Consider the following 55,420-nt stretch of genomic DNA (forward strand, 5'->3'; position numbering starts at 1 on the left):
TGCGATCCGGGTGGTCGAGAAGCGGCCGGCCGGCGGTCCGATCACGGTCATGACCTCGGGTGCCTCTCTGATGCCCACGGACTCGGGCGAGCGCGTCGAGCTGGCGGTGGAGGTGCTCGACGGTCAGCAGGGCGCAGCCCGCGTGGCGCTCGGGATCGTGTGCGACGACATGGCGACGAACCGGCGGGTGCCCCCGGTCGGTGCCCCGTGGCGCAACAGCGAGCCGTTCCTCACCGGCACCCGGATCTCGGCGATCATGGTGACGCCCTCGCGCTGGGGCGCGTCGTTCGACGACGTCCGCGCCGATGACGGAGCGGTGATCGGGCACGTCCGCACCCTCCGGATGCTCACGGATGCCGAGGCCGGCTTCGCCTCGACGAAGGGGTGGGACGCCCTGGTCGCGGAGGCGGGGTCGGTGGATGCCCTGCTCGACGTCACTCGCGACGACGCCGCCTCGTCTCCGGGGCTCGCGGGCAATGCCCCTGTCTTCCTGTCGAAGCTGCATGCCGAGCATCCGCCCCGCTGGATCACGTTCACGGGCAGCGACCTGCAGTCGGTCACGGGGCTCGAGTCCGAGGAGTACATGAACGACTCCGCGAATCACGAGGTGTGGTCGGTCGACTCGTTCGTCGCCCGCTTTCCGTGGGTCGCGGCCTTCGTGCGTGAGGCGAAGTCCGGCCAGACCGGGCTGTTCACCGACGCCTCGGGGGCATACGTCCTCGAGGACGACTAGGGCTTATCCAGAGCGCCGCGGCTAGGCCGAGAAGCGCACGCCGGCCAGGTGCTCGGCGACGGACCACAGCTCGGCCCCCACGTCGACCGAGCGCACCTGCGCGCTCGCGGTGACCCGCTTCGGCGATCCGCGGAACTCGAGCAGACCGCCGGGACCCCAGTAGTCGCCGCCGGTGGCGTCGGCCGCGACCGCCGCGTGCACGATCGGCGCGGCCCCGGCATCCTTGCCCTGCACGAGGGGGCGGCTCAGCGAGGCGAACGCCCGCGTCGCGGCCGAGACGTCGGCGAGTCCGTCTCGGTGCGGAGTGAGCGGATCCACGGCGTAGCCGGGGTGGGCGCAGAGCGCCGAACGCGCCGTGCCCCGCCAGCGGCGGTTGAGTTCGAAGGCGAAGGCCATGAGGGCCGCTTTCGAGCGGCCGTACTGACGCAGGGAGGCTCCGGTCCACGGCTCTGAGAGCGTCGCGGGATCGATGTCGGCGAAGCGATGAGCGAGCGACCCGACCGCCACGACCCGCGCATCATCGGCGAGCACATGCCCGAGCTGCGCGAGCAGGGAGAAGTGCCCGATGAAGTTCGTGCCCACCATCAGATCCAGTCCGTCGGCGGTGCGCGCGTCGCGATCCGCCGCTTTGACCCCCGCGTTGCAGATCACCGCGTCGACGCGCTCGTCGAGCGAGGCGGCTGCTGCTCGGATGCTCGCGAGAGAGCCGAGATCGAGGGAGAGGATCCCGAGGTCCGCGCCCGGCACGTGAGAACGGATCGAGGAGGCGGCGACCTCTGCGCGCTCGGTCGACCGGCATCCGAGCAGCACCCGTGCGCCGTGTGCGGCGAGGATCTCGGCGCACCAGTATCCGATGCCCGCATTCGCCCCGGTCACGAGGATCGTGCGGCCGTGCAGGTCGGGTATTCCCGTCGCTGAGGAGGTCATGCTCTCCAACCTAGGTGGCGTTCGAAGAGCCTCAGGAAGAATTCTTCGACGAATCTGTGACGAATCCCCGCCCCCGCACGTCCTATCTGTGAGCGACCAACACGCTCCCGGTGAGGCCATCAGGTCTCGCAGCCGGCACCACGTGAGACAAGGAACCGTCATGGCAACTCAGGATCAGAACNNNNCCACCTCGCGTGTGGACCGCTCCTCCAGCTTCTCGACGTCGCGGATCCCCGCTGACTCGGATGCCGCGGGCAAGACCACCATCGCCGACGGCGTCGTGGCCAAGGTCGCCGGCATCGCCGCCCGTGAGGTCGCCGGCGTGTACGCGCTCGGTGGCGGCGGAGCACGCGCCTTCGGCGCCATCCGCGACGCCGTCAACGCCACCGACCTCTCGCAGGGCGTCAAGGTCGAGGTCGGCGAGACGCAGGCCGCCGCAGACCTGACCATCGTCGTCGAGTACCCCGCTCCCATCCAGGAGGTCGCGAACAACGTCCGCGCCGCCGTCGCCGGAGCCATCAGCCGCCTGGTCGGCCTCGAGGTCGTCGAGGTCAACGTCGAGGTCAACGACGTGCACGTGCCCGGCGACGACAGCACCGAGAACGAGGAGTCGCGCGTCTCATGACCCCCACCACCACGGGCGCCCTGATCGGCGCCCTCCTCGCCCTCGCGGCGCTGATGTTCGGATTCTGGGGCTTCCTGCTCATGGCTCTGTTCGTCGGCATCGGGGCGCTCATCGGTCGGATCGCCTCCGGCAAGCTCGACGTCCGCGGTCTCGCGGACGCCTTCACCGGGCGGCGTACCTCCTGATGCGCGCCGACCAGCACCTCGCCGCCGGTGGCGGCCCCGAGCGGGCCGCCACCGAGGCCACCGTCCCTGGTCGCGTCGACGTGAAAGAACGCGTCTACCGCACGGTCACCGAACAGGCGTCCGCAACCCTGATCGGTGTCCCTCGCGGTGACGTGAAGGTCGACGTGACCGAACACCCCGGCGGGATCGCGGTGCGCATCGCCACACCGCTTCCCGTCCCGGATCTCGACGACACCGTCGCGATCTCCCAGAGCGTCCCCGTGCTCGATCGGGCCCGTCAGCTGCAGGAGCAGCTCCAGCGGAACCTGACCGACGTCCTCGGACGCGACGTCACCCGCATCAACCTCACCATCACCGGTGCGACCATCCCCGAGAGGAGACGAGTGCGATGAGCNTGGCGGTCGTCCTCCTCATCCTCGCCCTGGCCTACATCGGGCTCGAGATCGTGCTGAGCCTTGCCGCCCAGCCCGCGCTCCTGCTCGGTCCCGCCGCGGCCGGCGGATGGATCGTGGGTCTGCCCACCGCGCAGCCCGCCGGACTCGTGATCGCCGGCAGCGTCGTGCTCGCCCTGATCGGGATCGTCTTCCTCGTGCTCGCCCTCACGCCTGGGCGCCTGTCGAAGCACACCCTCGAAGCGGGTGACCGGGCGGTCGTCGTCGACAACGGCGTGATCGCGAGCGCTCTCGCTCAGCACCTGTCTGAGGAGACGGGCCTCGCCCGTGACAACATCACCGTCGGTGTGGGCCACCGCGGAGTCGACGTCACCGTGCGGCCCGGCGCCGGCATCCCGCTCGACAAGGGCGCGGTGAAGTCCGCCGCCGAAGCCGAGCTGCAGACGTACCGGCTCACCAGGAGCGTCCGTACCCGGGTGCGCATCGAGCGCCCCACCGAGCAGGAGGACGAGCTGTGAACAACACGAACCGTGCGCTGAACCGCACACTGCTGCTGATCATCGGGCTGCTGTTCCTGGCCCTCGGCGCCGTCGGCATCGCGATCATGAGCTGGCCCACCGCGACGGACATCTGGACGTCGGCAGGCAAGGACGCCCGCTCCTGGCTCGACCAGGCGATCGCCGCCACCGCCATCGCGGGCGGCAGCCTCTCGTGGATCGGAATCGGTGCCGTCGCGGCGATCCTCGTGGTCGTCGTGCTGCTCATCCTCGCTCTCACCAGCATCGCCGGACGCCGCTCGAAGACGGCCTTCCGCTCGACGGGTGCCCAGAACCCGCTGGGTCGGGTCACCGTCACCGAGTCCTTCGTGTCGGATGCCGTGAAGAACTCGCTCGCCACGAGGGACGAGATCCTCTCGACCCAGGTCACGGCGAACGACATCCGCAACACGCCCGTGCTGCACGTGTCTGTCACGCCGCGGCAGAACACCGACCCGCGCGAGCTCGTCGATCACGTCGACCGGCTGCTCACCAACCTCGCCACGCTGACCGGCCGTGACACCGAGACCTATGTCTCGATCCACACCGGGCTCCGTGCGCGTCTCGCCCACGACCAGCGTCGACTGTCGTGAACACCGGTCGTCGCCCTCACTCTCAGGAAGCAGGAACCAGCATCATGCGAAACAAGATCCTCCTCATCGGCGCCGTAGCTTTCGTCGCCTACATCCTGGGCAGCCGGTCGGCGACCGTGCAGGTGAACAAGGGCGAGTCGGTCCGGCATCAGCTCGTACGGATGTGGAACGACCCCAAGGCGAAGAAGGAACGCGCCAAGACCGCCAAGAAGGCGGCCAAGGCTGCGGAGAAGGCGCTCGATCGGGTGCGCCGCTGACACCCGTCCACACACTTATCGTCGGTCGCGAAGAGCAACGGCGATAAGACGTCGGGAACCCTCCCGCCGTCACGATCACCCTCACGAAAGGAGCTCCTCATGGGACTCGACGACAAGATCAAGAACGCCGCTCAGGACATCGCCGGCAAGGCGAAGGAAGCGATCGGCAACGCGACCGACAACGACAAGCTCGCCGCCGAAGGCAAGGCCGACCAGGTCAAGGCCGACGCGAAGAAGGCCGGCGAGAACGTCAAGGACGCTTTCAAGAAGTAACACTCCGGCGCGGGCGGGTGGAGGGTGATTCACACCTCCACCCGCCCGTTGCTGTGTGCGCGCGGGAGTCGGCGTGAGACGATGCCGGGATGGATGCCGCTGCGGAGGAGGAACTGCGGGAGCTGCGGGCTCGCGCGTACGGCCCTCACGCCGACATCGCGACGGACCCGGCAGCACTCCGCCGGCTGCAGGAGCTCGAGTCGTCGCGTGCTGCGTCGTCCGCCCGACTCCGAGCGGGCGGGGCGACCGCTCTCGACGCCCCTGCCGCAGCCGCCGAGTTGCGCCTCGTGATCCCCGCTGCCGACGAATCCCGCGCGAGCGACGAGCTGCTCGATCGACTGGGTGACGACTCGCTCTGGGACGACCCCGTCGCGCACGATCAGCCGACGGAGGAAGCCGGCCGGCGGTCGCGTCTCGCGAGATGGCGGATGCCGCTGTGGGTGGCATCGGTCGTGGCGGCCGCTGCCGTGGCCGCCGCCGTGACCTTCGCCCTGACGTCGATGCCGTCGATCTCGTCATCGGCGGGGGCGCCGCAGATCGAGACGCTCGAACTGGCGCGCACCGGAGCCGTGCCCCCGGGGTGGTTCGGGGCGGAGACCGACGTCGCGGCCGCCGAGTTCTTCGGTCTGACGGTCTTCGAGAGCCCGGGATGGGTCTCGGAGTCGGGCGACCGCTCGTCGGAGAACCGCTGCATCTCGGTCGTCAGGACGGTCGATGTGCCCGACGAGGGTGCGGACGACGGGTCGTCGTCCATCAGCGGCCCGATGTACGCGGCATGCAGCATCGGCGCGTTCCCGGCTGAGGTCGTGGTGCCGATCGACGGTGAGATGCCGGAACAGCTGATCGAGCGTTATTCCTCGGGCGTCGCGCTCCAGTTCGTGCTCGACGGCGACCGCGTCGGAGTGTTCCTCGACAGCAGCGAGGAGTAGCAGGTCGGCCGCGCTGGCGAGCCGACGATGCGATCTATCCGGCGTCTGCGCCGGTGCGCACGACCGAGACGCCCAGCTCTTCGATGCCCGCGGCCGTGGCGTCGCTGAGCCCGGCATCCGTCACGATCAGGTCGAGATCGGTGAGGTCGAGCACGCGGTAGCGGCCGAAGGTGCCGTACTTCGAGCTGCCGGCGACGAGCACCGTCTCGCTCGCGCTCTCGAGGGCCGCCGTCTTGGGGGCGATCTTCGACTCGGTCGGCGTGGTGACGCCCCGCCGCAGATCCCACGATGACGACGAGAGGAAGGCGATGTCGATCGACAGCTCGTGCAGGGTGAGTGCGGCGAGCCGTCCGGTCGTCGACTGGTTCGCCTTCTCGACCCGCCCGCCGATCGCGATGATGTCGGCCGTCGGGTGATCGAGAAAGGCGGCGATGATCGCGAGATCGTTCGTCACGACGGTCAGATCGCGGATGCTCTCGAGATGCGGCCGCATCGCCTGGATCGTCGTGCCGGCATCGAGGTAGATGGTCATCGACTCGGTGACGAGGGATGCCGCGTGGCGGGCCATCCCGTCCTTCTCGGCGACGTCCTGACGAGCCTTCTCGAAACGCGACGGCTCGGTCACCAGGCGTGAGGCGATCTTGGCGCCGCCGGGGGTCGCGAGCACGCGACCGGCTTCTTCGAGCACCGAGATGTCGCGGCGGATCGTCATGTGGCTGACACCGACGAGGTCTGTGAGCTGGCGGTAGCTCAGCACACCCTCGCGGCGGAGGTGCTTGACGATCAGCTCGCGTCGCTGCTCGGGAATGAGCGGCGTGGATGCTGCGGGGGCGGGCTTCGTCATGTCGTGGTCAGCCTAGCGAACGAGGGCGGCGCTCTCGGTCCAGGGAGTGCCCCATCGTGCGGCCAGTGCCGCGACGTCGTCTGCGGGCAGCAGACGCCGGGGTCTGCCGTCGGTGAGCAGGGTGATGCGGCACGCTTCTTCGAGCTCGATCGCGGCTTCGATCGCGGCATCCAGACCGGGTGCCGAGACGATCTGACCGTGGTTGGCGAGCAGCGCGCCGTGGAATGAATGCGGGATCGCGAGCAGCTGAACGGCGAGGTCGGGGTCGCCCGGCACACGGAACGGGACGAGCGGACTCTGCCCGACCCGCATGACGAAGTAGGGCGTCAGGGGCGGGATCGCGCTCGTCTCCGACCAGGGCTCGAGGCAGCTCGCCGCGACCGAGAACGGAGAGTGGAGGTGCACGACCGCCGAGTGGCCGACGTTCTTCTCATAGAAGGCCAGATGCAGGGCGAGTTCCTTCGAGGGCTTCGCGCCGCGCACGAACGCGCCGTCGCGCGTGACGACCGCGATGTCGTCTTCCGACAGGCGGCCGAGGTCGGTGCCCGTGCCCGTCATGTAGACCAGGTCGTCGGCGAGGACGCTGACGTTACCGCTGCTTCCGGGGCTGATCCCCGCTGCGGCGACGCGGGCGCCCGCGGCGATCAGGTCGTCAATCGGTGAGGTCATCGAGCGCCCTCCAGGCGGTGGTGAACATGTCCTCGGAGCCGAAGTTCCCGGACTTGAGTGCGATGGTGAGCGGGCCGTGCGCCGAATCGGCGGCGCTCCAGCAGACGCCGGGCGCGATGCGAGGCCCGATGTGCAGGCGCTGGATGCCGAGGTGCTGGACGACGGAGCCCGAGGTCTCGCCGCCCGCGATGATCACCTGCGTGACGCCGAAATTCTCGACGGCGCGGGACACGATCTCCGAGAGCACGGCCTCGATGTGCCCCGCGACGGTGTTGCCCGAGGAGCCGCGGCGGATGTCGTCGAGCGAACCGACCGAGTACACGACGGGGATCTCTTCGGCGGCCAGGCCCTGCAGCCACGACACCGTCTCGGCGATCACGCTCTCGGGGTCCGTCGCGATGGATTCGATGTCGAGCTTGCGGGTCGGCAGGGTCCCGGCGGCATGCGCGATCTGCGCGCGGGTCTTCGCCGACGCGCTGCCGCACACGATCAGGCGTCGCCCCGGCACCGGTTCGATCTGCGAGAGCGTGCCGGGGCGCGGGCCGGTCATCCCGAGGGCGAGGCCCGCTCCGCCGCTCACGACGCGCCAGTCGGAGACGGCGGTGGCGATGGTCTCGAGATCGGCGTCGGTGATCGCGTCGACGACGGTGTAACCCGCAGGCGACGACGCCAGCGCGCTGCGCAACGCTGCGGGGCCCGCCCAGACGGTCGGGGCGGCGACCTCGTGGATCTTTCGGCTGGTCTGCGGGGCGAGGATGTCGCGGAGCCTCGACTGCGTCATCGGCGTGAGCGGGTGGTGACGCATGGGGGAGTGCTCGAGCAGCTCGTCGCCCACGAAGAGGTGACCGCGATAGACGGTGCGACCGTTGTCGGGGAAGGACGGCACGATGATGGTGCGCTGTTCGTCGAGCTCGTCCAGCACGGCGTCGAGGATCGGGCCGATGTTGCCCTCGGGCGTGGAGTCGAAGGTCGAGCAGTACTTGACATAGAACCGTCGCGCATCGAGCGCTTCGAGAGCCGCGACGGCTCGCACGCTCTGCGCGACGGCGGTGGCGACCGGTGCGGTGCGTGTCTTGAGTGCGACGACGACGGCATCCGCATCGCCGAGGCTCTGAGGGTCGAGAGGGGCGTCCTCGATCGACACCACGGCACGGAAGCCGCGTTCGCGCAGGGCGATGGCGAGATCCGTCGCGCCGGTGAAGTCGTCTGCGACTGCGCCGATTTCGATCACGCGTCCTCCTCGGGTAGGTGACACCATTTGACCACGTGTGAATCCATGTGAACAAATTTGATAATTCTGTATGACTGTGGAAAAGTGATCGACGCCCACCGGAGAACCCGCTCCGCAGGCATCGCACGACCGCACGGAACGTCCCGTGCAGAGGGGACCACCGATGACCCGCACTCCTGTTCGCGTCGCTCTCACCGGCGCACGCGGAGGCTTCGGCCGCACCTTCCTCGCCCAGCTCCGGTCGATCGACCGTATGACGGCGACTCAGCTCATCGACCCCGATGTCGACGGCGTGCGCACCCTCATCGCCGATCTCGGCGGTCTTCCGGACGCCGAGCCGATCCCCGGTCACGACGACGTCCGCTGGGAGGAGATCGACGTGCTCGTCGAGGCCTCGGGTCGTGTCGAGGCCGGCTATCGCTACGCCGCAGAGGCGATCAGCCGCGGCATCCACGTCGTGATGGTCAGCAAGGAGATCGAGAGCGTCGCAGGTGTCTCGCTCGCGAAGGCCGCACGAGAACGCGGTGTCGGCTACCTCCCCGGAGACGGTGACCAGCCCGCCAACCTGCTGCGCCTGCTCGACTGGGTCGAGAAGGTCGGTCTGCACGTGGTCGCCCTCGGCAAGTCCGGCGAGTACGACCTGGTGTTCGACCCCGCCACCGGCATCCTCGACCAGCAGGGCGAGAGGATCGACGCCGCGGGTCTCGGCGATCATCTGTTCCTCGCGGACGACATCCACGAGACCCTCGCCGCACGCGCCGCCATCGTCGCCCCGCTCAAGCGCGCTGCCGCCGCCGACTCGTGCGAGATGGCGGTCGTCTCGCTCTACTCGGGCGCCACCGCAGACGCCGAGCGCATGCACTACCCGGTCGCGCGTCCCAGCGAGCTGGCCGACATCTACGCCCGCCGCTCAGACGGCGGCCTGATCGCCACCGACCGCGCGGTCGATGTCTTCTCGGCCCTGCGTCTGCCCGGTGAGACGAGCTTCGCGGGCGGCGTCTTCACGATCGTCACCACGGGAGACACCGAGGTCTGGGAGCTGCTCGCGGGCAAGGGGCACATCGTCTCGCGCTCTGGCGAGTACGCCTGCATCTACTGGCCGTACCACTACATGGGCGTCGAGACGCCGCTCACGATCGACGCCGTCGCCTCCGGTGCGACGCCGTTCGCCGAGCCGCGCCACCACACCGTGCTCGCCGCTCGCGCCTCCGAGCCGCTCGCCGCCGGTACGACGTTCGAGGTGCGAGGCCACCACCACGAGATCGACGGCGTGCGCCCCGTGATCATCGACCGCGCCGACGCCCTCAGTGACACCGACGATGCGCTCGCGGCCGCCTACTACCTGCTCTCCGGCGCGCGACTCGTGCGCGAGGTCGCCGAGGGCGAGCTCATCCGCATCTCTGACCTCGAGGGCGTCGCGGACGACGTGCGCGACGCGTTCGTGGAGGGTGTGCGGCTGTGACCGTCGAGGCTGCTCGCCGCATCCGCGAGGCTCGTCTGCCCGAGGGGTACGAGCTGCGAATCGTCGACGGGCACCACCACTTCTGGGATCTCGACGGCGACGGCCACTGGCCGTGGATCCAGGACGAGTACAACGAGGACTTCTTCCTCGGCGACTACAACGCCATGCGTCGCACCTTCCTGCCGCGTGAGTACCTCGCCGAGACCGTGGGCTGGAACATCGTGGGCACCGTGCACTGCGAGGCCGAGCGCAGCCGCAGCGAGCAGGTCGAGGAGGATGACTTCCTGCAGACGCTCAGCGACGCGACCGCCGGACGGTTCCCGCTCGCCGCCGTCGCGCACGTCGGATTCCTGCAGGCCGACCGTGACGAGGTGCTGGCCGCTCACGCACAGCGCTCGATCGTGCGCGGCATCCGCTCGAAGCCCGTGATCGCCGCTCGCGCCGACGAGCGCGCGACCGGCGCCGGTACGCTCCATGATCCGAAGTGGGTCGAGGGGATCGCCGCTCTCGCGGCACACGGATTCTCGTGGGACCTGCGCGTTCCCTCCCACCACCTGGCCGAGGCGGCCGACGTGCTGGCCGCCTTCCCCGATCTCCCCGTCGTCGTGAACCACTGCGGCCTGCCGCTCGATCGCTCGGCCGAGGGACTCCGTGTGTGGCGCGACGGCATGGAGCGCCTCGCCGCGCTGCCCCGCACCGTCGTCAAGGTGTCTGAGCTGGGCCTCTACCCCAACCGCTGGGATCGCCCGTCGAACGAGGTCGTGGTCAGAGACACCCTCGCGATCTTCGGCGCCGATCGCGCGCTGTTCGCCTCGAATCTGCCGGTCGCGACGCTGACCGCCCCCGACTTCGACGAGGTGATGGACACGATCCTCGCCGGTGCCGCAGGCCTCGACTCCGCGGGCCTCGATGCGCTGTTCCACGGCACCGCCGCGCGGGTCTACCGCCTCGACCTCTCTTCCCTTCCCTCCGACTCGCTCTCCAAGGACCACTGATGACCACCGTCGACAAGGGCACCGCCGCCCGCACCGCACGCCCCACGAAGATCCGCTGGTGGGTCATCGTCGTGCTGTTCGTCTTCTACACGATCAACTGCATCGACCGGGCCTCGCTCTCGGTCGCCCTGCCCACCATCAGCGCCGAGTTCCTGCTCGAACCCGCCGTGCAGGGCCTCATCCTCTCGGCGTTCTTCTGGACGTACTGCCTCTTCCAGATCCCCGGCGGCGCGGCCGCCGACAGGTTCGGACCGCGCAGGGTGATCGGCATCGCCGCCGTCATCTGGGGCTCCTTCACCGCGCTGGCAGGGCTCGCGGTCAACGCCGTGATGCTCGTGCTCAGTCGCCTCGGCCTCGGAGCCTTCGAGGCACCGTACATGCCGTCGGCCAACAAGCTCGTCACCCGCTGGCTGCCGGCGAAGCACCGCGCCACCGGTGTCACCCTCATCGACTCCGGAGCGCCGCTCGGATCGGCCTTCGGCGCTCTCGTCGTCACAGGCCTGATCACGGCGACGGGATCGTGGCGCTGGTCGTTCATCATCATCGGTCTCGCCACGGTCGTGATCGGCATCGGCGTCGCTCTTTTCATCCGCAACCACCCTTCGGAGCATCCGCTCGTCAACCGCGCCGAGGAGGAGCTGATCCGCTCGGGCGGCGTCGAGGAGCGCATGGACGAGGAGCCGCCGGGCATGAGCCGGGCGACCGTCTTCTGGATGGTCGTCGGCCGCATCGGCTGGGCCATGGTCTTCTGGGGTCTGGTCACCTGGGGCCCGACGTACCTCTCGCAGGCTCGGGGCCTCGACCTTGCGGCGATGGGATTCGCGACCTTCCTCATCTTCCTGTGCGGAGCCTGCGGTGAGATCCTCAGCGGCATCCTCGCCGACACCCTGCAGAAGCGCATGTCCCCGAACCGCGCCTTCAAGCTGCTGTTCGGCGGATCCGGCGCCCTCAGCCTGCTCGCGCTCGCCGCACTGCCGTTCGTGAGCGATGCCGCGACAGCGGTGACCCTGCTCTGCATCGGAGTGTTCTTCAACCTGTTCGGCGGCCTGTACTGGACGATCCCCGGTCGTCTGGCCAAGCCCGAGCGTGTGGGCGTCGTCGGCGGCGTGATGAACTTCGCCGGCACCTCGGCGGGCATCGTCGTGCCGATCGTCGCAGGCCTGCTGGTGCAGTTCACCGGCGGCTACACCGCGGTGCTCATCTACCTCGCGGTCTGCGCAGCGATCTACCTCGTCGGCTCGCTCTCGATCGACTTCGAGGGGCGCGGCGTGCGCAAGGCGGCCGTGCATGCCTGAGCTCTACGACGGGCCGATCATCGACTCGCATCACCACGTGTGGGATCTCGGCCTCGGCCGGCACCCGTGGCTGGCCGCGGGCGCGAGCGTCGCCCACCGTTACGGCGACTACGAGCCCATCAAGCGCGACTACCTGCCGGCCGACTACCTGCGGGACATCGTGGGAACGGGCGTCGTCGCCTCGGTCTACATGGAGGCCGAGTGGACGCCGGGCGACGGCATGGCTGAGGTGCGCACCGTCGAGCGGTATCGCGAGGAGTCGGGCGTACCAGGCTCGATGGTCGCTCAGGCCTGGCTCGACGCTCCGGATGCCGCCGAGCGCCTGTCCGAGCTGGCCGCCGCGCCCGCGGTGAAGAGCGTTCGGCACAAGCCCGGTGGGGCGACGTCGCGGGCTGACGCCGAGGCGGGCGTGCCCTCGCTGCTGAGCGACGACTCCTGGCGCGAGGGCTATGCGCATCTCGCCGAGCACGGTCTGCACTTCGACCTGCAGACGCCGTGGTGGAACCTCGACGAGGCGCACCGTCTCGCCGTCGACTTCCCCGAGACGACGATCGTGATCGATCACGCGGGCGTGCTCGCGTCTCGCGACGACGAGACGGTCGCGGCCTGGCGCGCTGACCTCGAGCGAGCCGCTGGGGCACCCAATGTCGTGATCAAGGCGTCGGGGCTCTGCGTCGCCGGAACGCCGTGGACCGTGGAGGCCAACCGCGGCCCGATCGAGGATCTCGTGAGGATCTTCGGTGCCGAGCGTGTCATGTTCGGGAGCAACTTCCCTGTCGACGGCATGTTCATCGATTTCCGTGGCCTGGTCGACGGCTACCGCGAGATCCTCTCCGCTTTCGACTCCGACGCCCAGCGTGCGGTGTTCCACGACACTGCCGAGCGCGTGTACGACCCCAGACCCTTCATCGACCCGCTCTCCTGACACCGACCCGATCCCAGACCAACGACCAAGGACCCCCATGAACGTCAACGACGACAAGCTCTTCCGGAAGGTGATGCTGCGCGTGCTCCCGCTCGCGATGCTCGGCTTCTTCCTCTCCTACCTCGACCGCGTGAACATCGGATACGCGCAGGCGACCATGAGCGCCGACCTCGGCTTCTCGAACGTCGTCTACGGCCTCGGCGCCGGGCTGTTCTTCATCGGATACTTCATCTTCGAGATCCCCTCGAACCTCATCCTCGCCAAGGTCGGCGCGCGCCGCTGGATCGCGCGCATCATGATCACCTGGGGGCTTATCTCGGGACTCATGTTCATCGTCGACAGCGAGTGGATGTTCTACCTGCTGCGCTTCCTGCTCGGTGTCGCCGAGGCCGGGTTCATCCCCGGCATCCTCTTCTACATGGCGCACTGGTTCCCGGCCAGCCGTCGCGGTCGCGCCTGGGGAATCTTCTACATCGCACTCGCGTCGTCCGGCCTGATCGGTGGACCCGTCTCCGGGTTCATCCTCAGCGGCATGGACGGCGTCTGGGGCCATGCAGGGTGGCAATGGCTGTTCGTGATCGAGGCGATCCCGACCGTGCTGCTCGGCATCGTCATCCTGTTCTGCCTGCAGGAGGACTACCGCACCGTCACCTGGCTCACCGAACCCGAGCGCGATCGTCTCGGCACCCTGCTCGCGGCTGAGCGCGTCGACGAGGCCGAGACCCCGCTGCGCAAGGTCTTCACGAGCAAGCTGATCTGGTTGCTCACCGCCGTCTACTTCTCATACAACTTCGCCCTCTACGGCATCAGCTTCTGGCTGCCGACCCTGATCGGCGACCTCGGCATCACCGACACCGTGCAGGTCGGCTTCCTCAGCGCCCTGCCGAGCCTCGCCGCGATCGTGTCGATGGTGACGTTCGGGTTCCTGTCGGACCGTGCGGGCGAGCGGCGGAAGTTCATCGCCGCGGCCTTCCTGCTCAGCGCCACGGGCTTCGCGATCTGCATCATCGCGGGCACCGATCCGGTCTGGGGCATCATCGGACTCTGCCTCGCGAACGCCGGTGCCCTGTCGATCCCCGCGATCTTCTGGAGCTTCCAGACGTCGATGCTCGCCGGAACCGCCCTCGCCGGCGGCATCGCGCTCATCAACTCGACCGGAAACCTCGCCGGCTTCGCAGCGCCGTACCTGATCGGCTTCGTGAAGGACACCACCGGAGTCGCGACGATCGCGCTGTACATCACGGGCGCCATCATGATCATCGGCGCGATCCTCACCATGACAGTGCGGCAGCATCGCGCGGTCAACACGGCGAAGGATCTCCCCTCGGAGCTCGTCTCGAAGTAGTCCCCCGCTGCTTCTCCCCGGGACCGGCGAAGCCCCCGCACGCGACTGCGTGCGGGGGCTTCGTCGTGCGGCTCGTGCAGGTCAGCGCCGGATCGGCAGCTCAAACCGAACGCCAGCGAGCTTCTCCAGCTGGTCCCACACGCTCTTCGCGAGTTCGGCGGGAGGGGTGTGGGTGCGCGCTGAGGGCTCGACCCGCACGGGCAGTCCGCGCAGTCGCCCAGCAGGGGAGTAGTACTCGCCGCCCAGCGCTGCGGGATCCGTGAGCGCACGGACCGCAGCCCAGGCGGCGGTGTCCTTGCCCTGGGCCCAGAGCGTGTAGGGGTTGCGCTGGTACGGCGTCGTGGCATCGCGGATGCCGGCTCGCGTCGGGGTCTTGGCATCGACACCCACGCCGGGCCGCACGACGAGCGAGGCGACCGGAAGGGCTGCGGCCCGCAGGCGGCGGTCGAGTTCGAAGGCGAACACCTCGGTGACGGTCTTGGCTTTGGTGTACGCCGCGATGGCGGTGCGCGGGGTCGCCCTGACGTCATCCACGTCGACTCGGAACTGCGACACGAAGCCGGTCGACGTGTGCACGATGCGGCTCGCGACCCCCTCCGCCTCTCCTGGTCGATCACGACGCTCCGCACGGAGGCTCCGGGCACCTGGTCGCGGATGGAGGCCTCGGCGAGGCGCAGCTTCGACTCGGACCGCGACGCGAGCACGACGTCGGCGCCCGCCGCAGCGACCTGCTCGGCGGCGAAGTAGCCGATGCCCGCGGTCGCTCCCGTGACGACGATCGTGCGTCCGGTGCGGTCGGGAAGACGGTCAGGATTCCAGTTCACTTCTGCCCTCGTTCTCTAAGCGGATTTCTTATCCGGTTAGACCGTAGCATAAACGGAATGTCTATCCGCTTGCGCTGCTAGGATCGGAGGATGGCACAGATACGGGCGGATGCGGCGCGCAGCCGAGCACGGATCCTCGACGCCGCGCGTGCTCGACCGTCGGGGGGCCTGCGGCTGAACGACGTCGCCCGCGATGCCGGGCTCGGCGTCGGCACGGTGTATCGCCACTTCCCGTCGGTGCATGCGCTCACCGAGGCGCTCGCGGTCGAGACGCTGGAGCGCATGGTCATGATCGCCCGGGCGGCGGCCGAGCATCCGGACACCGAAAGCGCTCTGGCCACGTTCCTCGGCGAAGCGCTGGCGCTGCAGCTGCAGGATGGCGGCCTTCAGGCCGTGCTGCTCTCACCCGACGATGAAGAGCAGTCCGTGCGCGACATGAAGATCGAGATCTTCGCCGCGTTCGAGAGTGTGCTTCAGCGAGCGCGCGAGGCGAAACTCGTCCGACCCGACCTGTCCATCGTGCAGATCGAGCACCTCGTGTGCGGCATCGAGCACGCCGTGCGCATCGGAGAGCCGGAAGACAGGCAGCTCTTCCTCGACGTCATGCTCGCCGGCATCCGCCCGACGGTCTAGAGCCCGCTCGCCCCCACGGCGGCCCCGACGCGCGGCACCCCGGCATACCCCGGGCGGATGAACCACGACGGCAGCGCTCGCCGCAGGTGACTCGGGCCCGTCGTCGTGGCGTCGTCCGCGAGCAGCAGCGTCGTCCACTCGATGTCGCCGCGCCAGAACCGGGTCAGGGAGCGCAGCGAGCAGCGCACCTCGATCGCGACCTCGTAACCGGGATCGGCGTCGCACACGTCGGCATCCCCGTCGTGGATCACCAGCCACCACCGGCGCCGCGCCGGACTCGCATCCGTGAAGTGCAGGGCGATCACCGTGCGCGCATCGGGAACGGTCTCGTGGTCGATGTTGCGATGCATGTCCCAGAGCAGCAGCTTGGGGTCGAGATCGGCGTCGCCGAGTTCGCCGATCCATCGCACGCCCCAGGCCGAGAGCTGCTCGACGACGGGCCGCAGCTCGGCGCCCGCCGGGGTGAGCACATAGCGGACGTCGGTGCCCAGGGCGATGCGCTCGATCAGTCCCGCGCGCTGCAGTTGGTCGAGCCGATGCGAGAGCAGCGTGGGCGACATGCGGGGGAGGCCCCGACGCAGGTCGTTGAAGTGCTCGGTGCCGAGCAGCAGCTCGCGAAGGAGGAGCATCGTCCACCGCTCGTCCAGCAGCTCCATCGCCTTGGCGACGGGGCAGAACTGGTAATAGGGGGCGCCCACGAGCCTCACGATAGACCCGGTACAGATCCGATACTAGAGCGGTCTGTGCGGGCTTCGTAGCGTGAGGATCACAAGGCAGAGGAGCCCATCATGAACAGCACGACAGACCTTCAGATCGATGCGGATCGCGCGTTGAAGGCGAAGCACAGGATCGTCTGGGCGCTCGGCGACTACGCCGCCGTCGCGCGTGAGGTGATCCCCGAACTCGGCAGGGTTCTCGTCGCTGTGAGCGGCGTCGGACCCGGCGACCGGGTGCTCGACGTCGCCGCCGGTACGGGCAACGCGTCGATCGAGGCTGCGCGTGCCGGAGCATCCGTGGTCGCCAGCGACCTCACGCCCGAGCTGCTCGAGATCGGACGCGCCGATGCCGTGCGTCAGGGCGTAGAGCTCACCTTCGAAGAGGCGGATGCCGAGGCGCTGCCCTATGCCGACGACTCGTTCGACGCGGTGCTCTCGTGCGTCGGCGTCATGTTCGCGCCGCACCACGAAGTCGCGGCCCGCGAGCTGACCCGGGTCGTGCGCCCGGGCGGCACTCTGGCATTGATCAACTGGACCCCCGAGGGTTTCATCGGCCAGCTGTTCGCCACGCTGAAGCAGTTCGTCCCCGCACCTCCCGCAGGAGTGCAGCCGCCACCGCTCTGGGGCGGCGAGGACCATGTGCGCGAGTTGCTCGGAGACCGCGTGACCGATCTGTCGATGGAGCACCGGCGGCTGTCGGTCGACAGGTTCGCGTCGGGCGCTGCGTTCCGGGACTTCTTCCGGGACTTCTACGGGCCCACCGCAGCCGCCTACCGAGGGATCGGCGACGACGACGAGCGTCGCGGTGAACTGGACGATGCCCTGGCCGCGCTCGGCGACCGTCACCTCGAGAGCGGCGCGATGGACTGGGAGTATCTGCTGGTGACCGCGACCGTGAAGTGAGCGCCCGCAACGGGATGCGGCTGCGTCAGCCCAGCGGGTTGTCCGCCAGCTTGCGGACGACGCCGCCCTCGACCAACCGGTGCGCCGCGGTGTGCGGTTTGCGTGCCGCCTGGTCGACGACGCCGGTGCCGAACTCCTGGGCGAGGTCGAGACGCGGATACACGTCGAGCACCTCGCGGATGAAGGCGTCGGGGAGCGCATCGGGTCGAGCGCCGGAGATGTCGAGACCGGTCGCGATCTCGAGCAGGTATCCCTCGATGTCGAGGTCGGGATCGACGGCCGGCCAGTTATGGCGCACGATCACCTCGAGCGCACGCTGACCCCGGTGCTGGTCCCATCCGGCACCGCGGGTGAGCGCGACCGCCACGTGGCCTCCGGACTCCTCATACGAGCGGAGCACGTTGTCGAACTCGGGCACCAGGCCGATGTCGTGCAGCACGGCAGCGACGTAGAGGAGTTCGTGGTCGATGTCCGTCCGGTCCTCGACGACCGCGAAGGCCTCGGCCCACAGCCACGACCGCAGCACATGATTCAGCATGGACGGGGAGTGATACTGCGTCGCGAGAGACAGGGCGGCGCGGGCCGCCGCCGAGTCCGGCTGCGCGAACGAGGCCGGTGTCAGGTGGTCGGGCGTCGCGTTCTCACTCATGCCGGTCAGCGTATCGCCCGGCCACTCACGACGAGAACGGCGGATGACACTCGGATGACACAATGACGGGATGCAGCTGCACACGGCGACCTTCGGCTCAGGCGAGCACCATGTCGGACTGATACACGGCCTGGGAGCCGACGGCACGACGTGGCAGCCGTTGATCGATCTGATGCTCGCCACGGGCCGGTACACCGTGACGACGATCGACCTGCGGGGGCACGGGCGCAGCGACCGGGCGTCGTCATACACCCTGGGCGAACTCGCCGACGACGTCGTGGAGTCGCTGCCGCAGGGGCTGCACAGCGTCGTCGGGCACTCGCTGGGTGGCGCGGTACTCGTCCGCGCGGTCGAACGGCTCCGTCCGCAGCATGCGGTCTACCTCGACCCCGGCTTCGGTCTCGCGCTCCCGACCACCGGTCTCGCGGGCCGCGCCTTCTGGGCGGTTCCGGCTCTCACCCTGGGTGCCGTCGGTGCGCGGCAGGCGCGGCGCAGCGCGTCGCAGCGAGCCGTCTACCCCGAGAGCATCCGGGAGTCGATGAAGGAGAGCCAGCGGCGCTTCGACTCGAAGATGGCGATCGGTGTGTTCCGCGAGATCGCGTTCCACCCGGTCGCGATCGCGGCTCCCGCGGTGCCGTCGACGATCGTGCTCTCCGACGAGTCGCCCGCCGTGCTGCCCGACACGATGGCGGCCGGTCTCGAACGTGAAGGGTGGGACATCCGTCGGATCCCGGGGGTCCACCACGACATGCACCTGGAAGACCCCGAGCGGGTGCTCGGAATTCTCGCGGACGTGCTCTGAGACGCATCCGCACCTTTATCGAGGTCCTCTCGCAGGAGTGGTGAGTCTCGACGACGACCACCACCACCGCGCATGCGGTCGTCGTATGCGGCTGCTGCGCGGATGCGGGGACGGGTCAGGCCCGCGACTTCTCCGCCTGCGCGAGAACGCGCTGAAGCGGTCGGTAGTGCTCGACGACAGCCGCACGGTACGCGGCGACATCGCCGGCGCGCACCGCCGCGAGCATGTCGCCATGCGCGACCGCGGTCTGATGGATGTCCTCCGGCTGAGCGATGTCGAGCTGGGGGAGGACGGCGGTGTGCACGTCCCAGAAGGCGCCGACGAGCTGACCGACGAGCCGATTGCCGATCGCCTCGAAGAGCTTGGTGTGGAAGAGCCGGTCGGCCTCGAGGAAGTGCTCGCCTCGGCTCGCCTTGTCGACCATCTCGGCGACGAGTTCGTCGAGTTCTCCGTCGGAATCGACCTGGGCGGCCGCGACGACGCGCTCAGCCATGGAGAGATCGAGAGCCAGCCGCACCTCGACGACCTCGCGCAGCGACTGCAGAGATCCTTCGGGGGACAGGACTCCTCGGAAGACCAGGGCCTCGACCATCGGATCCAGCGACATCGAGCCGACGTAGGTGCCGTGGCCGTGTCGGACATCGACGATGTCGAGCGTCGACAGTGTGCGGATCGCCTCCCTGACCGATGAGCGCGATACGTCGAGTTCTTCGCAGAGCTCGGTCTCCGTCGGGAGTGGGTCGCCGGGGGTGAGCCCGCGGGCGATGATGAGCTGCTTGATCTGATCCGCCGTCGTCGAGCGCCGCATCCGCGATGCCCTACTCGTGGTGGACTTCATCTGGTCTCCCTCTCGTCCCGACTCAAACGCTCCGATCATCTCACTCTTGTGATCTGATCGAACCTGTGTTTAGAGTACATCAGACATCAGACATCAGATGTCCTCAAGATGTCCCCCCACCACCTGGAGCACACATGAACCGACACATCACTCGCCGTCGCGCGGGTCGATTCGCGATGGTGATCGCCGGCACCGTCGCCGCCTCCCTCGCCCTTGCCGGCTGCGGAGGCGCCTCGGCAGATCCCGACACGGGCGCGGCTGCTGCCGACATCGACCCGGACGCGATCATCGAAGCAGGAATCTCGTACACGCTGAACGGCAGCTTCGACCCGATGGTCGCCTCCGGCGCCGTCACCGTCTCTGCGAACTGGCACGTCTTCGAGGGGCTCGTCGATCTCGACCCCGTGACGCAGAAGGCGGAGCCCGCGCTCGCCGCCGAGATGCCGACGAAGGTCGACGACACGACGTACGAGATCGACCTGCGCGAGGGCGCGACGTTCCACAACGGCGATCCCGTCACCGCGGAGGATGTCGTCTTCAGCTACGAGCGTGTGCTGAACCCCGACAACAACTCGCTGTTCCGCACCTTCATCGACTTCGTCGACACCGTCACCGCGGTCGACGAGGACACCGTGCAGATCACGACCGACTACCCGTTCTCGCTGATCGAGGAGCGCCTCGGCGTCGTGAAGATCGTGCCCAAGTCCGTGGTCGAGGCCGACCCCGAGGGCTTCGGCACCAACCCGGTCGGCTCAGGGCCGTACTCCCTGGTGTCGGCCGTGCCCGAGGACAAGATCGTCTTCGAGAGGTACGACGACTACAACGGGCCGCACCCGGCCCTCGCCGCGGGCATGAACTGGAACCTGCTGTCCGACGCCTCCGCCAGAGTCACTGCGATGTCGACCGGCACCATCCAGGCGATGGAGGACGTGCCCTACATCGACGTCGACTCGCTGGCATCCGCCGCCGACGTCGAGAGCGTGCAGTCCTTCGGGCTGCTGTTCATGATGTTCAACACCAAGGCAGCGCCGTTCGACGACGTCCGCGTGCGTCAGGCGATGCACTACGCCCTCGACATGGACAAGATCATCGAGACCGGGATGCTCGGCAACGCGACCCCCGCCACGTCGTTCCTGCCCGAGACGTACCCGAACTACAACGAGGCCTCGACGGTCTACAGCTACGACCCCGAGAAGGCCGAAGAGCTGCTGGCCGAGGCGGGCGTCGACGACCTGTCGATCACGCTGCTCACCACCGACACCGGCTGGGTGAAGGAGGTCGCGCCGCTGATCAAGGAATCGCTGGACGCCATCGGCATCGACACGACACTCGACATCGGGCAGTCGGCTGCGATGTACGAGAAGGTCGACTCCGGCGACTACACGGTCGCGATCGCACCGGGAGACCCGTCGGTCTTCGGCGTCGACCCCGACCTGCTGATGAACTGGTGGTACGGCGAGAACGTCTGGACCCAGACCCGCACCAACTGGGCCGACTCGCCCGAGTACGCCGAACTGCGCACGCTCCTCGATGACGCCGTGCAGCAGCAGGGCGACGAGCAGCAGGCCACGTGGGACAAGGCATACGACCTGCTCTCCGACCAGGCAGTGCTCTACCCGCTGTTCCACCGCAAGCTCCCCACCGCGTGGAGCAGCCAGGAGCTGATCGGCTTCGCTCCCGTCCCCACCACCGGCCTGTCGTTCCTCGACGTCGGCGTGGCGGCGAAGTAGCCCCGGTCTCCACGGCGGGGATGCGCGCCCGAGCGCATCCCCGCCACACCTCCCCNGCGGCACGTGTCCAACACGCTCCGCCTCATCGGACGACGGCTTCTGCAGCTGCCGTTCATGATCCTCGGCATCACGTTCCTCGTCTTCTTCGTGATGTCGTTCTCGCCCGTCGACCCCGCACGCACCGCGCTCGGAGAGACCGCGTCCCCCGAGGCGCTCGAGGCGTACCGAGAGCAGTACGGCCTCGATCAGCCGCTGCTCGTGCGCTACTTCACCTTCTTGATCGGGCTGCTGCAGGGCAACCTCGGCACCTACTCGGCACGGAGTCTTCCGGTGATCGATGAGGTCGTCCGTGCCTTCCCCGTCACGCTGGCGCTGACCTTCCTCGGCCTTCTCATCGCCGTCATCGTCGCCTTCGCGATCGGCGTCCTCGCCGCCGTCTACCGCGACCGCTGGCCCGACCAGCTCATCCGCATCATCGGGGTCGCGTCGCTGTCGACGCCCTCGTTCTGGCTCGCGATCCTGCTCATCCAGCTCTTCACCCTCGGGCCGAACGTGCTCCCCGCATCCGGACCGCTCCCGGACTTCTGGGAGGACCCGTCAGGGTGGCTCGCCCGCATGGCGCTGCCGGCCATCGCTCTCGCCGTTCCCGTGATCGGTCAGCTGTCCCGTGTCGTTCGCACCTCGATGGTCGAGGAGCTCGACCGAGACTACGTGCGCACCGCTCTCGGCGCAGGCATCCCGCGAACCGTCGTCGTCGGCCGCAACGTGCTGCGCAACGCACTGATCACGCCCGTGACCGTGCTCGGTCTGCGCATCGGCTACCTCATCGGCGGAGCGGTCGTTATCGAGATCATCTTCGCGATCCCCGGCATGGGCACGCTGATCCTCAACGGCGTGACCAACAACGAACCCAATCTCGTGCAGGGCGTGACTCTCGCAGTGTCACTGGCCTTCGTGGTGATCAACATCATCGTCGACCTCCTGTACGTGCTCATCAATCCCCGAATCCGGGCGGTGTGACATGCGACGCAAACTGACTCAACGACTCTCGCTTCCGGGCCTCCGGCTGGGCGGCCTGTCCCTCGGCTCCCTGATCTGCATCGTCGTGCTGGCGATCATCGCCATCGCCGCGATCGCTGCGCCCCTGGTCGCACCGTTCGACCCCTTGGCCTCCGGCCCCCCGGTGCAGCCGCCGAGCGCGGAGCATTGGTTCGGCACCGACCGCCAGGGCCGCGACATCTTCTCTCGGCTCGTCTACGGCGCCAGGTACTCGCTGGTGATCGGACTCGGCGCGACCTTGGTCGCCCTGGCCGCCGCGTGCGTGTTCGGCACCATCGCCGCGACCGCTCCCCGATGGATCTCCGAGACGCTCATGCGGGTGATGGACATCGTGATGTCCTTCCCCGGCATCGCACTCGCCGCGGTGTTCGTGGCGGTGTTCGGCAAATCGCTGCCGGTGCTCGTCCTGACGATCGCCTTCCTCTACGTGCCGCAGCTCACCCGCATCATCCGCGCGAACATCCTCGACCAGTACGGCGAGGACTACGTCTCCGCCGTGCGCGTCATGGGAGCGGGCACTCCCCGGATCATCGCCAAGCACGTCGCCCGCAACGCGATGGCCCCGGTGCTCGTCTTCGCGACTGTGCTCGTCGCCGACGCGATCGTCTTCGAGGCGTCGCTGTCGTTCCTGCAGGCCGGCGTGCCCGACCCCGAGCCGTCGTGGGGCAACGTGATCGCCGCCGGGCGCAACCTGCTGATGAGCGGGGCGTGGTGGGCGACCTTCTTCCCCGGCATCCTCATCATGATCACGGTGCTGTGTCTCAACATCCTCTCCGAGGGGATGACCGACACGATGGTGTCGCCGCGTGCACGCAAGATCAGCGCGGATGCCGCGAACACCGAGGAGTCCACCCACGAGCTCGAAGAGGCGGCCGCCGGCCCCGACGACACGAACGTCATCGTCACGGTCGACACCGCCGTCAACCTCTCGGTTCCGAGCGGAGTCCCGGACGTGCTGGTGCCCGTCGCCCCCGCGGTGCCTCTCGCCGACCGCCTCGCCGATCTGCGTCAGCGCGAGCTCGCGCGTACCGATCGTCTCGTGTACTCGGGCGACGACACCCCGCTGCTCGACGTGCAGGACCTCTGCATCTCGTTCCCGCGGCACGGTGACGTCGACGTGGTCGACCATGTCAGCTTCACCGTGCGCCCCGGCGAGACCATGGCGCTGGTCGGCGAATCGGGTTGCGGCAAGTCGATCACGTCCCTCGCGATCATGGGCCTGCTCGACCCGAAGGCCGACATCCGCGGTCGCATCCTCTTCGACGGTCAGGATCTGCTGCAGATGAACCCGAAGCGTCGCAACGCGCTCCGCGGGCACGACATCGCGATGATCTACCAGGATGCGCTGAGCTCGCTGAACCCGGCGATGCTCATCCGCTCGCAGATGAAGCAGCTCACCTCCCGAGGGGGCACCCGCACGGCGGAGGACCTGCTCGAACTGGTGGGTCTCGACCCCGCTCGCACACTCGCCTCGTACCCGCACGAGCTGTCGGGAGGTCAGCGGCAGCGCGTGCTGATCGCGATGGCGCTCACCCGCGACCCGCGACTGGTGATCGCCGACGAGCCGACCACCGCTCTCGACGTCACGGTGCAGGCGCAGGTCGTCGAGCTGCTGATGCGACTGCAGCGCGAGCTCGGCTTCGCCCTCGTCTTCGTGTCGCACGACCTGGCGCTCGTCGCCGAGCTCACTCACCGCATCACGGTGATGTACGCGGGGCAGGTCGTCGAGCAGGGCACGACCAGGGAGATCCTGACCCAGCCGGTGCACGAGTACACGCAGGGCCTCCTCGGCGCTGTGCTCTCGATCGAGGCGGGCTCCGACAGGCTCCACCAGGTCTCCGGCGTCGTCCCGTCGCCGCGCGACTTCCCCGCGGGCGACCGTTTCGCTCCTCGTTCGTCCGACCCGGCCCGCTATGCGGGGGCCGTGCCTGTGCGACGTCGGATCCGAGGAACCGAGCACTACTACGCGGCGCATCCCGACGATGCGCCCATCGACGCGATCGGAGCAGGACGATGAGCGACACCGTCATCGAGCTCGAGGACGTTCACGTCCGCTACAAGACGCGTGCATCGTCGCTGTTCAGGCCGAAGTACGTCGACGCCCTCGCCGGTGTCTCGCTCTCCGTGAAGCGCGGGCAGACGCTGGGGATCGTGGGAGAGTCGGGCTCGGGCAAGTCCACCTCCGCCAAGGTGCTGGTCGGGCTCGAGAAGCCGACCAGCGGCCGAGTCGTGTTCGACGGCGAGACCGTGACATCGTTCACGCCGGCGGTGCGCCGACGCCTCGGTCGGATCCTGTCCGTGGTCTTCCAGGATCCTGCGACGGCTCTGAACGCCCGGATGACCGTGCGCGATGCGCTGTTGGATCCGATGCAGGTGCACCGGCTGGGCACGCCCGCCAGCCGCGACCGCAAGGTGCGCGACCTGATCGGACTCGTCGGGCTGCCTGCCTCCGCACTCGAGGCCCTGCCCAGCCAGCTCTCGGGGGGTCAGCGCCAGCGTGTCGCCATCGCCAGGGCACTGGTGCTCGATCCGCAGGTCATCGTCGCGGACGAACCCACCTCGGCGCTCGATGTCTCCGTGCGCGCTCAGATCCTCAACCTGCTCACCGACCTCAAGGAGCAGCTCGGCCTGGGCATGGTCTTCATCTCGCATGACATCCAGACCGTCCGCTACCTCTCAGACGAGATCGCCGTGATGAACCGGGGGAGGGTCGTCGAGTTCGGCGACGCCGCCCGCGTGTTCGAGGCACCCTCCGACGACTACACCAGAACGCTGCTGGGCGCTGCGCCCTCGCTGCTCGAACCGACCAACTGAAACGACCGGAACACAATGACTGCTGCATCCTCCTCCGTCACCTTCACCGGTGTCATCCCGCCCGTCGCCACCCCGCTGCTGCCCGACGGCACGATCGACCACGTCTCGCTGGAGCGGCTCGTCGAACGGCTCATCGCCGAGGGCGTCTCTGGGCTTTTCGCGCTCGGATCGACGGGCGAGACCGCCTACTTCACCGACGATCAGCGCGTCGAGCTGCTCACCACGATCGTGAGGGTGAACGCCGGTCGGGTGCCGATCATCGCCGGGGCGATCGAGCTGACCGCCCCCCGCATCATCGAGACCGCGCGGCGTCTGGTGGCAGCCGGCGCACAGGCGATCGTCACGACGGCACCGCTCTACACGCTGAACTCGGCCGCTGAGGTCGCCGATCACTTCCGCGCGATCGCCGCCGCGATCGACGTGCCGCTGTGGGCCTACGACGTGCCGGTCCGCGTGCATTCCAAGCTCGGCATCGACCTGCTCGTGCAGCTCGGCAAGGAAGGCGTCATCCACGGCGTCAAGGACTCGTCGGGAGACGACGTCTCGTTCCGTCGTCTGATCGCGGCCAACGTCGAGGCCGGGCGTCCGCTGCAGCTGCTCACCGGACACGAGCTCGTGGTCGACGCCATGGCCCTGGCCGGAGCCGACGGGGTGGTTCCCGGCTTCGCGAACGTCGAAGCCGAGGGGTACGTCAGGCTGTGGGATGCCACGCAGCGCGGCGACTGGACCGAGGCGCGCACCGAGCAGGAGCGCATCAATCGCGCGTTCGACATCGTCTTCGAGCCGCGGGGCCTCTCGGGCGACGCGACCGGTGTCGGTGCGTTCAAGGCGGCCATGCACGCCCGCGGCATCATCGATCACGCGACGATGGCCCACACCGTGCAGTCGCTCGACGGCGACACGGTCTCGCGCATCCGCCACATCCTGTCCGAGCAGGGGATGCTGCCGGTCGCCGTCTCCTGATGGCCGGCCGTCCCGTGCATGCGCCGCCGCGCGAGGTCGTTCTTGCCGTCGACATCGGCGGAACCAAGACGGCGGCGGCTCTCGTCGATCGCGACGGTGTGCTGCTGCGCACCGAGACGGCGCCGACGAGGGCGGCTGAAGGACCGGCGGCTGTCGTCTCGACCGTCGCCGGACTCGCGCGGAGGCTCCGCGCCGGGGTGCCGGTGCTGCTCTCCGGCGTCGGGATCGGCACGGCCGGAGTCGTGAACGTCTCGACCGGCTCGATCGTCTCGGCGACCGACACCTTCGCCGACTGGCCCGGCACACCCGTCGCCCAGCTCGTGCGGGAGGCGCTGGGGGAGTCGCTCGCGCCAGACGCCCCGGTCGTCGTGCAGAACGACGTCGACGCGCACGCCGAGGGAGAGCACCGGCACGGAGCGGCGGCCGATGCCGCGAGCGTGCTCGTCGTCGCCGTGGGAACCGGTGTGGGTGCAGGGCTCATCCTCGACGGCAGCGCCCTCCGCGGCGCCCATCACGTCGCGGGCGAGATCGCCCACCTGCCGACTCCGGGTGCCGAGCATCTGCGCTGTCCCTGCGGTCGCATGGGTCATCTCGAAGCCATCGGCTCGGGCATCGGCATGCACGCGCACTTCCGTTGGCTCGGCGGAGATCCGCTCATCGCCGATGCCCGCGGCGTTGCGGCCGCTGCGGCAGACGGCGACCCGATCGCCCGCCGTGCCGTCAGCGAATCGGCTGCCGCCGTCGGGCGCGCGCTCGCCGGCGCCGCCACGATCCTCGACCCAGAGCGGATCGTGATCACCGGGGGAGTGCCGAAGATCGGCGATGCCTGGTGGACGCCGATGCAACGCGCCTTCGTCGCCGACGCCATCGACGCGCTGCAGTCCACCCCGATCCTGCCGGGCGTGCTCGGCGACGACGCTCCGCTGCGAGGCGCAGCAGCATCCGCCTGGAGGGCGATATGACAACCACGGACATCCTCGACAAGCTGCGCGGCGGCCTCGTCGTCTCGTGCCAGGCGTACCCCGGCGAGGCGATGCGCGACCCTCGCACCATGGCGCAGATCGCACAGGCGGCGGTGGTCGGCGGAGCCGTCGGCATCCGGGTGCAGGGCATCGACGACATCAGAGCGGTCGCAGGCATGACCGTGCCGGTGATCGGGCTGTGGAAGGACGGCGATTCCGACGTCTTCATCACGCCGACGCTCGAGCACGCGAAAGCGGTCGCCGATGCGGGCGCCGACATCGTCGCCATCGACGGGACCCGCAGGCCGCGGCCCGACGGGAGGAGTCTCGCTGAGACTGTCGCGGCGCTCCGAGAGCACACGGATGCACTGATCATGGCCGATTGCGGCTCACTCGATGATGCCCTCGGGGCGGAGCGGGCCGGGGCGGACATCGTGGGTACCACGCTCTCGGGTTACACGTCGGAGCGCCCGAAGACCGAGGGCCCCGATCTCGAGCTGATCGCGCTGCTCGCGGCGCACTGCACGACTCCGATCATGGCGGAGGGGCGGATCCACTCGCCTGCTCAAGCAACGGCCGCGGCCGCGGCGGGAGCTTTCGCCGTGTGCGTCGGCACCGCGATCACCCACCCGGCGACCATCACGTCGTGGTTCGTCGCCGCACTCATCGAGGAGAGCTGATGGACGTCGTCATCGCACCAGACGAGCAGGTCGGCGAGATCGTCGCGGACGACATCGCAGCCCTGATCGCGGCTCGACCGGATGCCGTGCTCGGCCTCGCGACGGGATCGAGCCCGCTGCGCATCTACGATGCCGTGGCAGAGCGCGTCGCTCGCCGGCAGCTCTCGCTCGCCCGCGCTCGCGGCTTCATGCTCGACGAATACGTCGGGTTGCCTCCGGGTCATCCGTGCCGTTACAGCACGGTGATCGACGAGGACTTCGTCTCGCGCGTGGACTTCGCCCCCGGCGCGGTGCGCGGACCCGACGGTGACGCCGCCGACCTGACCGCGGCCTGCACCGACTACGAGGACTCGATACGCGAGGCGGGTGGTGTCGACCTGCAGATCCTGGGCATCGGCACCGACGGGCACATCGCCTTCAACGAGCCCGGTTCGTCGCTCGCGTCGCGGACCCGCGTGAAGACGCTCACCGCGCAGACGCGCGCGGACAACGCCCGGTTCTTCGGCGGCGACATCGACGCGGTTCCCCGACACTGTGTCACCCAGGGGCTCGGCACGATCATGGACGCCCGACGCATCGTCCTCGTCGCGACCGGTGACGCGAAGGCGGAGGCGATCGCGCATCTCGTCGAGGGCCCTGTGTCGGCCCGCTGGCCGGCGACGGTGCTCCAGCACCATCGCCGCGTCACGGTGCTCGTCGATGACGCCGCCGCGTCGCGGATCGAGCTCGCGGACTACTACCGGCACGCCCACGCGCACCGCCACCTGGTGTCATGACCGAGTCGCTCGCACCGCTGCTGGTCAGCTCCTACGCGGTCTCACCGGCTCACACGACCTGGGATCCCGCACTCGAGGCTGCACTCCTGCCCGCCCTCTGCGCGCTGCCAGGGGTCGCAGGGCTCGAGGTGCCGTGGATGGGGCGCCTGCATCCTCATGATCCGGAATGGTTCCTGAGCCACGCGCCTGCCGGTGCAGAACTCGCGGTGACCCCGTTGCCGTGGGTCATGAAGCGGTGCGGCACGGATGCTCGTTATGGCATCGCATCGCCCGACGACGAGGGACGCCGCGCCGCCCTCGCCGACCTGCGCGCGGTCGCCGACGACGTGCAGCGGATCGGGGCCGAGAGTGACGCATCCGTGACCCTGGTGGCTCTGCACACGGCACCCCAGGGGAATGCAGCACGGCCACCGCTGGTCGAATCCCTGGCCGAGATCACGCAATGGGACTGGGCAGGAGCGCAGCTCGTCATCGAGCACTGCGACGCCGCGACCGCGAGTCACCCCTGGGAGAAGGGCTTCCTGTCACTCGACGAGGAGATCGGTGCGATCCTCTCGGTCGAGGCTCCGATCTCGCTCTGGCTGAACTGGGGGCGCTCGGTGATCGAGACCCGCGACGCCGACGCCGTGACCGAGCAGATCGCCCTCGCCGCGGCGACTGGTCTTCTCGCCGGGCTGACGTTCTCGGGATCCGCCTCGGTGGATGGACCCTACGGACCGGCCTGGACGGACGGTCATCTGCCGCTCGCGGCGGCGGATTCTGATTCGGGTTCTCTGCTGGGCGAGGCCCATGTCGCCGCCGCGCTCGCTGCAGCTGCTGGTGTCGAGCGGCTCGGGCTGAAGGTGAGCAGGCGCCCGCGTGATCGGACGGTGCACGATCTCGTCCGGACCGTCGCGGACAACTTCGACGCCCTACGCTCCGTGTTGAGCTGACCCCCTCACCTAGGGTGAGGGGGTGCAGCCCTCACCCGACCGCGACGCGACAGTGCGCACTCGGCGCCGACGGCTTCTGATCGCGGCCGTCCTGGTCATCGTGGTCGGCCTCGCCGTGCACCTGATCGGCAGCGGCCCGGTGGCGGACTTCACGGGCGATGCCCTCTACGCCGTGATGATCTACCTCGTCATCGCCGTCGTGTTCGCGCGCGCCGCCTCCTGGGCCGTCGGCGCTGCCGCAGTCGTCGTCTGCACCCTGATCGAGCTGTTCCAGCTCACCGGTCTCCCCGGAGTGTGGGCAGAGGCGTTCTGGCCCGTGCGACTGGTGCTGGGTGCAGGCTTCGACGCACGCGACCTCATCGCCTACGCGGTGGGCGCGGCCGCAGCAACGGTGTGCGATCTGGTTACGCGGCGGAGGCCTCCTCGGTGAAGTCGGCACGGCGCTGGCCTGTCGCAGAGAGTTCCCCAGCAGCGGGCACCCTGTCTCTGTGGCCGTTCGATGACGAGGTGCCGGGCTTGCTGTCCGGAACCGCCGGAGCCTCTGGGGTCAGACGGTGCTTTGCGACGGTTCTTCGTCCGCCGCTTTCTGCCGTGATCTGACTGCGGCGAACGCTGCTGACCACGCTGCACCTACTCCGGCGGCCATCGCGCTTGCTGCTGCCATCTGCGCGCCGGACTCCGCCATGGCCGACACAGTGAACCACACCACGGCAACGCCGATTCCTACGATGGCTCCCACGGAGATCAGCCTGAATGTCGTGCGCAGTCGTCGAGTTCGGTACGGATCGGTTGCCCTGTTCTGGTGCATGATCCGATCAAACCGTCCGAGTCCCGCGAGGGCATCCCCCTCGCGGGGGACCTGGGGGATGAGATGGGAAGCGCGCTTCGTTCCTGAGCATCAAATGATTGAAGCGCGCCAACCCCTCAGGCGGCGCTCTGCCGCAGGGCGGGCCGGGTGAGTCGGGGGATCAGCGACGGGGTGTTCTCGCGGTACTCGATGTAGTCGGCGCGGTCGCCCCACTTCTTCTCAGCGCGTGCCTCGAGCAGCGGGATGCCGCTGACCCGGGTGAGAAGCAGGATGACGAACAGCGGCGACAGGATCGCGACCCACTGCCATCCGGCGAGCACCGGTGCGGCGGTGAGGAAGACGCCCACCCAGAGCACGATCTCACCGAAGTAGTTGGGGTGACGCGAGCGCGACCACAGGCCGGTGCGGATGAACTCGTCCTTGTGGGCCGGGTCTGCGCGGAACGCCGACTTCTGCGCGTCGGCGACGATCTCGATCACGAGGCCGAGCGCCCAGACGATGATGCCGACGACGGTCAGCCATCCGATGGGGGCCCGCGCGCCGGCATCCGTGCTGATCGCGATCCATGCCGCGGCTGCCGTGATCGACACCCACGCGCCCTGGATCACCCACACCTGCAGGAAGCGCACGGGGGAGCCCTTGATCTCGTCGAAGCGTCCGTCGGACCCGGCCTTGTGCACGCGCATGGCGAGGAACGATCCGAGGCGCGCGGCCCACAGGATCACCATCGCCGCGAGGATCCAGCTGCGGGCGTCCGGCATGGGCGTCAGCAGCACGAGGGCCACGGAGATCGCCAGGAACGTGAGGCTGCCGGTGAGGTCGAAGAACCGCTCGGTGCGCAGGAGCATCGCCGGGATGAAGGCGAGGATCTGGATCGCGTATGCCCCGGCGACGGCGAGGGCGAACAGCGGGATGCCGCCGAGCGTCGCACCGCCCTGACTGCCGGCGAGCGCGACGAGCGCCCCGATGGCGAGCGCGACGATGATCGCGATGAGCGAGGCGCGCGAGGACTTGGGCTTCGTGGGTGTGGGGGAGGACATCGTGTTCTTTCCGGTTCTCAGAGGTACAGGTCTTCGACGGTGGCGCCGGCGCGATCGAGCACCACGCTCCGCTTGAGCTTCATGGTGGGCGTGACCAGCCCGCGGTCCTCGAGGTCGGCGAAGACCACGCTGAAGCGACGCACCTGCTCGCTGCGTGCCACCAGCGCATTCGCGGCGTCGACGGCGCGCTGCAGGTGGGCGCGAAGCGCGGGGTCGGTGACCTCGCGGATGTCGGGCTGGGTGACGGCGGGGATACTGGTGCCCTGGGCGTCCGCCCATGCCAGAGTCTGCTCGGGGTCGAGCACGAGCAGCGCCGAGAGGTACGGCTTTCCCTCGCCCACCATCACGGCATGCGAGACGAGCGGATCGGCTTCGACGGCGCTCTCCCAGCGGGTCGGCACGATCGTCTTGCCGTTGGAGGTCACGATCACGTCTTTGAGGCGGCCCTCGAGGATCAGCCGGCCCTGGTCGTCGAGACGCCCGAGGTCGCCGGTGCGGAAGAAGCCGTCGACGAAGGCGCCCTCGTCATGGGCCGGATTGCGATAGCCGCTGAAGACGCCGAGACCGCGGGCGAGGACTTCGCCCTCGTCGCTGATGCGCACCGTGAGCCCCGGCAGTGGAGAGCCGACGCTGCCGGAGGAGATGCGACCGGGCAGGTTGCCGGTCAGGGGTGCGGTCGTCTCGGTGAGGCCGTAGCCCTCGATGACGGGGACCCCGATGCCGCGGAAGAAGAGCGAGAGATCGGTGTCGAGCGCGGCCCCACCCGACAGGATGTAGCCGACGCGTCCGCCCATCACGGTGCGAAGGCGCCGGTAGAAGAGCGCGTCGAAGAAGCGGTGACGCAGGGTGAGCCCGCGGTCCCTCGGCACACGGCGGCCGGCATCGACGCGTTCGGCGCGGCGGCCCCAGGCGATGGCCGTCGAGCGGGCCTTCGTCCACACCGCCGAGAGCTTCTTCTCAGCGGCCTTGTCGCCAGCGGCCGCCTGGATCTTCTGCAGCACGCGGGGCACGACGACCAGGAAGGTCGGGCGCAGCGTGTCGAGCGTGGCGACGACCGTCGACGGGTCGGACAGGTGCGCGATGCGCATGCCGCTGGCCAGGCAGATCAGCTGCAGACCGCGCGCCAGCACGTGCGCGAGCGGCAGGAAGATGACGGTGTTCCCGCTCTCGTTCACGATCTCGTGGTACGCGGCGGCGATGTTGAGCACCTGCCCGAGGAAGTTCCGATGAGTGAGTACGACGCCCTTGGGCTCGCCGGTGGTGCCCGAGGTGTAGACGATCGTCGCCGGGTCGTCCTGAGACGCAGACGTCCTGCGCGACTCGAGCTCCTCGTCGGTGACATTGACGCCCCGCGCGACCAGGTCGATGAGAGCGCTGGGCGAGGCGACATCCATCGTCCAGGCTCCGAGCGTGACCCCATCCGTCTTCGCGAGTGCCGCCTGCAGAAGAGCCGCGTGCTCCATGGTGCCGCCGATCGCGAGACGCACCCCGGCATCCGCGACGATCGCGTCGACCTGGGACGCAGAGGAGGTCTCGTAGATCGGCACGACGACGGCGCCGGCGAACCAGGACGCGAGGTCGGCGACGGCCCATTCGTAGCGCGTCGGCGCCATGATCGCGATCGGGTCGCCAGCCTGCACGCCGGAGGCGATGAAGCCCTTCGCGAGAGCGCGCACCTCATCAGAGAAGGCCTGCGTCGTGATCGGTCGCCAGGGTGCTGCGGCATCCGCTCCTGCGACCTCGAAGGCGACATGATCAGGAGCGGCGGCGACGCGTGCGACGAGCAGGTCGGTGACGTTGCGGTACCCGTCGAGGTCTGCAAGCGGCGGGGTCGATGACTCGATCATCGGGGCTCCTCTCGGTCGTGCGGGGTGGCTCTCAGACGCGTGACGCGGGCCTGCGTCGGAGCATTCGGCCTACAACGCGGGCGCGCGAGTACCGCCCGTATCCTCTTGTTCGGAACCGATGACGGTTCGGATGGGATGAGATTGCGGGCGTGGCGCGAAATACTGCCCCGATACGACCATCTCACGCCGCGGCCGGGGTTCTCGCCTGCGGCGCGTGCGCAGATGCCTGACCGGGGAGCCGGGCGATCAGCCCAGAGTGACGCCGCGATTCAGGACGAGGATGACGACGAGGGCGGCGACGACGGTCACCGCGATCCAGATGACCGGAGTGCGGAGCGCGAGGTGCTCGTGGGGCACGGAGACTCGCTTGTAGAAGAAGCTGAACATGGGCGCGAAGATCGCCAGGGCCACGATGCCCATCATCGAGACGAAGATCGCATCGGCGGGCAGTGTCATGACGGTCACCGCGTAGATCAGCACGAGGGCCCCGGTGCCGATCAGCCACGAGAAGATCCCGAAGGTGCGCATCGAGGGCTCTGTGCCGTCGGAGTACGCCACCACGCGCGTGGCGAAGAGCCGCGACAGCCAGAGGGTGCCGGCGATTCCCACGGCCAGCGACACCCAGAACAGGATCGCCGGCGCTCCGAGCAGTTCGAGCACTTTGCCGGTGTCGCCGACGGGCGCGATGATCGCGATCATCAGGTACCCGAAGCCGGTCTGGGCGCTGGTGAATCCCAACCACATCCAGAACAACCGTCCGAATCCTGCGCCCCACCGTCGGCCTCCGAAGACGATCGCCAGGCCGAACACCAGACTGAAGAGGGGGCCGGCAGCAGCTGTCGCGATGTTCGTCGGCACGTCGGTCGCGGCGCTGTCGACCGAGGTCGCGAACAGAGTCGTGGAATGGCCCAATGCCGACGACGTGACGAAGTGGGCGAGCTCGTGGAGGGTGACCGTCGTCATGCCAGCCAACACGAGTGCGACGGAGGAGTTGACGAGCAGCTGGGTGCGTGACGTCGTTGCCATGGGTCATGCTAACCACGGCGGGGCGACTGCGGACGTGACCGAAGCCGGCTGGCGTCGCGTGTCGCGATATGCAATCCGCGCAAGTCGTGGAGGGGCTGACGGGAATCGAACCCGCGCTATCTGCTTGGGAAGCAGAAGTTCTGCCATTGAACTACAGCCCCGTACCTGCATCCGAGGAGCGGGTGAACGCCAGCCTACCCGTCAGATCCGTCATGGCCAAAGTGTCGGCGGCGTGCGGCAACTAGGCTGGGGCCGTGCTTCTCAGCGACCGCGACATCAGAGCAGAACTCGCATCCGGCCACATCGGGCTGGATCCGCACGAGCCGGAGATGATCCAGCCGTCGAGCATCGACGTGCGCCTGGACCGTTACTTCCGCCTCTTCGACAACCACAAGTACCCGTTCATCGACCCGTCGGTCGATCAGCCCGAGCTCACGCGCCTCATCGAGGTCGACCCCGACGAGCCGTTCATCCTGCACCCCGGCGAGTTCGCACTCGGCGCGACCTTCGAGCAGGTCTCGCTGGCGGATGACATCGCGGCGCGCCTCGAGGGCAAATCGTCGCTCGGTCGCCTCGGCCTCATCACGCACTCGACCGCCGGGTTCATCGACCCGGGCTTCACCGGGCACGTGACGCTCGAGCTCGCGAACGTCGCGACGCTGCCGATCAAGCTGTGGCCGGGAATGAAGATCGGGCAGCTGTGCTTCTTCCGCCTGACCTCGCCGGCCGAGAACCCGTACGGCTCCGGCCCGTACGGAAACCGCTACCAGGGGCAGCGGGGGCCGACGGCATCCCGGTCGTTCCAGAACTTCCACAAGACGGACGTCGGCACGACCGACGTCGGAGCCGTAGGGGGCTGACATGAGCGGTGACAGCAGAGATCCGTACGACCCGTCGGAGGATGCTGTCATCCCGCCGCCTCCGCCAGGGTCGTCTGTTCCGGATGCGGTGATTCCGCCGCCTCCATTCGAGAGCGCGGTTCCGGATGCGGTGATTCCGCCGCCTCCGCCGGAGTCGTCTGTTCCGGATGTCGTGATCCCACCGCCTCCGCCCGAGGCGATGCTTCCGGCCACCCGCCGGACTCGGCCGAAGCCGGCGATCCTCACGGGCGACCAGCCCGCCCCCGTCGCTGATGACTGGGCTCAGCCGTCGGTCGCCCCTGAGGTTCCGGCGTCCGGCGGATACCGCGCGCTGACCTTCGTGATCTTCGCGTTCCTGCTGCTGCTCCTCGCCGCGGCGATCATCGGCGCGATCTACCTCGGGGTCACGACCTTCGGGCTGTCGGCCGTCGACTCCTCCTCGATCGCGGCCGCCGCGGCATCCTGGACCGGTTGACGTGGGCGACCTCACCTACGACCCCGAGGTTGACGCGGCCTACGCCACGATCGGGCGGCCGATCCGGCCCGGCGAGGCGGCGCGGCAGGTGCCTGTGGCGTTGCCCGACGGCATGTCCGGTGAACTCATCCTCGACTTCGATCGCGACGGTCATCTGCTCGGCGTCGAGATACTCGGCGCATCAGGGCTGCTCCGGCCGGAGGATGTCCGCGGTCAGTGACGCACCGGGGTCGCGACCGGGCCTCTTCTGATCCCGCGCCGTCCACCCGCGCGCACGCAGAAAGCCCCGCCTGACCGAGGTCAGACGGGGCTTTCGGTGATCGGATGCGGTCAGGCGTCGCGACCGCGGGAGAACCCGGCGTCGAAGCCGCGCTCGTAGGCGTGCTGCGCCGCGCGGGCGGTGCGGTGGTCGCCGCGGTTGTGGCCGTGGCCGGGACCGAAGCCGTGGCCGTCGCCGTGCCCGTGGCCGCCGCGCTCGTCGGCGAAGCGGTCGTGCCCGCGGTGTCCGCGGTGCGCGCAGGCGCGGTCGGCGAAGTCGGAGTCGGTGCCGAACTCGGCATCCGCACCGTGCTCATGCCCGCGCTCATGCCCGTGGTCGCGGCCGTGCTCGCGACCCGGACCGAAGTCGGGGCCGAAGTCGCGACCGCGTCCGAACGGTCGGCCGTGGCGGCGGCCGAAGCCGTGTCCGGGGCCGAAGCCGCGTCCGAACCCGCGCGGGCCGAAGCCGTGGCGACGGCCGCGTCCACGGGGAAGAGGGGTTTCCTCGTCCCAGCCGAACGCGCGGGCGATCTGCTCGAGCGAGGCGAGTGTGGTGGCGAGGTCGTCGGGGGAGACGGCGTCGGTGACCTTCGCGCGGATGCCGTCGACGATGCCGCCGAGGCGTTCCTTTGCGGCGCGACCGTCGTCGGTGAGCATCCAGCCGTCGCCATCGGCGACGACCCATCCGCGCTCGACGAGGTCGTGCAGCTTGTGGGCGTTAAGCGGGCGGCGCGCAGGCGCCGTGCCGTCGATCACGTTGAGGATCCGCCAGTCGCGGCGGCTCGCCTGCTCGCCCTCGAAAGCCGAGGCGAACTCGGCGGCCATCAGGCGGTCGACCGCCTTGATCCAGAAGCCGAACGGGCGGGGAGTGGTGTCTGTGTTCTGAGTATCAGAGGTGTTCATGAGGTGATTCCTTAGATGTCATGGAGCATGTGCTTGTCACTATGCATGTATATGTAGTGTGACATGCAGTGCGGATGCATGTCAAGTCGCATGTAAAATCGACGGGTGAGCGCCGAAGAGAACGACCCCGCCGAGGCCATCGCCCGCGCCCTGTCCCGTCTGCGCGGGCGCCGTCCGGGCGAACGTGGTCGCGGCCCCCGTGGAATGGGTGGCCCCCACGGCTGGCACGGCGGTCCTCACCCCGATCACTTCGAGCAGGGGGGTCACGGTCACGGGCACCCGGGGCATCCCGGCATGCCGCCGTGGATGAACGACCCGTCCGGGCGCTTCGGGGGGCCTGCGCGGATGCGGATGCTCGAAGCGCTCGCGGCGGCAGCCACGCCCTTGAGCGTGAGCGACCTCGGCGCGGCCATCGGCGTCGATCAGCCGCGCGCCTCGCGACTCGTGCAACAGGGGGTCGCGCACGGTTTCGTGCGGCGTGAGGCGGATCCTGACGACGCGCGACGCACGCGCATCGCGCTGACGGATGAAGGGCGCAAGGTCGCTCGAGGTATGCGAGGCGAGCGGCGTGAAGCACTCGGCAAGGCGCTCGCGGCGTTCACCGAAGACGAGCGCGAGCAGCTCGCGAACCTGCTGAACAAGCTCGCCGACAACTGGGAGAGCTGAGCGCTCGATAGGCGTCTCGCTGGCGCTCGTGACGTTCGCGATCGGCATTCCGGAACGCTGCTCCGGTGTTCCGGAATATGCTTCTGATCTGGTCGAAAAGCGGCTGATTCTTCGCGTCAAATGTCGGTGGCTGCGAGTTGAATGGAGGCATGTCATCCCGCACTCGCACCCTTGTCGATCAGGTCATCGCCGACCTCGATCAGGTGCTCTCCGATGACGCGCTCGCGGGGTTGTCCGACGCCGAGCGGGTAGAGGTGCTGCAGGCGGCCGGCGCGGCGTTCCGGCGGGTCGAGGCCGTGGTGGTCGAGACGATCGCCTCGACAGATGCGGTGGACTTCCCGCATTCCACGGGCTGCCGCACGCCGAACGAACTCCTGCAGCGCACCCTGCTGACAGACGTGCGCGGGGCGTCACAGGTCGAGAAGGTCGTCGCCCTGATCCGACGAAACGTGAACCTGGTGTCGGGCGATCGACTGCCCGCGCGGTGGCCGGCATTGCGAGAGGCGATGCTCGACGGGGCGATCGGAGTCGCGGGGATGCTCGCGGCGACCGAGCCGCTCGAGAAGGTGGCGTATCGCCTCAGCGTCGATGATCGGCTCGAGGCCGACATGTGCCTCGCCCGGGCGGCACGAGGCATCAGACCTGATCCTGAGGGCGGCCCCGATGACGAGGTCCAGGGGCCCGCGCCCACTCTCGAAGAGCTGAAGCTGCTTGCCGAGACGCTGGTCGCGCTGCTCGACCCCGACGGAGACGAACCCGGCGATGAGCCCACCCGTCGACGAGGCATCACCCTCGGGCGGGTGCGTGACGGATTGCGCTCGATCAAGGGGTATCTGACGCCCGAGGTCGCCGCGCAGTTGGAGCTGATCCTCGACGCGCAGAACAACCCCAAGGGCGACGGTCCACCGAAGCCGGGCGTGGTGTTCACGCCGGGGGAGGGTGACGCCGAAGAAGATCCGTTCAACTCGGATCCGCGCAACGTGATCGACGGACGCACGGCCGCGCAGAAGCGGCACGATGCTCTTGCCGCGGCGCTGGCGATCGCTGCACGCCACCGGGACATGCCCACGCTCGGAGGTGCGGGTCCGGTACTGGTCGTGACTGTCGATGCGAAAGACCTCGAGAACGGCACCGGGCGTGCGAGCGTCAGCGGTGCATGGGGGCAGCTGCCTGTGAGCGTCGCCTCGCACGTCGGATGCTCGGGAACGATCCAGCGGGTGCTCATGGATGAGGGGCGGATCATCGGGATCACGACCACGGATCGGGTGTTCACGGCGCATCAACGGCGGGCGATCGTCGCCCGGGACACGGAGTGTCTGATCCCCGGATGTCACGTTCCGGCGTCGTGGTGTGAGATCCATCACGTCGTCGAGCATTCCAGGGGCGGTCCGACGCATACGGACAACGGTGTGCCGTTGTGCTGGTGGCATCACCGAAGTCTGGGCACCTCCGGGTGGGAGATCCGCATGGACGACGGCCTTCCGCAGGTGCGGGGCCCGAGATGGTGGGATCCCGAACAGCGATGGCGCACCCCGCGACTCAGCGTTCCAGCGCGGTCGCAAGCGCAAGCGCAAGCGAAAGCGAACGCGCAAGCACCGCCGGTCTTCACGCAGGCAGGGTGATGCGGCTACTGCTGTGCGCTTGCGTCTTCGGCCGCACCGAAGACGAGCGAGTCCTCGTCGTCGACGGAGAGCGACAGAACCACGGTCTCGACGACCTCGTGCCCCTCGATCTGCTGCTCGATCTCGCGCAGGCGTCGGGCGACATCGTGTTCCCGGGCGTCGCCGGCCAGGTCGACCTCGGCGACGATGAACAGCCGGTTCGGTCCGACGTACTCGATGTGCAGGTAGGTGAGGCGCTGGATCTGCGGCGAACCGAGCAGCGCGCGCCCCACGCGGTCACGCAGCGCCGGCGACGCATTCGAGCCGACGAGGAACGCGATGTTGCGCCCGATCAGAATGATCGCCACGACACCGAGCAGGATTCCCACGAGGATCGATCCCACCGCATCCCAGGCAGCGACCCCGGTGATCTGATGCATCGCGATCGCCCCGGCGGCGAGGACGAGACCGATCAGGGCGGCCATGTCCTCGAAGAACACCGCGCGCAACGTCGTGTCGCTGGTGTCGAGCACATAGTCCCAGGTCGACGATCCGCGCTCACGCGCGAGGCGTCGCGACTTCACCATCGCCTGCGTGAACGACGCGCCCTCCAGCACGAACGCGATGCCGAGCACCGTGTAGGCGACGGCGGGGCTCTCGACAGGTCCGGTCGCGGACAGCTCCTGCACGCCATGCATGATCGACACGATCGACCCTGCGGTGAAGATCCCGAAGGCGGCGATCAGCGACCAGACGAACGCCGCGCGACCATAACCGAGCGGGTGCCGCTCATCCTTCGCGCGGGCGCCACGGCGATCGGCGATGAGGAGGAAGATCTCGTTGCCGGCATCCGCCCACGAGTGCGCAGCCTCCGCCACCATCGACGCCGACGATGTGAGCACCGCCGCGACGGTCTTGGCGATCGCGACGAGGATGTTGGCGAGAAAAGCGATGATGACCGTCACGCGGTCAGGCTACTCCTGCGGTCACGACGTGCGGGCGAGCGGCGTCTTCTCACCGGCCTCGACCGCGAACGGCAGCCAGTTCTCGACCGGCGCCAACGGGCACGGAGAGTAGTCGGTGTACGCGCACTGCAGATTCCTGGCCCGATTGAAGTCCAGGATCACGCGACGGTCGTCCCCGCTCGGCAGCGCCACGGCGAGAGTCCTGCTCGCCCCGTAGGTCGTGACGCCGCTCGTCGAATCGCGGAACAGCAGCACCGCGGCATCCGCGCCCTGCCCGATCAGCGTGACGGAGGACTCGATGCCGTCCACCGCGAACCGCACCTTGCCCGGCGTCGCATGCACGTGCTCGATCGACGGGATCGCCGCCGCGATGTCGATGTCGCGCACCGGCTCCGGCTCGAACACGCCCTCGATCACCCAGCGCTCGTCGGGCGCGAAGGTGGGAGTGCCGGCGTACTCGGTGCGCAGCGCATGCTCCGGATGCAGCGGCCGCACGATGTCCCGGCCGCCTCGCTTCGAGACCTCGACCACGGCGTCCTCGAAACGAGCCCGATGGAAGGTGCGCTCGTCGATCACGCCCCACTGGTGCACCCCGCGCACCGCGACGCCGTCGACATCGAGCACCTGTCCGGCGTCGAGCTGCACGATCACGCCCTCAGGGCCCGTCGTCCAGGTGCCGGGCACGTCGTCGAAGCGCTGCGGCTCCTCGCTCAACAGGTTGAAGCTCGTGTACGCGAGAAAACTGTGCGGGGTCCGCCTCTGCGCCTCGATCCCGTCGTGCCAGTGCTGCCACTCCTGCACGAAGTCCAGGGCGGGTGCTGGGGGCGTCGTGGTGTCGGTGATCGTCATCTCTGTCCTCCGGTCCGATGCGATGTGCGGCTCACAGTAGCCAGCCCTGCTCCGGCGACGGCGCCCGCTGTCGGCCCGTGTCGTCCGGTGACGCCGCATGACGCTCGCAGAAGTTCTGTGACGCCGCCGACGCGCGTGCCGTGGGTGAGGCGAATGATGATCTGCATTCCCGACCCCAGCCTGGAGGTTCACATGGTCGCCCAGAACGAGATCAGCCGCGGAGAGCGGCACGTCGACACGGTGCTGCTCGCACACGGCACCCCGCCGCAGGAGGTCGAGGTCCTCGTCGTCGGGGCGGGGCCATCGGGTCTCGCGACCGCACTCGAGCTCAACCGGCAGAAGGTCGACGTCGCCGTGGTCGATGCCGCGACCTCGTTCCGCCTGATCCGAGCCGGGGCGATGGGGCACAGCGCCCGCACGGTGGAGTTCTTCCAGCAGTGGCGCGTCGAGGACCGCATCCGCAGAGGCTGGACCTTCCCGCCCGAGTGGAACCTCGGCACCACGTTCCGCACCTCCCTGATCGGCCACGACCTCACACGCCCCGGCACTCCGACCGGCCGCCCGGGCTTCACCGGCCGCGCAGAGAACCCGTATTCGCTGGCCGAGTCGCTGCGCCGCCCGCAGACCGCCCTGCAGCAGGCGTTCCTCGACCAGCTCGCCGAACTCGACGTGCCGGTGGCCGGCGGATGGCGTCTGCTCTCGCTGCTCGAGAGCGCATCGGGGGCACCGGGCGCATCGGGGGCACCGGGCGCATCGGGGGCACCGAGCGCATCGGGTGCGTCGAGTGCATCGGCTGACCAGCAGGATGCCGGAGCACGCGACGGCATCATCGCAACCGTCGAGCATGTCGAGACCGGCGCCGTCCGTCGCATCCGAGCGAAGTACGTGGTCGGTGCCGACGGCGCCCGCAGCACCGTGCGCACCCTCGCGGGAATCGAACGGGACGGCGCCTATGCGACGGATCGGCACTTCCGTTTCGTGGTGCGCACCGACGGCGACTACGCCGGCCGCGACCCGTTCCCGAGCGCGGTGAACGTGATCGTGAATGGCATCCACTCCGGCTTCCTCGCAGCTCTCAACGAGACCGACTGGCGTGTCTACGCGGGGCCGTATCCGATTGAGCACACGCCCACCGAAGAGGAGCTGCTGGCGCTCGCCCGCGCGGCCTTCGGCTCGGATCTCGCGCTGCAGGTCGTCGACGTGACCCCGTACTTCAAGAGCACTCGGCTCGCGAAGACCTTCCGGCAGGGCCGAGTGCTGCTCGTCGGCGATGCCGCACACGTGCGCACGCCCGGCGGCAACCTCGGTGAGGGGTTCGGCGACGTGTTCAACCTCGGGTGGAAGCTTGCGGCAGTCCTGCGCGGCACCGGCGGTGACGCCCTGCTCGACTCCTACGACCGTGAACGCCGCCCGCACAATGCCCGCGTCGGCGCCTCGGCCAAGGCGCGCGCCGACCGCACCGAGAGCAACGTCGACGAGGCCCGCCGACTCGGATTCCCCGCAGACGACGACACGAGTCCCGAGGCCGAGGAGCGACGCGACCGCATCCGCGAGATCCTCGCTCAGGGCCAGCGTCGCGACGTCGGCGTCTACTTCGACGAGCGCTACGACGACTCCCCGGTCATCGCCTACGAGCCCGACCAGGCCGCGACCGAGACACCCTGGGATGCCGGCGTCTATGTGCCCGGCGGTCGTCCGGGGCATCGCGCACCCAACGGCATCATCGACCCGTACGGCGTCACTCTCTACGACCGCATCGGAGGCGACGCGGCCCTGCTCGTGCTCTCCGACGACGTCTCCGCGGTCGCCGGGTTCACCGAGGCGGCGCGGGAGCGGGCCATCGGTCTCGAGGTGATCCACCTCCCCGATGCCGGCGCGCGCGAACTCTACGGGGCTCCCTTCGCACTGGTCCGACCCGACCACCACGTCGCATGGCGAGGCGCGGACGCATCGAGTGCCGCAGCGGTCCTCGACCGCGTCTACGGGCGCACTCCCGCCAGCGACACCCTCGTGACTGCACGCACGGATGCAGCCGCGGAGACCCCCGCGACAGCATCCGCGACCCTCTGATCGCCCGTCGTCGGAGTCCTCCGACGACGACATGTGACGTCAGGTTTCGTCGCCGGAACCTTTGTGACACCGCCCTATCGTCGGCCGCCTGACCCGCGTCAGGATGGCCACCACCCGCACCGAGACAAGCCAGACACCGCAGAACGGAACAGCTCATGACCCGCAGATTCACTCGACTTCGAACCGCAGCCGCAGCGCTGCTCGTGGGAGCCCTGGCGCTCACCGCGTGCGCCGCGACCCCGGCGTCGAGCAGCTCGGACGACGAGGGCGGCGAGTCCGTCCTCCGCTGGGCCGCGACCCTGCCCGCTCACTGGGACCCGATCGTGCAGGGCTCCGGATTCGGCTTCAACCTGACCGCGCTCGCCTACGCCTCGCTCACCGAGATCGATGAGAAGGGCGAGGCGGCCCCCGGGCTCGCCGAGAGCTGGGACTACAACGCCGAGGGCACCGCGGTCACGTTCCACCTGCGTGACGAACTGGTCTTCCAGGATGGCGAGCCGCTGAACGCCGAGGCCGTGAAGCTCTACATCGAGCGCGCCAAGACACAGGAGAACTCGGCGCTGTTCGGCGACCTGACCTCGATCGAGTCGGTCACGGCCGACAGCGAGACCGACGTCACGGTGCACCTCAACCAGGTCGACCACCAGATCCCGCTGCTGCTGGGCAAGCGCACGGCGCAGATCACGAGCCCGCTCGCCGCCGAGGACCCGGCGAAGCTCGACCAGTGGCCCGTCGGCGCCGGCCCCTTCACGGTCACCGAGTACGTGCCAGAGTCGCACATCTACTTCGAGAAGAACCCCGACTACTGGGATGCCGACAACATCCACATCGATCGGGTCGAGCTCTCGACCGCTCCCGACCCGTCGACGCTCGTCGCCTCGATCCAGACCGGTGTCTACGACTTCGCCTACGGCCTCGCCCCGGCACAGTACGACGCCGCGACCGACGCGGGTCTCGACGTCGCGACGCACCCGGTGTACTCGGCATCGAACCTCAGCCTCAACATCAACAAGGCGCCGTTCGACGATCCGGCCGTGGTCGACGCGGTCCGTCACGCGATCGACCGCGACGAGCTCGTCGAGAAGGTCACGTTCGGTCTCGGCTACGCGACCACGCAGCCGTTCCCCGAGGGATACATCGCCTACGACGACGAGTCCGAGGACCTCTGGCCCTACGACCCCGAGGAGTCCAAGAAGATCCTCGCGGACGCCGGGTACGAGCCGGGTGAGATCGTCGTCGACTTCGTGGTCAGCGCGGATGCCGTCATCAACGAGGTCATCCAGGCGCAGCTCGCGGCCGTCGGCATCACCGCCAACATCACGGTGGCTCCCGACTGGGCGACGCCCTTCTTCGCGAAGGACCTCGTGCTCTCGACCTACGGCACCACCGGCCGCGAGTCGCCGGTGCAGACGCTGACGGCGCACTTCGGCAAGGACGGTCCGCTCAACCTCTCGAGCCCGTACGTTCCCGAGGGCTTCGACGAGGCGATCAAGGTCGCCCGTGAGACGCCGCTCGATTCGCCGGACTACGCCGAGAACCTGCAGGACGCCACGCGCGCAGGCCTGCAGAGCGGCGCCCTCGTCTTCACCGTGGGCACACCCACGCTCATCGTGAAGTCGCCGAAGGTCTCGGACCTGCCTCAGATCCCGGGGCAGATCAGCCTGACCGGCGTCACCATCAGCGACTAGCGGATGCCGCGGGCCCCCTGCCGCACTGCAGGGGGCCCGCACCCGACCTGCCGACAGGCAGAACAGACAAGACAGGAAAGGAGCACAGCATGACCGCCCTCGCCTCGGCACCCGTGCAGAAGCCCGGTGCTGTGACCGCGAACGCCGCCGGCACACCGCTCCGCGCCGGCGCGCACCTCGCGACAGCGGGTCGCCTGATCGGCCATACCGTGATCGTGTTCGCGACGGTCTTCCTGTTCGCGACCTTCATCACCTTCGCGCTGCAGGGTCTCAGCGGCCTCAGCCCCGCGCACCTGCAGCTCTCAGAGTCGGCCACCCCCGAGCAGATCGCCGCCCTCGAGCACCAGTGGGGCCTCGACCGGCCGTTCATCGTGCAGTACCTCGACTGGTTCGGCGGCATCCTGCAGGGCGACCTCGGCAACAGCTGGTACAACGGCGCCCCGGTGGCCGATCTGCTCGTCTCCCGTGCCGCGATCAGCCTGTCGGTCGCCGGCCTGGCACTGGTCATCGGCATCGTGTTCGGATTCGGGCTCGGTGTTCTCGCCGCGGCCTACCCGACCAGCATCCTCGACCGCTCCATCACCGGCTTCACGACCGTGATCTCGGTCATGCCCTCGTTCGTCGTCGGCATCGCGCTCGTCGCGGTCTTCGCCGTGACGCTCGGCTGGTTCCCCTCGGCCGGGTACATCCCCCTCGAACAGGGCGGCGTCGGACTCTGGCTCTGGCACCTGTGGCTGCCCGCCATCGCCCTCAGCTTCGACACGGTCGCCGACCTCGCAAGGCAGATGCGCGTCGGTCTCATCCAGGCCTACCGCGAGAACTTCGTCACCGGCGCGCAGATGCGCGGCCTCAGCTCTCGCCGCATCTTCTTCGTGCACGCGCTGCGCAACGGCGCAGGTCCTGCGCTGACGGTGCTCGGCATGAAGTTCCCGGCACTCCTCGGCGGCGCCGTGGTCACCGAGGCGATCTTCGGCCTCGCCGGCTTCGGCAAGTTCGCCGCCGACTCCGCCAACCGCGGTGACGTTCCGGCGGTGCAGGGAGTGCTCGTGATCGCGATCGTCCTGGTCGTGGTCTTCAACCTCATCGTCAACCTGCTGCTGGTGCGACTCAACCCCGCGTCGGCGAGAGGAGTCTGAGATGATCCGTCGCATCCTCGCGCTGCCGGCCGGCCGTTTCGCCCTGGCCTTCCTGGTCTTCATCGCGATCCTCGCGTTCGCCGGGCCCGCGCTGGCGCCCTACGACCCGCTGCTCGGAACGCCCGAGGTGCTCGCGCACCCGTCGGCAGTGCACTGGCTGGGCACCGACTACCTCGGTCGCGACGTGCTCAGCCGCATCCTCGCGGGTGCCCCCATCAGCGTGTTCGGGGCCGTGCAGGTCGCGGTCATCGCGCTGTTCGCCGGGGCGATCCCCGGCATCCTGTCGGTGTATCTCGGCCGCGTGTTCGAGTGGCTCACACTGCGATTCGTCGACACCCTCATCGCGCTCCCGTTCCTCGTGTTCGCGGTCGCGGCGACCGCGCTGCTCGGCAACGGCATCCCGCAGGCGATGCTCACGGTCGGCATCCTCGTCTCCCCGCTCTTCTACCGGGTCTCCCGGGCGGCGACTCTGAGCGTGGCGAAGTCGCAATACGTCGAGGCGGCGATCCTCTCGGGTGCACGCACCGGGTGGATCGTCCGCACGCACGTGTGGTCGAAGGTCCTGCCGCCGATCGCGATCGCCACCGCCAACACGCTCGGAGTCGGCTTCGTGATCGTCTCGAGCCTGACGTTCCTCGGCATCGGCATCCAGCCGCCGGCGCCGTCGTGGGGCGGGGTGCTCGCCAGCGACCTCGGCTACCTCACCCAGCGACCGTATGCGCCGATCTTCACGACCGTGCTGATCATGCTCTCGGTCTGGGCGTTCAACCTGCTCGCCGACGTGATCCGCGACGTCGCGGGGGAGTCCGGCCGCACGCTCCTCACCGAGAGGGATGCCGCGCGCAGCCGCCGCATCCGCCGTGCCCACGACCGCAAGAACCCGCCGGCATCCGCATCCGCGGACGCCCTCGTCGGAAGGACTTCGTCATGACCATCACCGCGACCGAGGCCACAGCAGCGGCGAGCGTGAAGGGCGACAGCGTCCTGCGCCTGCACGACGTGCACATCGCCCATCGCCACACCGGCGAAGAGCTCGTCCGAGGAGTGAGCTTCGATCTGCGCCCCGGACGAGTGGTGGGCATCGTCGGCGAGTCCGGCAGCGGCAAGACGCTGACGTGCCGGGCGATCCTCGGTATCCTGCCCCGCCTGTTCCACATCTCGGGCGGGCGCGTCGAGCTGTTCGGCCGTGACATCGCCGGCTTCACGGCGCGCGACTGGGAGAAGCTCCGCGGCGTCAGCATCACCGCCGTGTTCCAGGACCCTGGTTCATACCTCAACCCCTCGCTGCGGGTCGGCCCGCAGATCGCCGAAGCCCTGCGCGTGCGCGGGGGCCTGAAGCGCCGCGAGGCGAAGCGCCGCACGATCGCGCTCCTCGACGACGTGCGGCTGCGCGACCCCGAGCTGATCTACCGCAGCTACCCGCACGAGCTCTCCGGCGGCATGCTGCAGCGTGTGCTGATCGCCTCCGCCATCTCGCTCGAACCGCGGATCCTGATCGCCGACGAGGTCACCACTGCCCTCGACGTCACGGTGCAGGCAGAGATCCTCGACCTCCTCATCGACCTCACCGAGCAGCACGGACTCGCACTCATCGTCGTCTCGCACGACCTCGCGGTCATCGCGCAGACCTGCGACGACGTGCTGGTGCTCCGTCAGGGAGAGGTCGTCGAGCAGGGGCCGGCGAAGCGCATCCTGTTCGACCCCGAGGACGAGTACACCCGCCTCCTGATCGACGAGCACAACACCTACGGGCTCGACCGCTTCCGCCGGGTGGAGGCGACCCATGGCTGAGCAGAGCACCGCGACGACGGATCAGAGTCTCGCGGGGAAAGAGCAGAGCCCCGCCATCCGCATCGACGGCCTCCAGGTGTCGTACGGCAGCGGTCGGCACCGGACGCAGATCATCCACGATGCCTCGTTCGAGGTGGGTGTCGGCGAGTCCGTGGGCATCATCGGCGAGACCGGCTCCGGCAAGTCGACGATCGCCAGGGCCGTGGTCGGCCTGGTTCCGGCTCGGGCCGGCAGCGTTCACGTCGGCGGCGAGGAGGTCACCGCCTTCGGTGCTCGGCAGTGGCGGGAGTTCCGTCGCCGAGGGGCGATCCAGTACGTGTTCCAGGATCCGCTGCGCGCGCTCGACCCCGACCTCACGATCGGCGAATCGCTGACCGAGCCGCTGCGACTGCAGCGGCGGCTGTCGAAGGAGCAGATCCGCGACCGCATCGACTTCCGCCTCGAGCAGGTGCGACTGGACCGCGACCTGCTCGTGCGCTTCCCCGGCGAGCTCTCGGGAGGGCAGCGTCAGCGCGTGCTGCTGGCCAGGGCCCTCGCCACCGAGCCGCGCGTGCTGATCCTCGACGAGCCGGTGAGCGCGCTGGATGCTGCCAACCGTGTCTCGATCCTCGAGATCCTCAATAACCTGCGGGCAGCGGGAACGTCGCTCGTCTTCATCTCGCACGACCTCGGATCCGTCGCCGGCGTGACAGACCGCGTCGTGGTGCTCTACCGCGGCGAAGTCGTCGAGGTCGGTCGCACCGAGGACATCGTGAACGACCCGCAGCATCCGTACACCCGACTGCTCGTCGGCTCTGCGCCGAGCCTGCACGCCGGTGCCATCGACCGCGAAGAGCGGGCGCGCCTGCGCCGGGTGCTCGACGCCAGCTGACGGCAACCCCCTCGACCCCGCGACACGCCCCCAGAACACCCAGGAGACGGACATGACCGAACGCAAGCTCAAGATCGCCCTCAGCGTGTATGGGGTCGGCGGCCCCGGCCAGCACAGCCTCTGGAAGGATCCGCGGATCCCCGCGAACGCGTCGATCGACATCGACTGGTACATCGCGAGGGCGAAGCAGGCCGAGGCCGCGCTGTTCGATGCGCTCTTCATCGTCGACAGTCAGTTCATCAACGCGACCTACCCCGCGCACTACCTCAACCGTCTCGAGCCCCTCACCCTGCTGTCGGCCGTCGCGACCCACACGACGAACCTCGGCCTGATCGGCACGGCCAGTTCGACGTACAACTCGCCGTTCAACCTTGCCCGTCGCTTCGGTTCTCTCGACCACATCAGCCACGGCCGCGCGGGCTGGAACGTCGTGACGAGCTTCGACACCGGCACCTCGCGCAACTACGGACTCGAGGAGCACCTCGACTACGCGACGCGCTACGGCCGCGCACTCGAAGCCGTGCGGGTCGTGCGGGGCCTGTGGGACTCGTACGAAGACGACGCCTTCGTCGCCGACGTCGAGAGCGACCTCTTCCTCGACCCCACGAAGCTGCACGCCCTGAACCACCGGGGCGAGCACTTCCGTGTCGACGGGCCGCTCAACCTCTCGCGCTCGCCGCAGGGCCAGCCCGTCATCTTCCAGGCCGGCATCTCGGAGGAGGGCAAGACCCTCGCGGGCGAGGTGGCCGAGGGAATCTACGCCCCGGGCGAGGACATCGACACCGCCCGCGCCTACTACAAGGACGTCAAGGGCCGCCTTGCACAGCACGGCCGACACTGGGACGACCTCGTGATCCTGGTCGGCGCGACGCCGGTCATCGCATCGACGGATGCCGAGGCGCACCGCCTCGCCCGCGAGATCTACGAGTCCGACAACGACTTCGACCGCAAGCTCGCGGCCTTCGGTCGGGCTTTCGGCGCGTACGACTTCTCACAGCACGACCTCGATGCCCCGTTCCCCGACGTCAGCGCGCTGGCCGAGAAGGGCGGGCGCACGCGATCGGCGGCGATCGTCGAGCGCGCAACGGACGGGGGACTCACGCTGCGCCAGACGGTCGAGGAGTTCACGCAGTACTCGCCGTCGCCGTTCATCGGCAGCCCCGAGACCGTCGCCGACACGATCCAGGACTGGTTCCTCGGCCGCGCCGCCGACGGGCTGAACCTGCGCGCGCGCACGCCGGACGACATCGACACCTTCACGTCCGAGGTGCTGCCGATCCTGCAGCGTCGAGGACTCTTCCGCACCGAGTACGAGGCCGACACGCTGCGCGGCAACCTCGGACTCCGGGTGCCCGAGAACAGCAACACGGCGGGCGCCTCGGCATCCGCCCTCGTCGAAGCGTAGGAGAGAAGGACATGGCAGACAGGAAGCTCAAGCTCGGACTCGTGCTCACCGGATCCGGGGGCCCCGGCAACCACAATCTGTGGCTGGACCCCGAGATCCCCGCGAACGCGAGCGTCGACATCGACTGGTACATCGAGCACGCGAAGAAGGCCGAGGAGTCGAAGTTCGACCTGGTCTTCATCGTCGACAGCCAATACATCACCCCGGATTCACCGCCGCACTACCTCAGCAGGCTCGAGCCGCTCACGCTGCTGTCGGCCCTCGCCACGCACACAAAGCGGGTGGGCCTGGTCGGTACGCTGACGACCTCGTACAACGCGCCGTTCAACGTGGCGAGGCGCTTCGCGTCGCTCGACCACATCAGCCACGGCCGCGCCGGGTGGAACGTCGTCACGAGCGGGGATGCCGGAACAGCAGGCAACTACGGACTCGACGAGCACTACGACTACGACACCCGCTACGGGCGGGCGAGCGAGCACGTCAAGCTCGTGCAGGCGCTGTGGGATTCGTACGAGCCCGACGCGCTGCCGCGGGATCGTGCGACCGCGCAGTTCCTCGACCCGTCGAAGCTGCACGCGCTCAACCATCGGGGCGAGCACTTCTCGGTCACGGGACCGCTGAACATCGAACGGCTGCCGCAGGGGGCACCGGTGATCTTCCAGGCCGGCGACTCCGAGCAGGGCCGCGATCTCGGTGCGGAGGTGGGGGAGGGCATCTTCACGCACGCGGCGACGCTCGCCGGTGCCCAGGCGTTCTACGACGACATCAAGGGTCGAGCGGTGTCGAAGTACGGCCGTCGGCCGGAGGACCTGGTGATCCTGCCCGGCGTCGGGGTCGTGATCGGCGACACCGACGACGAGGCGGGCGAGCTCGAGCAACACTACCGGTCGAGCGACCACTCGTTCGCGCAGGCGCTGGGGGAGTTCGGCCGGTCGTTCGGCTGGCACGACTTCCGTCAGTACGACCTCGACTCCCCGTTCCCGCAGGACGTGCTGCGGTACGCGCAGAACAGCTTCCGCACGCAGGCCGAGCGGATCGCAGCCCATGCCGCCGAGGCGAAGCTGTCGCTGCGTGAGACGGTGCAGCTGAGCCTGCGTCGCGAACGCGGTCCGTTCGTCGGCACGGCCGAGACCGTGGCCGACCGCCTGCAGGAGTGGTTCGAGGCGTACGGCCTCGACGGCTACAACATCCACGCCGGTCACCCGGCTCAGCTGACGCGATTCCTCGATGAGGTGGTGCCGATCCTGCAGCACCGTGGGGTCTTCCGCACCGAGTACGAGAGCGACACACTGCGCGGAAACCTCGGCCTGAAGACGCCCGAGAACCGGTATGTGGCGGCGCGCGCGGAGGCGGTCACCGTCTGAGTCGAGACGCCGGGCCTGGTCGGCCGGCAGCCCTGCTGCCCGCCCGCTCAGGCGTTCTGCGTGGCCTTGACCGGGAGCAGCAGCAGGAAGCCCGCGATCAGCACGATCACGATGCCGAGGATGCCGTAGGACGTCGACCCCGAGAGCACGATCAGCAGGGTCCATGCGCCGGATGCCATCCAGCTCGCCGCCCGCCCCGTCGTGGCGTAGAGGCCGAAGATCTCGCCCTCGCGCCCGGCCGGGGTGATGCGGGCGAGGAACGACCGCGACGCCGCCTGGGCGGGGCCGACGAACGCGCAGAGCAGCAGTCCGCCGATCCAGAACACGATCGTGCCCCCATCCACCAGGAAGAACACGGCGAGGCCCGCGATCACCATGGATGCGAGGGAGATGAGGATGATCCGCTTCGGGCCGAAGCGGTCGTCGTAGCGTCCGGCGATGATCGTCGAGACGCCCGCGATGAGGTTCGCCGCGATGCCGAAGATCACCAGGTCGAGGAACTCGAAATCGAACACCTGGCTGGCGATGACCGCGCCGAACGCGAAGACGCCGCCGAGTCCGTCGCGGAACACCGCGCTGGACAGCAGGAACCAGAAGGTCTGACGGGTCTCGGGGTTGCGGTAGAGGCCCGTGACGTCCTTCACGAGCAGCCCGTACGACGCGAAGAAGCCGACCTTGCGCTCGGGGCGGCCGAGCGAGGGCTCCGGCACGTTGAGGAAGATCGGGATGGAGAAGACGATCGCCCAGATCGCGCAGCCGACGGCGATGATGCGGAACGGCAGGCCGCCATCCTCCGGCAGACCGAACCAGTCGAGCATGTAGAAGACGACGACGAGGACGAGCGCGATGATGCCGCCGATGTACCCGAAGCCCCAGCCGAGGCCCGAGATGCGTCCGACGGTCTTCGGGTTCGCGATGCCGATGAGCATCGCGTTCGAGTTCACGGCGGCGATCTCGCCGAATACGGAGCCGGCCGAGATCAGCGCGACGCCGAGCCAGAACAGCGCCGGCGTCGGCTCGACGAACCACAGGCCGAACATGCAGGCGATGAGCGCGCCGGTGCCGATCCCGAGCCAGAGCTTCTGACGGCCCGCGGCATCCGCCCGCTGGCCGAGCACCGGCGCGATCAGGAGGATCGCGATCCCGGCGATCGTCGACCCGAGGCCTAGCCCCGAGGCGAGGTCGGCCTCGGCGGCTTCGCGGATCGGGTCCTTCGCGTCGAGTCCCGCGATCGACGCCGGCAGGAACGCCTCGGTCGTGAGGTACAGCGCGGTGAAGATGAAGGTGAGGATGACGGTGTTGAAGGGCTGCGTCGCCCAGTCCCACAGCGCCCACGAGTAGACCTGCTTCTTGGGGGCCGGTGTCTCGCCGCGCAGGTCGAGGCCGATGACTCCGACCGCGCCGCTGTTGGCCGTCGCAGCGGGCTCGGGCACCGCGCCGCTCTGCGGGGATTCGCTCATGCTCGAAGTCTGGCGGCGTGGGGTGAACGGAGGGTGACGGCGCGCCGCGCGGCGGTCTCCCCTCCTCGGGTACGCCTCACCCCTTCGGGTACCGTCGAGGCATGCCGACGACGCCGGAGGTGCCTCGCGCCGTCCGTCGCGCCGTGCGTCGCACCGTCGTCCTGTTCGAGGGCCGCAGCGACAGCCTCGCGTTCATCGCCCTGGCGCGACGTCGGAGCCTCGGCATCGACACTCTCGACCTGATCGACCTCGACGGCATCACCAACCTCCGCAAAGCTCTGGCCGCGCTGCGGGCGGAGTCGGATGCTCCGCGCGTCCTCGGTCTGTACGACGCGGCCGAGGGGGACTACGTCGCGAAGATCCTCGTGGAGGTCGGCGTCATCGCCGACGGCGCCGCTCCGAGCGATGCCGGCTTCTACGGCTGCGAACGGGACCTCGAAGACGAGGTGATCGCGGCGGCCGGTCCTGAACTGGTGCTGGACACGCTGGCTGCTCGGGGCGAGCTCGCCCGATTCCAGGTGTTCCAGGGGCAGCCGGCCCAGCGCGAGCGCACCATCGACGAGCAGCTGCATCGCTTCGCCGGCACCGCCGCCGGCAGGAAGGCCCGCTTCTCGGCAGACGTGATCGATGCGCTGCCGCTCGCGCGGATGCCGCGGCCCCTCGACGATCTGCTCGACGCAGCCCTGCGTCCCGGCTGACCGGCGTCGCGTTTGAGTCGCCCGCGTCGCGATCAGCGACGCGCGCTGATCATCGGCTCGCGCAGGGTGCGGGCGTAGTCCTCCTTCAGCACGGCCAAGTGCAGCCACGACTCGATGCGAGTGACGCCGGCGAGCGAGCGCAGCCGCTCGAGGCTCGCGTACAGGGCCCCGGCCGAGGGCTCGACCAGCGTGGCCACCGCGTCGAAGCGGCCGAGCGTGCGGGCGGCGAAGTCGATGCCGCGACCGGTTCGCAGCTCGTCGATGACCGCCTCGTCGTCGTGGTTGAGGGTGAGCCCGACGCCCATCGACAGCTGCCGGTGCGCGAGACCCCTCGCTTCGACCGCGCTGATCTTGATCACCCCGCCGTCGATCAGGCGCTGCACGCGGGTCGCGACAGCCGACGGAGACAGGCGCACGGCCTCGCCGAGAGCGCGGAAGCTCATGCGTCCATCCGACTGCAGATGCTCGATCAGGTCTTCGTCGACCGCGTCGGGGGTGACATCGCCGTGGTACTCCGAGACGAAGAACCCCTTCACCACGGTCGAGTAGATGATCGTGTTGATGTCGAGCACGCCGTCGATCGCGCGGATCTGGGCGAGTAGGTCGTGCAGATCCGCCATCGTGCCCAGGCGCACCTCGGTGACGAGGTCGTGTGCGCCGCCGACCGCCGACACGAGCACGGTCTCGCTCATGTCGCGCAGGTGCTCCGCCACGATCTCGACCTCGCCGTCGGTGCGGATCGACACGTGCGCGAGCACATGCTGGCCGAGGAAGACCGGATCGACGGCCGCGACCACGCGCACCGTGCGGTCGTCGAGCATCGTCCGCAGCCGGGCCGCGACCGCAGCCCTCGACTGTCCCAGGCGCAACGACAGCGACCGGATGCTGGCGCGGCCGTCCTCCTGGAGAGCGCGGATCAGCTCGGCGTCGAAATCCATGGTTCAGCCCACATTCGTCAGATTCCCGCGAACGTCCATCCACGAGTGCATAAGTGCAGTGTAGAAGTGTTTCGATGGGGTGTGTAGTGCAATACTGCACACTTTGGCTCACATAACTCCAGTGAATCGTCTGTCACGCTGGAGTTCTGACCTTGTTCTCGGGTCCGCGCGTCCGTAGCATCCTTCGCTATCCGACATCTTCCGCAAAGGAGCGGGCCACACATGACCTCCACCCACAGCAAGGCGCGACGCGCAGGCTTCGCCGCCTTCGTCGGCACCACCATCGAGTGGTACGACTTCTACGTCTACGCGACCGCCGCCGCCCTCGTCTTCGGTCCGCTGTTCTTCCCCAGCGGAGACCGCCTCGCCGAGACCGCAGCGGCCTTCGCCACATTCGCCGTCGCCTTCCTCGTCCGCCCTCTCGGCGGCATCATCTTCGGCCACATCGGCGACAAGCTCGGCCGGCGCACGTCGCTCGTCATCACCCTGCTGCTGATGGGCGCGGCGACCGTGCTCGTCGGCTGCCTGCCGACCTACGAGAACATCGGCATCCTCGCCCCGATCCTGCTGATCCTGCTGCGCGCGATCCAGGGCCTCGCGGTCGGCGGCGAATGGGGCGGCGCGGTGCTGATGAGCGTCGAGCACGCACCCGAGAAGTCCAAGACCTTCTACGGCGGCTTCACGCAGCTCGGCAACCCGGCCGGCGCGCTGCTCGCCTCGGGCATCTTCGCGATCATGTCGCGTGTCAGCGACGACTTCATCATGAACGGCGGCTGGCGCATCCCGTTCCTGCTCTCGATCGTCCTGGTCGGAGTCGGATTCTGGGTGCGCTACCGCGTCGAGGAGACCCCGGTCTTCGAGAACAAGGTCGAGGGCCGCAAGCAGTCGATGCCGCTCGCTTTCGCGCTGCGCACCAACTGGCGCCCGATCCTGCTCGGCATCGGCATCCTGCCGATCTCGACCGGCGGCTACTACCTGGCCACGACGTTCGCCACGGCCTATGCCACGGGCGAGCCGATCGCGATCAGCGAGCAGGTGATCCTCGATGCGATGACCCTCGCCTCCTTCGTCGAGTTCGTCGTGACGCTCCCGGTCGCGTGGCTGGGCGACAAGTGGGGCCGCAAGAACGTCATGTACATCGGGCTGATCGGCTCGGTCCTCACATTCGTGCCGTTCCTGCTGCTCATGCCCGGACGCGTCGAGC

General features: G+C 68.8%; 56 protein-coding genes, 1 tRNA gene and 2 pseudogenes (1 of these 59 only partly in view). 41 read left to right on the forward strand and 18 right to left on the reverse strand.

All coding sequences use genetic code 11. The annotated features are described in order from the left end of the window. Positions 1–754 precede the first annotated feature (754 nt). Complete coding sequence (locus ASF80_RS12800; protein WP_056311286.1) at positions 755–1,660, reverse strand: SDR family NAD(P)-dependent oxidoreductase; 906 nt, start codon at positions 1,658–1,660, stop codon at positions 755–757. Between the two features lie 185 nt (positions 1,661–1,845). On the opposite strand from ASF80_RS12800, the pseudogene ASF80_RS12805 reads away from it, so the two are divergent. The 8 genes and pseudogenes from ASF80_RS12805 to ASF80_RS12840 form a co-directional block, all read left to right on the forward strand. After that, positions 1,846–2,285, forward strand: a pseudogene (locus tag ASF80_RS12805) (Asp23/Gls24 family envelope stress response protein); the annotation flags it as partial. After that, on the forward strand, positions 2,282–2,470 hold the full coding sequence (locus ASF80_RS12810) for a DUF2273 domain-containing protein (RefSeq protein ID WP_056311290.1): 189 nt from the start codon (positions 2,282–2,284) through the stop codon (positions 2,468–2,470). The pseudogene ASF80_RS12805 and the gene ASF80_RS12810, both read left to right, overlap by 4 nt. Then, positions 2,470–2,862, forward strand: coding sequence for a hypothetical protein (locus ASF80_RS12815; protein ID WP_056311292.1), 393 nt, complete (start codon positions 2,470–2,472; stop codon positions 2,860–2,862). The genes ASF80_RS12810 and ASF80_RS12815 overlap by 1 nt, the downstream gene beginning before the upstream one ends. Before the next feature lie 167 nt (positions 2,863–3,029). Further along, a complete protein-coding gene (locus tag ASF80_RS19405) occupies positions 3,030–3,380 on the forward strand; it encodes a DUF6286 domain-containing protein (protein WP_268776035.1) in 351 nt (116 codons plus the stop codon). Continuing rightward, positions 3,377–3,991, forward strand: a complete 615-nt coding sequence (locus ASF80_RS12825) for a hypothetical protein (protein WP_056311294.1) — start codon at positions 3,377–3,379, stop codon at positions 3,989–3,991. The genes ASF80_RS19405 and ASF80_RS12825 overlap by 4 nt, the downstream gene beginning before the upstream one ends. A 44-nt stretch (positions 3,992–4,035) precedes the next feature. After that, the gene (locus ASF80_RS12830; protein WP_056311296.1) at positions 4,036–4,248 is read left to right on the forward strand and encodes a hypothetical protein; all 213 of its coding nucleotides are present in this window, start codon (positions 4,036–4,038) and stop codon (positions 4,246–4,248) included. Positions 4,249–4,347: 99 nt separating this feature from the next. Beyond that, a complete protein-coding gene (locus tag ASF80_RS12835; protein WP_053098095.1) occupies positions 4,348–4,521 on the forward strand; it encodes a CsbD family protein in 174 nt (57 codons plus the stop codon). Positions 4,522–4,610: 89 nt separating this feature from the next. Beyond that, positions 4,611–5,450: a hypothetical protein gene (locus ASF80_RS12840; RefSeq protein WP_056311297.1), complete on the forward strand. Its 840-nt coding sequence runs from the start codon at positions 4,611–4,613 to the stop codon at positions 5,448–5,450. Positions 5,451–5,484: 34 nt separating this feature from the next. On the opposite strand, the gene ASF80_RS12845 is transcribed toward ASF80_RS12840, so the two are convergent. From ASF80_RS12845 to otnK, 3 genes are read right to left on the reverse strand one after another with little or no spacing between them, the layout of a single operon-like run. Next, positions 5,485–6,294, reverse strand: a complete 810-nt coding sequence (locus tag ASF80_RS12845; protein ID WP_056311299.1) for a DeoR/GlpR family DNA-binding transcription regulator — start codon at positions 6,292–6,294, stop codon at positions 5,485–5,487. Between the two features lie 12 nt (positions 6,295–6,306). After that, on the reverse strand, positions 6,307–6,963 hold the full coding sequence (locus tag ASF80_RS12850) for a class II aldolase/adducin family protein (RefSeq protein ID WP_056311301.1): 657 nt from the start codon (positions 6,961–6,963) through the stop codon (positions 6,307–6,309). Further along, positions 6,947–8,194, reverse strand: coding sequence for a 3-oxo-tetronate kinase (gene otnK, locus ASF80_RS12855; protein ID WP_157521053.1), 1,248 nt, complete (start codon positions 8,192–8,194; stop codon positions 6,947–6,949). The genes ASF80_RS12850 and otnK overlap by 17 nt, the downstream gene beginning before the upstream one ends. 163 nt (positions 8,195–8,357) lie before the next feature. Between otnK and ASF80_RS12860 the strand changes: the two genes are divergently transcribed. From ASF80_RS12860 to ASF80_RS12880, 5 genes are read left to right on the forward strand one after another with little or no spacing between them, the layout of a single operon-like run. Then, a complete protein-coding gene (locus ASF80_RS12860) occupies positions 8,358–9,656 on the forward strand; it encodes a homoserine dehydrogenase (protein ID WP_056311305.1) in 1,299 nt (432 codons plus the stop codon). Further along, on the forward strand, positions 9,653–10,651 hold the full coding sequence (locus ASF80_RS12865; protein WP_200934785.1) for an amidohydrolase family protein: 999 nt from the start codon (positions 9,653–9,655) through the stop codon (positions 10,649–10,651). The genes ASF80_RS12860 and ASF80_RS12865 overlap by 4 nt, the downstream gene beginning before the upstream one ends. Then, positions 10,651–11,946: an MFS transporter gene (locus ASF80_RS12870; protein WP_056311306.1), complete on the forward strand. Its 1,296-nt coding sequence runs from the start codon at positions 10,651–10,653 to the stop codon at positions 11,944–11,946. The genes ASF80_RS12865 and ASF80_RS12870 overlap by 1 nt, the downstream gene beginning before the upstream one ends. Further along, positions 11,939–12,871 (forward strand): amidohydrolase family protein, encoded by a 933-nt coding sequence (locus ASF80_RS12875; protein WP_056311308.1) that lies wholly within the window; start codon positions 11,939–11,941, stop codon positions 12,869–12,871. Before ASF80_RS12870 ends, ASF80_RS12875 begins: the two co-directional genes overlap by 8 nt. Before the next feature lie 37 nt (positions 12,872–12,908). Then, a complete protein-coding gene (locus ASF80_RS12880) occupies positions 12,909–14,216 on the forward strand; it encodes an MFS transporter (protein ID WP_056311310.1) in 1,308 nt (435 codons plus the stop codon). Between the two features lie 81 nt (positions 14,217–14,297). Here the strand turns inward: ASF80_RS12880 and ASF80_RS12885 are convergent, their stop codons facing one another. Both ASF80_RS12885 and ASF80_RS19410 read right to left on the reverse strand, forming a co-directional pair. Continuing rightward, positions 14,298–14,792: a hypothetical protein gene (locus ASF80_RS12885; RefSeq protein ID WP_235559969.1), complete on the reverse strand. Its 495-nt coding sequence runs from the start codon at positions 14,790–14,792 to the stop codon at positions 14,298–14,300. A gap of 80 nt (positions 14,793–14,872) precedes the next feature. Then, positions 14,873–15,040 (reverse strand): annotated as a pseudogene (locus tag ASF80_RS19410) (SDR family NAD(P)-dependent oxidoreductase); the annotation flags it as partial. A 90-nt stretch (positions 15,041–15,130) separates the two neighbouring features. Between ASF80_RS19410 and ASF80_RS12890 the strand changes: the two are divergent. Beyond that, positions 15,131–15,673 carry a TetR/AcrR family transcriptional regulator gene (locus ASF80_RS12890; RefSeq protein ID WP_056311312.1) on the forward strand — a complete coding sequence of 181 codons (543 nt, stop codon included), beginning with the start codon at positions 15,131–15,133 and terminating at the stop codon, positions 15,671–15,673. Here ASF80_RS12890 and ASF80_RS12895 read toward each other — a convergent pair. Further along, positions 15,670–16,371: a winged helix-turn-helix transcriptional regulator gene (locus ASF80_RS12895; protein WP_056311314.1), complete on the reverse strand. Its 702-nt coding sequence runs from the start codon at positions 16,369–16,371 to the stop codon at positions 15,670–15,672. The two genes, ASF80_RS12890 and ASF80_RS12895, sit on opposite strands and share 4 nt — an antisense overlap. A gap of 90 nt (positions 16,372–16,461) precedes the next feature. On the opposite strand from ASF80_RS12895, the gene ASF80_RS12900 reads away from it, so the two are divergent. Continuing rightward, positions 16,462–17,292 (forward strand): class I SAM-dependent methyltransferase, encoded by an 831-nt coding sequence (locus ASF80_RS12900; protein WP_056311317.1) that lies wholly within the window; start codon positions 16,462–16,464, stop codon positions 17,290–17,292. A gap of 25 nt (positions 17,293–17,317) precedes the next feature. On the opposite strand, the gene ASF80_RS12905 is transcribed toward ASF80_RS12900, so the two are convergent. Then, complete coding sequence (locus ASF80_RS12905) at positions 17,318–17,941, reverse strand: HD domain-containing protein (RefSeq protein ID WP_056311319.1); 624 nt, start codon at positions 17,939–17,941, stop codon at positions 17,318–17,320. 70 nt (positions 17,942–18,011) lie between these two features. On the opposite strand from ASF80_RS12905, the gene ASF80_RS12910 reads away from it, so the two are divergent. Then, entirely contained in the window at positions 18,012–18,743 is a 732-nt protein-coding gene (locus ASF80_RS12910) for an alpha/beta fold hydrolase (RefSeq protein ID WP_056311321.1), read from the forward strand. 115 nt (positions 18,744–18,858) lie between these two features. On the opposite strand, the gene ASF80_RS19415 is transcribed toward ASF80_RS12910, so the two are convergent. Further along, the gene (locus tag ASF80_RS19415) at positions 18,859–19,581 is read right to left on the reverse strand and encodes a FadR/GntR family transcriptional regulator (RefSeq protein ID WP_321163971.1); all 723 of its coding nucleotides are present in this window, start codon (positions 19,579–19,581) and stop codon (positions 18,859–18,861) included. A 134-nt stretch (positions 19,582–19,715) separates the two neighbouring features. Between ASF80_RS19415 and ASF80_RS12920 the strand changes: the two genes are divergently transcribed. From ASF80_RS12920 to ASF80_RS12965, 10 genes are all read left to right on the forward strand, one after another. Then, positions 19,716–21,311, forward strand: coding sequence for an ABC transporter substrate-binding protein (locus tag ASF80_RS12920; RefSeq protein ID WP_056311325.1), 1,596 nt, complete (start codon positions 19,716–19,718; stop codon positions 21,309–21,311). Positions 21,312–21,374: 63 nt separating this feature from the next. Next, positions 21,375–22,331, forward strand: a complete 957-nt coding sequence (locus ASF80_RS12925) for an ABC transporter permease (protein ID WP_056311327.1) — start codon at positions 21,375–21,377, stop codon at positions 22,329–22,331. A 1-nt stretch (position 22,332) separates the two neighbouring features. Next, positions 22,333–24,387, forward strand: coding sequence for a dipeptide/oligopeptide/nickel ABC transporter permease/ATP-binding protein (locus tag ASF80_RS12930; RefSeq protein WP_056311329.1), 2,055 nt, complete (start codon positions 22,333–22,335; stop codon positions 24,385–24,387). Beyond that, positions 24,384–25,184, forward strand: coding sequence for an ABC transporter ATP-binding protein (locus tag ASF80_RS12935; protein WP_056311331.1), 801 nt, complete (start codon positions 24,384–24,386; stop codon positions 25,182–25,184). Before ASF80_RS12930 ends, ASF80_RS12935 begins: the two co-directional genes overlap by 4 nt. A gap of 15 nt (positions 25,185–25,199) precedes the next feature. After that, on the forward strand, positions 25,200–26,147 hold the full coding sequence (locus tag ASF80_RS12940; protein ID WP_056311333.1) for a dihydrodipicolinate synthase family protein: 948 nt from the start codon (positions 25,200–25,202) through the stop codon (positions 26,145–26,147). Next, a complete protein-coding gene (locus ASF80_RS12945; RefSeq protein ID WP_056311334.1) occupies positions 26,147–27,109 on the forward strand; it encodes an ROK family protein in 963 nt (320 codons plus the stop codon). Before ASF80_RS12940 ends, ASF80_RS12945 begins: the two co-directional genes overlap by 1 nt. Next, on the forward strand, positions 27,106–27,789 hold the full coding sequence (locus ASF80_RS12950) for an N-acetylmannosamine-6-phosphate 2-epimerase (RefSeq protein ID WP_056311336.1): 684 nt from the start codon (positions 27,106–27,108) through the stop codon (positions 27,787–27,789). The genes ASF80_RS12945 and ASF80_RS12950 overlap by 4 nt, the downstream gene beginning before the upstream one ends. Continuing rightward, on the forward strand, positions 27,789–28,565 hold the full coding sequence (nagB, locus tag ASF80_RS12955) for a glucosamine-6-phosphate deaminase (RefSeq protein WP_056311338.1): 777 nt from the start codon (positions 27,789–27,791) through the stop codon (positions 28,563–28,565). The genes ASF80_RS12950 and nagB overlap by 1 nt, the downstream gene beginning before the upstream one ends. Then, positions 28,562–29,497 (forward strand): DUF4862 family protein, encoded by a 936-nt coding sequence (locus ASF80_RS12960; protein ID WP_056311340.1) that lies wholly within the window; start codon positions 28,562–28,564, stop codon positions 29,495–29,497. Before nagB ends, ASF80_RS12960 begins: the two co-directional genes overlap by 4 nt. Positions 29,498–29,519: 22 nt before the next feature. After that, positions 29,520–29,927: a DUF2809 domain-containing protein gene (locus tag ASF80_RS12965; protein ID WP_056311342.1), complete on the forward strand. Its 408-nt coding sequence runs from the start codon at positions 29,520–29,522 to the stop codon at positions 29,925–29,927. Positions 29,928–30,421: 494 nt separating this feature from the next. Here the strand turns inward: ASF80_RS12965 and ASF80_RS12970 are convergent, their stop codons facing one another. From ASF80_RS12970 to ASF80_RS12985, 4 genes are all read right to left on the reverse strand, one after another. Continuing rightward, the gene (locus ASF80_RS12970; protein WP_056311344.1) at positions 30,422–31,345 is read right to left on the reverse strand and encodes a DUF1295 domain-containing protein; all 924 of its coding nucleotides are present in this window, start codon (positions 31,343–31,345) and stop codon (positions 30,422–30,424) included. A 17-nt stretch (positions 31,346–31,362) separates the two neighbouring features. Next, entirely contained in the window at positions 31,363–33,192 is a 1,830-nt protein-coding gene (locus ASF80_RS12975) for an AMP-dependent synthetase/ligase (protein WP_056311347.1), read from the reverse strand. Between the two features lie 246 nt (positions 33,193–33,438). Next, on the reverse strand, positions 33,439–34,218 hold the full coding sequence (locus ASF80_RS12980) for a hypothetical protein (RefSeq protein WP_056311349.1): 780 nt from the start codon (positions 34,216–34,218) through the stop codon (positions 33,439–33,441). A gap of 87 nt (positions 34,219–34,305) precedes the next feature. Further along, positions 34,306–34,379: transfer RNA gene (locus ASF80_RS12985), tRNA-Gly, on the reverse strand. 93 nt (positions 34,380–34,472) lie between these two features. Here ASF80_RS12985 and dcd point away from each other — a divergent pair. The 3 genes from dcd to ASF80_RS13000 are packed head-to-tail and all read left to right on the forward strand — an operon-like array spanning position 34,473 to position 35,773. After that, positions 34,473–35,078, forward strand: coding sequence for a dCTP deaminase (gene dcd, locus ASF80_RS12990; RefSeq protein WP_042536862.1), 606 nt, complete (start codon positions 34,473–34,475; stop codon positions 35,076–35,078). A gap of 1 nt (position 35,079) precedes the next feature. Then, complete coding sequence (locus ASF80_RS18935) at positions 35,080–35,553, forward strand: hypothetical protein (protein ID WP_157521054.1); 474 nt, start codon at positions 35,080–35,082, stop codon at positions 35,551–35,553. 1 nt (position 35,554) lies between these two features. Beyond that, positions 35,555–35,773: a DUF2283 domain-containing protein gene (locus tag ASF80_RS13000; RefSeq protein WP_056311352.1), complete on the forward strand. Its 219-nt coding sequence runs from the start codon at positions 35,555–35,557 to the stop codon at positions 35,771–35,773. 110 nt (positions 35,774–35,883) lie between these two features. Here the strand turns inward: ASF80_RS13000 and ASF80_RS18940 are convergent, their stop codons facing one another. Continuing rightward, the gene (locus tag ASF80_RS18940; protein ID WP_056311354.1) at positions 35,884–36,714 is read right to left on the reverse strand and encodes a hypothetical protein; all 831 of its coding nucleotides are present in this window, start codon (positions 36,712–36,714) and stop codon (positions 35,884–35,886) included. A gap of 105 nt (positions 36,715–36,819) precedes the next feature. On the opposite strand from ASF80_RS18940, the gene ASF80_RS19425 reads away from it, so the two are divergent. Together ASF80_RS19425 and ASF80_RS13020 are read left to right on the forward strand one after the other, a co-directional pair. Then, on the forward strand, positions 36,820–37,380 hold the full coding sequence (locus tag ASF80_RS19425) for a MarR family winged helix-turn-helix transcriptional regulator (RefSeq protein ID WP_235559970.1): 561 nt from the start codon (positions 36,820–36,822) through the stop codon (positions 37,378–37,380). Positions 37,381–37,529: 149 nt separating this feature from the next. Then, positions 37,530–39,002, forward strand: coding sequence for an HNH endonuclease signature motif containing protein (locus ASF80_RS13020; protein ID WP_056311361.1), 1,473 nt, complete (start codon positions 37,530–37,532; stop codon positions 39,000–39,002). Between the two features lie 5 nt (positions 39,003–39,007). On the opposite strand, the gene ASF80_RS13025 is transcribed toward ASF80_RS13020, so the two are convergent. Continuing rightward, positions 39,008–39,946: a cation diffusion facilitator family transporter gene (locus tag ASF80_RS13025; RefSeq protein WP_056311363.1), complete on the reverse strand. Its 939-nt coding sequence runs from the start codon at positions 39,944–39,946 to the stop codon at positions 39,008–39,010. Between the two features lie 21 nt (positions 39,947–39,967). Beyond that, a complete protein-coding gene (locus ASF80_RS13030; protein ID WP_056311365.1) occupies positions 39,968–40,795 on the reverse strand; it encodes a DUF1684 domain-containing protein in 828 nt (275 codons plus the stop codon). A gap of 192 nt (positions 40,796–40,987) precedes the next feature. Here ASF80_RS13030 and ASF80_RS13035 point away from each other — a divergent pair, with 192 nt between their 5' ends. The 8 genes from ASF80_RS13035 (at position 40,988) to ASF80_RS13070 (ending at position 51,120) form a co-directional block, all read left to right on the forward strand. Further along, positions 40,988–42,865, forward strand: a complete 1,878-nt coding sequence (locus ASF80_RS13035) for an FAD-dependent monooxygenase (RefSeq protein WP_162239133.1) — start codon at positions 40,988–40,990, stop codon at positions 42,863–42,865. Between the two features lie 155 nt (positions 42,866–43,020). Continuing rightward, positions 43,021–44,553 carry an ABC transporter substrate-binding protein gene (locus ASF80_RS13040; protein ID WP_056311368.1) on the forward strand — a complete coding sequence of 511 codons (1,533 nt, stop codon included), beginning with the start codon at positions 43,021–43,023 and terminating at the stop codon, positions 44,551–44,553. Positions 44,554–44,642: 89 nt separating this feature from the next. Then, positions 44,643–45,689: an ABC transporter permease gene (locus ASF80_RS13045; protein ID WP_056311370.1), complete on the forward strand. Its 1,047-nt coding sequence runs from the start codon at positions 44,643–44,645 to the stop codon at positions 45,687–45,689. A 1-nt stretch (position 45,690) separates the two neighbouring features. After that, on the forward strand, positions 45,691–46,620 hold the full coding sequence (locus tag ASF80_RS13050) for an ABC transporter permease (RefSeq protein ID WP_056311372.1): 930 nt from the start codon (positions 45,691–45,693) through the stop codon (positions 46,618–46,620). After that, positions 46,617–47,480: an ABC transporter ATP-binding protein gene (locus tag ASF80_RS13055; RefSeq protein ID WP_056311374.1), complete on the forward strand. Its 864-nt coding sequence runs from the start codon at positions 46,617–46,619 to the stop codon at positions 47,478–47,480. Before ASF80_RS13050 ends, ASF80_RS13055 begins: the two co-directional genes overlap by 4 nt. Next, the gene (locus tag ASF80_RS13060; RefSeq protein ID WP_056311376.1) at positions 47,473–48,351 is read left to right on the forward strand and encodes an ABC transporter ATP-binding protein; all 879 of its coding nucleotides are present in this window, start codon (positions 47,473–47,475) and stop codon (positions 48,349–48,351) included. Before ASF80_RS13055 ends, ASF80_RS13060 begins: the two co-directional genes overlap by 8 nt. Positions 48,352–48,403: 52 nt before the next feature. Then, positions 48,404–49,756, forward strand: coding sequence for an NtaA/DmoA family FMN-dependent monooxygenase (locus ASF80_RS13065; protein WP_056311378.1), 1,353 nt, complete (start codon positions 48,404–48,406; stop codon positions 49,754–49,756). 11 nt (positions 49,757–49,767) lie between these two features. Next, positions 49,768–51,120 carry an LLM class flavin-dependent oxidoreductase gene (locus ASF80_RS13070; protein WP_056311380.1) on the forward strand — a complete coding sequence of 451 codons (1,353 nt, stop codon included), beginning with the start codon at positions 49,768–49,770 and terminating at the stop codon, positions 51,118–51,120. Between the two features lie 47 nt (positions 51,121–51,167). Here the strand turns inward: ASF80_RS13070 and ASF80_RS13075 are convergent, their stop codons facing one another. Then, positions 51,168–52,580, reverse strand: coding sequence for an MFS transporter (locus tag ASF80_RS13075; protein WP_056311382.1), 1,413 nt, complete (start codon positions 52,578–52,580; stop codon positions 51,168–51,170). Positions 52,581–52,681: 101 nt separating this feature from the next. Here ASF80_RS13075 and ASF80_RS13080 point away from each other — a divergent pair, with 101 nt between their 5' ends. Further along, positions 52,682–53,278, forward strand: coding sequence for a hypothetical protein (locus ASF80_RS13080; RefSeq protein ID WP_056311384.1), 597 nt, complete (start codon positions 52,682–52,684; stop codon positions 53,276–53,278). Between the two features lie 32 nt (positions 53,279–53,310). On the opposite strand, the gene ASF80_RS13085 is transcribed toward ASF80_RS13080, so the two are convergent. After that, a complete protein-coding gene (locus ASF80_RS13085) occupies positions 53,311–54,216 on the reverse strand; it encodes an Lrp/AsnC family transcriptional regulator (RefSeq protein ID WP_056311386.1) in 906 nt (301 codons plus the stop codon). A gap of 222 nt (positions 54,217–54,438) precedes the next feature. On the opposite strand from ASF80_RS13085, the gene ASF80_RS13090 reads away from it, so the two are divergent. Next, a protein-coding gene (locus tag ASF80_RS13090; RefSeq protein WP_056311388.1) for an MFS transporter crosses the window boundary here: on the forward strand, positions 54,439–55,420 show its 5' portion. 341 nt of this gene lie beyond the right edge of the window; only the first 982 of its 1,323 coding nucleotides appear in the window; its start codon is at positions 54,439–54,441; the stop codon falls past the right edge of the window.

Source organism: Microbacterium sp. Leaf159, assembly GCF_001423615.1.
Lineage (GTDB): Bacteria > Actinomycetota > Actinomycetes > Actinomycetales > Microbacteriaceae > Microbacterium.

Excerpts from the sequence above, each read along its gene's own strand:
- ASF80_RS12835 (WP_053098095.1), top strand. The coding sequence starts at position 4,348 with ATGGGACTCGACGACAAGATCAAGAACGCCGCTCAGGACATCGCCGGC.
- ASF80_RS12900 (WP_056311317.1), top strand. The coding sequence starts at position 16,462 with ATGAACAGCACGACAGACCTTCAGATCGATGCGGATCGCGCGTTGAAG.
- ASF80_RS12860 (WP_056311305.1), top strand. The coding sequence starts at position 8,358 with ATGACCCGCACTCCTGTTCGCGTCGCTCTCACCGGCGCACGCGGAGGC.
- ASF80_RS13045 (WP_056311370.1), top strand. The coding sequence starts at position 44,643 with ATGACCGCCCTCGCCTCGGCACCCGTGCAGAAGCCCGGTGCTGTGACC.
- ASF80_RS13080 (WP_056311384.1), top strand. The coding sequence starts at position 52,682 with ATGCCGACGACGCCGGAGGTGCCTCGCGCCGTCCGTCGCGCCGTGCGT.
- ASF80_RS12830 (WP_056311296.1), top strand. The coding sequence starts at position 4,036 with ATGCGAAACAAGATCCTCCTCATCGGCGCCGTAGCTTTCGTCGCCTAC.
- ASF80_RS12940 (WP_056311333.1), top strand. The coding sequence starts at position 25,200 with ATGACTGCTGCATCCTCCTCCGTCACCTTCACCGGTGTCATCCCGCCC.
- ASF80_RS12905 (WP_056311319.1), bottom strand. The coding sequence starts at position 17,941 with ATGAGTGAGAACGCGACGCCCGACCACCTGACACCGGCCTCGTTCGCG.
- ASF80_RS12800 (WP_056311286.1), bottom strand. The coding sequence starts at position 1,660 with ATGACCTCCTCAGCGACGGGAATACCCGACCTGCACGGCCGCACGATC.
- ASF80_RS12930 (WP_056311329.1), top strand. The coding sequence starts at position 22,333 with ATGCGACGCAAACTGACTCAACGACTCTCGCTTCCGGGCCTCCGGCTG.
- ASF80_RS12815 (WP_056311292.1), top strand. The coding sequence starts at position 2,470 with ATGCGCGCCGACCAGCACCTCGCCGCCGGTGGCGGCCCCGAGCGGGCC.
- ASF80_RS12935 (WP_056311331.1), top strand. The coding sequence starts at position 24,384 with ATGAGCGACACCGTCATCGAGCTCGAGGACGTTCACGTCCGCTACAAG.
- ASF80_RS12870 (WP_056311306.1), top strand. The coding sequence starts at position 10,651 with ATGACCACCGTCGACAAGGGCACCGCCGCCCGCACCGCACGCCCCACG.
- ASF80_RS12970 (WP_056311344.1), bottom strand. The coding sequence starts at position 31,345 with ATGTCCTCCCCCACACCCACGAAGCCCAAGTCCTCGCGCGCCTCGCTC.
- ASF80_RS12875 (WP_056311308.1), top strand. The coding sequence starts at position 11,939 with ATGCCTGAGCTCTACGACGGGCCGATCATCGACTCGCATCACCACGTG.
- ASF80_RS12810 (WP_056311290.1), top strand. The coding sequence starts at position 2,282 with ATGACCCCCACCACCACGGGCGCCCTGATCGGCGCCCTCCTCGCCCTC.
- ASF80_RS13035 (WP_162239133.1), top strand. The coding sequence starts at position 40,988 with ATGGTCGCCCAGAACGAGATCAGCCGCGGAGAGCGGCACGTCGACACG.
- ASF80_RS12890 (WP_056311312.1), top strand. The coding sequence starts at position 15,131 with ATGGCACAGATACGGGCGGATGCGGCGCGCAGCCGAGCACGGATCCTC.
- ASF80_RS12850 (WP_056311301.1), bottom strand. The coding sequence starts at position 6,963 with ATGACCTCACCGATTGACGACCTGATCGCCGCGGGCGCCCGCGTCGCC.
- ASF80_RS13020 (WP_056311361.1), top strand. The coding sequence starts at position 37,530 with ATGTCATCCCGCACTCGCACCCTTGTCGATCAGGTCATCGCCGACCTC.
- ASF80_RS12960 (WP_056311340.1), top strand. The coding sequence starts at position 28,562 with ATGACCGAGTCGCTCGCACCGCTGCTGGTCAGCTCCTACGCGGTCTCA.
- ASF80_RS12945 (WP_056311334.1), top strand. The coding sequence starts at position 26,147 with ATGGCCGGCCGTCCCGTGCATGCGCCGCCGCGCGAGGTCGTTCTTGCC.
- ASF80_RS12880 (WP_056311310.1), top strand. The coding sequence starts at position 12,909 with ATGAACGTCAACGACGACAAGCTCTTCCGGAAGGTGATGCTGCGCGTG.
- ASF80_RS13055 (WP_056311374.1), top strand. The coding sequence starts at position 46,617 with ATGACCATCACCGCGACCGAGGCCACAGCAGCGGCGAGCGTGAAGGGC.
- ASF80_RS12980 (WP_056311349.1), bottom strand. The coding sequence starts at position 34,218 with ATGGCAACGACGTCACGCACCCAGCTGCTCGTCAACTCCTCCGTCGCA.
- ASF80_RS13040 (WP_056311368.1), top strand. The coding sequence starts at position 43,021 with ATGACCCGCAGATTCACTCGACTTCGAACCGCAGCCGCAGCGCTGCTC.
- ASF80_RS13085 (WP_056311386.1), bottom strand. The coding sequence starts at position 54,216 with ATGGATTTCGACGCCGAGCTGATCCGCGCTCTCCAGGAGGACGGCCGC.
- ASF80_RS19415 (WP_321163971.1), bottom strand. The coding sequence starts at position 19,581 with ATGAAGTCCACCACGAGTAGGGCATCGCGGATGCGGCGCTCGACGACG.
- ASF80_RS12910 (WP_056311321.1), top strand. The coding sequence starts at position 18,012 with ATGCAGCTGCACACGGCGACCTTCGGCTCAGGCGAGCACCATGTCGGA.
- ASF80_RS12840 (WP_056311297.1), top strand. The coding sequence starts at position 4,611 with ATGGATGCCGCTGCGGAGGAGGAACTGCGGGAGCTGCGGGCTCGCGCG.
- ASF80_RS13070 (WP_056311380.1), top strand. The coding sequence starts at position 49,768 with ATGGCAGACAGGAAGCTCAAGCTCGGACTCGTGCTCACCGGATCCGGG.
- ASF80_RS13030 (WP_056311365.1), bottom strand. The coding sequence starts at position 40,795 with ATGACGATCACCGACACCACGACGCCCCCAGCACCCGCCCTGGACTTC.
- ASF80_RS13065 (WP_056311378.1), top strand. The coding sequence starts at position 48,404 with ATGACCGAACGCAAGCTCAAGATCGCCCTCAGCGTGTATGGGGTCGGC.
- ASF80_RS13060 (WP_056311376.1), top strand. The coding sequence starts at position 47,473 with ATGGCTGAGCAGAGCACCGCGACGACGGATCAGAGTCTCGCGGGGAAA.
- ASF80_RS12950 (WP_056311336.1), top strand. The coding sequence starts at position 27,106 with ATGACAACCACGGACATCCTCGACAAGCTGCGCGGCGGCCTCGTCGTC.
- ASF80_RS13050 (WP_056311372.1), top strand. The coding sequence starts at position 45,691 with ATGATCCGTCGCATCCTCGCGCTGCCGGCCGGCCGTTTCGCCCTGGCC.
- ASF80_RS12920 (WP_056311325.1), top strand. The coding sequence starts at position 19,716 with ATGAACCGACACATCACTCGCCGTCGCGCGGGTCGATTCGCGATGGTG.
- ASF80_RS13075 (WP_056311382.1), bottom strand. The coding sequence starts at position 52,580 with ATGAGCGAATCCCCGCAGAGCGGCGCGGTGCCCGAGCCCGCTGCGACG.
- ASF80_RS18935 (WP_157521054.1), top strand. The coding sequence starts at position 35,080 with ATGAGCGGTGACAGCAGAGATCCGTACGACCCGTCGGAGGATGCTGTC.
- ASF80_RS12845 (WP_056311299.1), bottom strand. The coding sequence starts at position 6,294 with ATGACGAAGCCCGCCCCCGCAGCATCCACGCCGCTCATTCCCGAGCAG.
- nagB (WP_056311338.1), top strand. The coding sequence starts at position 27,789 with ATGGACGTCGTCATCGCACCAGACGAGCAGGTCGGCGAGATCGTCGCG.
- ASF80_RS12975 (WP_056311347.1), bottom strand. The coding sequence starts at position 33,192 with ATGATCGAGTCATCGACCCCGCCGCTTGCAGACCTCGACGGGTACCGC.
- ASF80_RS18940 (WP_056311354.1), bottom strand. The coding sequence starts at position 36,714 with ATGAACACCTCTGATACTCAGAACACAGACACCACTCCCCGCCCGTTC.